This window comes from Methylocystis sp. L43, from assembly GCF_015709525.1.
GTDB lineage: Bacteria > Pseudomonadota > Alphaproteobacteria > Rhizobiales > Beijerinckiaceae > Methylocystis.
This window is the reverse complement of the sequence record NZ_JADNRA010000031.1, coordinates 1-55992: the sequence shown is the minus strand read 5'-3', so window position 1 is coordinate 55992 and position 55992 is coordinate 1. Positions and strand designations below refer to the sequence as shown.

The following is a 55992-nucleotide window of genomic DNA, read 5'->3' as shown; positions in this document are numbered from 1 at the left end:
GCGGCAAGGCGCTCTCCAAAGCGCTGGCGCGCGCTGGCGAAGACGACGTCAATGGTTTGCTGGCGCTCCACGCCGATCCCGAGTTGCGCGCGCTGCATGAAAGCTGGCTGCCGACGCGACGCTCGAGACAGCGCGGGCAGATCAGCGCGGACCGCGCCTTGGCCGAAACCAAGATCGCCGACGCCGAGACGATCGAAGACGCCGTCAATTGGCTGAACCGCGGCGAACGGCTCGTGGCGCTCTCCGACCGTGCGCTCATCGGCATGATCGCGCGTCTGCCGCGCCGCGCCGCGCTGGCGGCCGCTGCGCAGAGAACCCCGCGCGCCGCGGAGTGACTCGGCGGGCGTAAGACAAGGCTGATGGGTTCGTGACTCATATCTACAAAATCATTTCGCAGTCCGAGTGGCGTGCGGCGGAAGCGGCCGGCGTCTTTAGCGGCGCGGCGGTCGATCTCGCCGACGGCTTCATTCACTTTTCGGCCGCGGATCAGGTCGAGGAAACAGCGGCGAAATATTTCGCCGGCCAAACCGATCTGCTGCTCGTCGCCGTGGATTCCGCCGCGCTCGGCGAGGCGCTCAGATGGGAGGTTTCGCGCGGTAGCGCGCCTTTCCCGCATCTTTATGCGCCGCTTCCTCTCGAGTCGGTTGCGCGCGTCGATCCGCTGCCCATAGGCGCGGACGGCCGGCACGATTTTTCGGCCGTCCTGAAATGACGGACGCCTTCGCGATCGCATCGCCGCTTTTGCGTCTGCTCGACGCTGAAACGGCGCATCGCGCGACGATCGCGGCGCTGAAACTGCTGCCCCGTCGCGCGCCGCCGGCGAATGATCCGCGTCTCGCGGTCCACGCCTTCGGGCTCGACTTTCCCAACCCGATCGGCCTCGCGGCGGGCTTCGACAAAAATGCCGAAGTCCCAGACGCGATGCTCGGTTTGGGGTTTGGCTTCGTGGAAGTCGGCACGCTCACGCCGCGCGCCCAGCCCGGCAATCCGCGTCCGCGCGCCTTTCGACTGATCGAGGATCGCGCCGTCGTCAATCGCTACGGCTTCAACAATGAGGGCCATGCGCCGGCGCTGGCGCGCCTCTCGAAGCGCGCGCAGGGAGGAATCGTCGGCGTCAATATCGGCGCCAACAAGGACGCTGGCGATCGCGTGGCAGACTATGTCGCGGGCGTTCACGCCTTCGCCGACGTCGCGAGCTACTTCACGATCAATGTGAGTTCGCCGAATACGCCGGGCCTGCGCGATCTGCAGGAGCCGGAAGCGCTTTCAGATTTGTTGGCGCGTGTCGTCGAGGCGCGCGACGCGGCGCCGGTTCGGCGGCCCCTGCTCCTCAAAATCGCGCCGGACCTCACGCTCGCGCAGCTCGACGCCATCGTGCGCGTCGCGCGCGATCGGCGCATCGACGGCATGATCGTGTCGAACACGACGATTTCGCGGCCCCTAACGCTGCGCTCGCCATTGGCGAAGGAGAGCGGCGGCCTGTCGGGGGCGCCGCTGTTCGATCTCTCGACGCGCATGCTCGCGCAAACATTTTTGCGCGTTGAAGGACAGTTCCCGCTGATCGGGGTCGGCGGCGTCGACAGCGCGGAAGCGGCGCTCGCCAAAATCGACGCCGGCGCGACGCTGGTGCAGCTTTATTCGGCGCTCATCTATGAGGGGTCAGGGCTGGTCACGCGCATCAACCGCGGATTGGTGGAACAACTTGCGAACGAAAAAACGATGCTTTCGACGGTGCTTGGCAGAAATGCAGTGGCGTTCGCGAGTGCGTCAATGCCGTGACACAAACCAGCGAAACCGTCGCGCACGCGCTCTGAGTGGGGACTGCTCAGCTATGCTGGAACAATGTGTCCGTTAATCGCGCGATCCACTCCAGAGCGGCAGTTTCATCGCGAAATGAGGTTCAACGCGACAAACTATTTCGGGTCGGAAAACGTCGTTCTCGAACAACCCGCGATTGACAACCTCATTACGAAATTCCTCATAAGTATAAGACCAGTTGTAGTAGCGACGAACGTCATCATCAAGCGCGAGCAGGCCGTGGTGCTCCCATTCAAACGTCACGCCGGTATTGCCTCCGCCGCTGGATCTGTTTAGCAACCTAAAAATGGAGAGATCAAAGACGCTGCGCGCCGAATCGTAACGAGGACCGTGGTCTGCGTCGTTTGCATACTGGATGCAATAGGGTCGCTCTCCAGCCAGTTGCTCGGCGCGAAAAACAACGACGACCGAATTGAGAAAGCCGAGCGGCAAAAAAATAGCGAGAATAGTTCCGATCCAAAAGATAGTGGCTTTCGAAAAAGCGTAGCGCTCCGATGATTCTCGCTTCTCGGTGACAGGGCCAAGCAGCGCAAAAAGGAGCAGGCTGTCAAAGAACAGAGCCGCGACCGCGACGTTCCGCCACCAACCGAGCGCCAGAAGCGCCAGCATCGCGGCGGCGTGAACCAATGTCAGTTTTAGAGCAAAGCTCGCCGAGCGGAAACTGCGTTCGCGCCTCAAGAGCCAAAGGCAGCAATAAACCGCCGGTATGAAGATCGTCGGCAAACTCCAGAGAGGTTCGCGAACGGGCGCCAGCTGGCTTGTCAGAAGAAAGTAAAATCCGAACATTGGCGCGGCCGCAGCCAGCAAGGCGATGGCCACTGAGCAAACGAACGATTGGAACTCTCGCAAAAGTACCGCCATATTTGTATCCTTCACAAATCGACTTTGCTCTCCACGCCGTTTTTCCAACTGAAAGGGCGGCCACACTTGGCCTTCCCTACTGCCTGCCTCAATGCTATTTCCCTGCCACTTCATTGCAGGGGATGGAAAATGACCGAGCATATCTGGCTGGCGACAGGCGAAGCGACAGTTCTGGCCGCGGACGGACAATACACCGACGCCATGCCGGAAGTGATGATCGGCAACGTCAAGGGTCCGGTTGGGCACGCCTTCGCCAGCATGGCCGGCCAGGTCGCCGGCCATCCGCGCATGTTCGTCATCCGCGACCTCAACCAGCAGGTGCGGCCGTCGACCATGATGACCACGAAGATGACGGTTAAATCGGAAGATTACGTCGAGCTTCTCGGCGGAGTGGTGCAGGCGGCGACCGGCGACGCCATCGTCGACTGCATCGCCGAAGGGATACTCCCCAAGGATCAGCTCAACGAGCTCTGCATGATCATCATGGTCTGGCTCGATCCGCGTTGCGCCACCCATGCGGAGCTCGACAAGAAAGATCTCTATCGCACCAATTACGAAGCGACGAAGCTCGCAATCTCTCGCGCCATGAAGGGCGAGCCGACGGCCGACGAGCTTATCGCCAACCGCAAGAGCGTCCAGCATTACGCGCTTGAAGGCGTGTTCGAAGACTGATCATCGTCCTCGCGGACGCGCACGCCGATAATCATGCCGTCCTCGAACCAGCTCGACAAACATTGCGCCAGCCGCTCTGGCGCAATCTCGCCAGCCTGCTGAAAGGCGGTCATCTGACAAATGTCGCCGAAGGCGTGGCCGGCGCGCGCTTCGGAAAGCGCGACATATTCGTCGGGCTCGAGCTGGCGATAGGCGGATTCATGATCGACGCGCCATACGGCGGCATATTCGATGTGATCGCCCGCCGCGGGCTTATCGACTTTCGCCGGCGCCTCCTCGCTGATCGCCGCGCCGTAAGCCTCGATCGTGCCGGCGGCGAGTTCGAGCAGCGTGAGGCTCGGGTCGAAGTCGAAGGCCAGCCGCGCCCAATCGTCGGGCGCAAAGCCCGCCAGCGCCTGCACCGTCAACGGCGTTTCGTCAGCCGTGTCGAAGGCGTCGACCATGGCGCGCTCAAACAGCGCCATGGACGCGGCCGCAACATCGTCGCGCCAGCGCGCATTTTCGCGCATGAAGTCCGGCAGTCCGGTCGTAAACCAGCGCGCGTTCGGATCGCGCGACGGACAATGGTCGATGTAGTCGTCGACCAGCGCGTCAAACGCCTCGTCTCCGAGAATCGCGCGCAGCCCCGGGTGATCCTGCGAAACAAAGTCGGCCAGCCGTATGCGGTAGCCGGTCTGATAGACGTCGAGCAACGTCTCTGGCGCGGCGCCGCGCGGCGACGGCCGCAATTTTTTCAGGAGAGGCTTGTCCGCCTCTCCAGAGCCGGCCAGCACACGCTGCTGAAACAGAGACTGAAAATCTGCGAGCTTCATGCCGCGCTGAGCGCTCGCTCTTTTGAGATGCGGGCGTCGATGTCGCGCATATTCTGGAGTTCGTCGAGAAGCTCCGCAAGTGGCGGATAATTGTCGTCGCGCTCAATCATGGCGGAGACGTCGCCGCAGCGCCGACGCGCGTGCTCGTAGAGCGCCCAGACCTCGTCACAGACCGGCTGGTCGTGTGTGTCCACGCGATGCGTCTCATTATTGGTATGACCCGCCATGTGAAATTGCACGACGCGCTCGGCCGGAACGCCATCGATGAAGGCGACGGGATCGAAGCCGTGGTTGAAGCTCGAAACAAAAACATTGTTGACGTCGAGCAGCAACAGGCAGTCGGCGCGCTCGGCCATTTCGCGAACGAACTCGTGTTCGCTCATCTCCGAATCGACGAAGGACACGTAGGTTGAGGCGTTTTCAACGACAAGCCGGCGCTTGAGAAAGTCCTGCACCCGCTGAATGCGCTCGACGACATGCGCAAGCGATTCGCGCGTGTAGGGAATGGGCAGCAGATCGTGGAGCGTCACGCCATGAACGCCTGTCCAAGCGATGTGATCTGAAACCCATGCCGGCTGGACGCGTTCGGCGAGCGTCTTCAGCTGCCGCAAATAGTCGAAGTTGAGCGGGTCGGTTGACGCAAGCGACATCGAGACGCCATGCATGACGACGGGGTAATCGGCGCGTATCCGCTCCAACATCGCCAGAGGCCGGCCGCCGGCGAGCATGTAGTTTTCAGAAATGATTTCGAACCAGTCGATCGGCGGGCGCGACGACAGGATCTCTTCATAGTAGATCGGCCGCAGACCCAAGCCGTAGCCAAGCGGCGCGGGTTTTTCCATGACGTGTTCCCCTCTCAGGCATCGCCGCTCATGCCGGAGCCGCATCAGCGTGGCGGGGACGGCCGTAGGAGCCGCCCCCGCGCAAGGCGATTACTTGCTGTGGCAGCGGCTCTTCATGTTGCAGCGGCCCTTGTGGTGGTGACACTGCGCCTTGTGGTGGCACTTGGCCATGCCGCGGCATGTTCCCTTGGCGCCGCAATGCGTCTTCGCATGGGTCGACTTCGCGGAATGCGCGTGGGCGGGCGCAATCGACGCGCCGCTCAAAGCAAGGGCGACGGCGGCGGCGGCGAGAGCCGAACCTGAAATAATATTCGTCTTCATCTCTTTCTCCTCTTTATATCCCTATCGCAACGACGGGAAGTCGACGCTCTCGCCGTCTAGACGGCGAACGCGAAGTTCTACTGGGCTTCGGCCAAGCGGCCCGGCGCGCCAATGTTGCTCCGGGCGGCGGCGCCCCGCCGCTGACGTTTGGCGGCGCGCCGAAGCGTGGCAGTAGGGCGCAGACTATGCGTGCAGCTGCGATTCCGCTAGCGAGAAATTCGCCAATAGGCGTGCCTTTTCGCGATATGATTATTATATTAAAACAGTCTATTGTTAACTTATTGCACCGCAATATCATGGCTTTGCGAAGGCTGCGTCGACTCTTTTCTTTTCGGCGCGCTTGCGACGGCGGCGCGCCGCTGGTAGATAGGCCCCGCCTCGGTAACCAAGCTGGGGCATTCGCTTTGGTTTTCGACATCGGGCCGCGCCGGCAGTTCGCTTAGCGAACTTTTCGTCCAGCCTCGCGTTTTAGCCGCGGGGGACGTCCGATGCCGAAAGCCGATCTGCAACGCTAACCCTTGCCGGCGCCGCCCTCTCTGGGCTCTCAGGAGAACATATGTCCGCCACGACCGATCGCGCGCCTACGCGCGAAGATTTCGCCGCTCTGCTTGATGAGAGCTATGGCCAGAACGAGGCCTTTGAAGGTTCCGTCATCAAGGGCCGCGTCGTCGCCATCGAAAAGGATGTCGCCGTCATCGACATTGGCCTCAAGACCGAGGGCCGCGTCGCTATCAAGGAATTCACCGGCTATGGCCGGGACCCCGCCCCCCAAGTGGGCGAAGAGGTCGAAGTCTACCTGGAGCGCGTCGAGAACGCGCTCGGCGAAGCCGTCATTTCGCGCGACAAGGCGCGCCGCGAAGAGAGCTGGGTCAAGCTCGAAAAGGCCTTCGAGACCAATGAAAAGGTCGAGGGCGTCATCTTCAATCAGGTTAAGGGCGGCTTCACCGTCGACCTCGACGGCGCCGTGGCCTTTCTGCCGCGCAGCCAGGTCGACATCCGACCGATCCGCGACGTCGGCCCGCTGATGAACGTGCCGCAGCCGTTCCACATCCTGAAGATGGACCGCCGGCGCGGCAATATCGTCGTATCGCGCCGCACCGTGCTTGAAGAGAGCCGCGCCGAGCAGCGCCACGAGATAGTCGCCAACCTCGAAGAGGGTCAGGTGATCGACGGCGTCGTGAAGAATATCACCGACTACGGCGCCTTCGTGGATCTCGGCGGCATCGACGGTCTGCTGCATGTCACCGACATCGCCTGGCGGCGCGTCAATCACCCGTCCGAGGTGCTGACCATCGGTCAGACCGTCAAGGTGAAGATCATCAAGATCAATCACGAGACGCACCGCATCTCGCTCGGCATGAAGCAGCTCCTCGAGGATCCCTGGCAGGGCATCGAGGCGAAATATCCGATCAGCGCCAGATTCCACGGCCGCGTGACCAACATCACCGACTACGGCGCTTTCGTCGAACTGGAGCCTGGCATCGAAGGCCTCGTCCACGTTTCGGAAATGAGCTGGACGAAAAAGAACGTCCATCCCGGCAAGATCGTCTCGACGAGCCAGGAAGTCGACGTTCAGGTGCTCGAAGTCGATCCGGTCAAACGCCGAATCTCGCTGGGCCTCAAGCAGTGCCTGCAGAATCCGTGGGAAGCCTTCGCCGAGAAGCATCCGGTCGGCTCGACCGTCTCTGGCGAAGTGAAGAACAAGACCGAGTTCGGGCTCTTCATCGGCCTCGACGGCGACGTGGACGGCATGGTCCATCTGTCGGATCTCGACTGGAACCGTCCCGGCGAGCAGGTCATCGAGGAGTATAAGAAGGGCGACACGATCAACGCCCAGGTCCTCGACGTCGACGTTGAGAAGGAGCGCATCTCGCTCGGCGTCAAGCAGCTTGCGGGCGATCCGTTCGCTTCCGTCAGCGCCGAAGAAGGCGGCGAGCTCAGAAAGGGCCTCGTCGTCACCTGCGAAGTGATCGAGGTGAAGGAGTCCGGCATCGACGTGAAGATCGCCGGCACCGATCTCTCCACCTTCATCAAGCGCAGCGAACTCGCTCGCGACCGCGCCGACCAGCGCCCTGAACGGTTCGCCGTCGGCGAGAAGGTCGACGCCCGCGTGACGCTGTTCGACCGCAAGGCCCGCAAGGTCTCCGTCTCGATCAAGGCGCTCGAAGTCGCTGAAGAGAAGGAGGCCATCGCGCAATATGGCTCGGCCGACTCCGGCGCTTCGCTCGGCGACATTCTCGGCGCGGCGCTCAAAGCCCGCGAAGAGACGCCCAAGAAAGCCAAGAAGGACGACGAAGAGTAAGAACTCCTCGACCGGCGGTTTCAGCCCGCGCCCTCAAGGCGCGGGCTTTTCTTTGCGCCCCGCGTAAACCTTTCATTCACCATGCCTCAATTCGCGCGGGGCCGTTAACGCTAACTTCTGAAACTCCTGGGCAAACTCGGCGCGTTTTCAGCCCGCGTCCACCGCGGGCCGCCGGAGTCGCGTCCCATGAGCGTTGCTGAAGTCGACCCCAACTACAGGCGTTATGCGCAGCCGCTGCGCGCCCGCCCGGCGGGCGTTCGCGCAGCGATCGGAATGGGCGTCGGCGCGACGCTCATTCTCCTCGCCGCACTCGTCTTTCTTCCGCGCGGCCCCAGGATCGCGGAACCGAAAGTCGCGGCGAACGTCGAGCAACCGCGCGTCCCTGTCGCGCCCTCGCGCAAGATTTCCACCAAGGTTTCCGTCGAAGCCATCGAGGCCTCGGCGCTGATGGCGAAGCCCTTCAGCGCATTCGACATCGCCGCGCCGGAATTCGACCGGGAGAAAAAAACCATCGCCGTGCGCGACAGCGAGAACGGCTCCGGCCGTATCGACACGATCGCCGTCGGTCAGTTCGCAATGGGCGCGCCCTTCATGCGCGTCGATATTCATCAGGATATAATCGACAAGGAAAAGACGTCCGATTTCTTCCTCGACATGACCCGACACGCCGCCCAGGCCGGCCTTAACGTCGCGAAAATCGGCCAGCCGAACGCGCTCATCACCAAATTCGGCGCGTTTGAGACCGCTGAAATACGGCTGTCGCAAACCGCGTCCGAGGGCGTCGCAGCGAGCGAGCGCAGCTGCCTCGCGGCGCGTTTCATCGATGGGAAGCTCGCTCTCGAAATCGCCGGACTGGCCTGCGGCGAATCGGCGAAACCGATCGACCGCGTCGCGCTCGGCTGCCTGCTCGACCGCATCAACTATACGGCGAGTCCGGATCATCCGGCGCTGAACGACTTCTTCGCGCAAGCGGCGTCGACGCGCGCCATTGGCTGCGGCAACATCTCGCGCGACGACCTGACCGCGACCATCCCAGCGCAAAAGAACGCCGCGCGGCCAGCGCAGGGCCCGCGCCGCGCGCATGCGCGGCCATCGCGCCAAGGCGCACAGATCACGCGCTAGGCGTTCCGCATTCACCCTGACGACGGATTGCTGGCGGGAAAAGCCCGCTTCAATTCGCTTTTGCGAAACGATCCGCTATTATGAGATACGGCGTTCAGTCCGAAAGGGGATCGTGATGCGCAGGAATAAAGTGCTGTCGGCGGGGCTCGCCTGTCTGGTGTTGTTCGCGGCGGGCGATGCGCTCGCCAAGTCTCGTTATCGGGTCGCCTCGGGCGATGCGTGTTGCGGCCGCGGTCCGATCGACATCCAGCGCCGCAGCTGGCTTGATCCCGGCACCCAGGTGCCGGTGGGCAGCACCAACCGCTACATGGTCCAGCAGACCTACCTCAATCACGATCCCATCGAGCGCAACCAGCGCAGCTGGTATATGCAGGAGACGCTTCCGCAGCGGCCGCCCTACAACGCGAGCATGATCGTGCCTTACGACGAGGGTTTTCCGTTCTGGTGGCCGTAAGTCGGCTTTTCTCAAGAATCTTGACTTAGGGAGCGCTTTCCTTTAGCTCCCCACGAGCCTGACGCGACCCGTTCGCGCCAGGCCAGCACCCGTGGCGTTTGCTGCAAACGCCTGTCGGCCGGTTAACGGCAGAGGAGGGCGCGTTCTTGAAGCCCCGGCGCTGGCCGGGGGCGGCGAGAGACGCGAATATAGACGACGTCCGAGCGCAACGCTCCGGACGCATTTCGTCTTTCGCCTCTCGCACGCCACAACGCGACCATGAGAGGACGACAGTCAAAGTGACGAAGCGCGCAGAATCAAAATATAAGCTCGACCGCCGCCTGGGCCAGAACATCTGGGGCCGCCCGAAGAGCCCGGTTAACCGCCGCGAATATGGCCCGGGACAGCACGGACAGCGGCGCAAGGGCAAGCTTTCTGACTATGGCACGCAGCTCAAAGCCAAGCAGAAGCTCAAGGGCTATTACGGCAATATCTCCGAAAAGCAGTTTCGCAAATATTATGCGGAAGCGATCCGCTTGAAGGGCGACTCGGGCGACAATCTGATCGGCCTTTTGGAGCGGCGCCTTGACGCGATCGTCTATCGCGCGAAATTTGTCCCGACGGTTTTCGCCGCGCGCCAGTTCGTCAATCACGGCCACATCCGCGTCAACGGCAAGCGCGTCAACATTCCGTCTTATCAGGTGAAGGTCGGCGACGTGATCGAGGTGAAGGAAGCCTCGAAACAGGCCGTGACCGTGCTTGAGGCGGTTCAGCTCGCCGAACGCGACGCGCCGGAATATTACGACGTCGATCACTCCAAGATGACCGCGAAGCTCGTTCGGGTGCCGCATGCGACGGAGGTGCCCTACCCCGTGCAAATGGAGCCGAACCTCGTCATCGAATTCTATTCGCGCTAATTTGGCGCGCAGCAATGGCGATCAAACAGCCGCTTCGAGCGGCTGTTTTTTTATGCCCGAATTCTTGACTGTGGGTCCGCAATCGGAAAGTCTAACGCGCAAAAGCGCTGTCATCGCTTGCGAGCAAGCTGAAGACGGCCGAACCAAGGGAAACGCGAAGGAGAGGCGTGTGTCCGGGCTATCGAAGAAGCCGCCGGCGGAGCAGGAACGCGGTCAGCGTCCCCTCTGGATTGCGATCGGCGGCTTGCTGGTCAGCGTAATCAGCTACACCATGCGGGACCTGATGCTCGGCGATGTCGTTTTCTGGTTCGGCGTCGTGCTCGCTTTTATCGGCGTGCTTTACTGGTTCATTCGGCCGAAACACGGGCTGTAGCGCCCGGTTAGCGCCCCTCCTCGCCAGATTTGATTTGCCACAATTGTCGAAGACGATATGGTCTTTGGCGTCGCAACAGTTACGGACCGAACATGCCCTTCGCTTTTATTATGCCCCGTCGTGGTTTTCTTGTCGGCGCCGCCTGCGCGCTCCTCGCCGCAATGCCCGCCCTTGCCGAAAAGTCTGCTTCGGGCAAGGTCGCAATTGACGAGCTGATGGCGCCCAACGCCCTGCCGGACGTGGTGGAAGGCGCGGCGGACGCTCCCGTGACGATCGTCGAATATGCTTCGATGACGTGCAGCCACTGCGCGGCGTTCCATCACGACGTGTATCCGGAGCTCAAGAAGAAATATATCGACACGGGCAAGGCGAAATTCATTCTGCGTGAGTTCCCGCTCGATCCGCTCGCGACGGCCGCTTTCATGCTGGCGCGCGAACTCGGCGACAAGCGTGACGCGACGGTCGATCTTCTGTTCTCGCAGCAGAAGAATTGGGCCTTCTCCGACAAGCCGCTCGACGGCTTGGCCAATGTCTTGAAACAGGCTGGGATCGGCCAGGAGAAGTTCGAGGCCGTCCTAAAGGATCAGACGCTTTACGAGAACGTCAATAAGGTGCGTAATCGCGCCGCCGAGAAATTCGGCGTCAACTCGACGCCGACCTTCTTCGTCAATGGCGACAAATACACCGGCGAGATCGGCGTCGAGGACTGGGAAACGATCATCACATCGAAAACCGCAGCGAAGTAATCGCTTTCTGCGCTGGACGGCGGTTTCAAGCCTGCCCTGACGGCTCTCAAAACGCCCTCTAGAACGCTGTCCGCCGCTCCAGCGCGGCCGCAAGCGTTCCCTCGTCAAGATAGTCGAGTTCGCCGCCGACCGGCACGCCATGGGCGAGCCGCGTCACCTTCACGCCTGACGGCGCCAGCACATCGGCGATGTAATGCGCGGTCGTCTGGCCGTCGACGGTGGCGTTGACCGCGAGCACGACTTCGCGAGTCTCTCCGGCGCGCACGCGCGTGACGAGGCTCGCGACGGTGAGATCGTCGGGACCGACGCCATCGAGCGGCGACAGCACGCCGCCGAGCACGTGATAACGCGCATTGAGCAGCCCTGCCCGCTCCAGCGCCCAGAGATCGGCGACCGTCTCGACGACAACCAGAATCGATTCGTCGCGGCGCGCGTCACGACAAATCGTGCAGGGATCGCTCGTATCGATATTGCCGCAGACCGAGCAAAGGACGATGCGCTCTTGAGCGACGCGCATCGCTTCGGCGAGCGGCGCCAGCAGTTCTTCGCGTTTGCGGATGAGATGCAACACCGCGCGCCGCGCCGATCGCGGGCCGAGCCCCGGCAATTTGGCCAGGAGCTGCACGAGTTTTTCGATCTCGGGACCGGCCACCTTTTCCGCCATAGCCGGATCAACGCCTCATGTGGTTTCGCGTCATGCCCGCGCTTGTCGCGGGCATCCACGTCAGAATGCTACGTATAATTGGAAGCTTTGGGCGGCGTCATCACCTGGATGGCCGGCTCAAGGCCGGCCATGACGCGAGAATTGCAGCAATACGCATCAAAACGGCAATTTGAACCCCGGCGGCAACGGCAGCCCGCCGGTGAGCGCCTTCATTTTTTCGGCCATGGCCTCCTCGGCTTTGGCGCGCGCCTGCATGTGGGCCGTGAGGATCAGGTCTTGAAGAATTTCCTTCTCGTCAGGCGTCAACAGACTCGGGTCGATGGAGATGCTTTTCATCCCGCCTTTGGCGGTGAGCGCGACCCTCACCATGCCGCCGCCGGCCTCGCCTTCCACGACGATCTGTTCGAGCTCCAGCTGCGCTTCGGCCATTTTGGCCTGCATCTGCTGCGCCTGCTTCATCAGGCCCATGAAGTCCATCATTGCGCTTCTCCGTCGTCTTCCTCGATTGGCGACGCCTCATCATAGAGCGTTTCAGCGGGCGCCGCGCCCTCGTCCCTGCCCCGCACGGCGACGATCTGCGCGCCGGGAAAACGCGCAAGAACGCTCGCAACCAGCGGATCCGACTCGAGCGAGGAGCGGCGCTTGCGCTGCTCCGCGTCGCGCAGTTCCTTGAGCGTCGGCGCGCCGCCGGAGGCCACGACCGACACCATCCAGCGCTCGCCGGTCCAGGCCTGAAGCCTCTGCATCAGAGTCGAAGCCAGTTCACGCGCGCCGCCCGGCGCGAGTTCAAACTCGATCCGCCCCTGTTCAAATCGCAGCAGCCGCACTTCGGACTCGAGCCCGATCTTAAGGCGCATGTCCCGCTTCTGCGCGGCAAGCGCGACAAGCGCATCGAAGCTCTCGATGATGATTCTTGGCTCCGGCGCCGCAGATCTTGGCGCCGGCGCCGCAGAGGGCTGAGGCGCGGCGGAGCGCGGCGCCGGCGCGAGTCCCTGGCCGCCGCGCACTTGCGGCGCAGCGCCGAGTCCGGCAGGCCCTGCGCTTCGCGTCGAGGGCGCCGCGGAGTCGGCGCTCGGCGCGCTCTCGGCGAAACCAAGGCGCCGCAGCGCCTCCGCCGGCGAGGGCATATCGGAGGCGTAAGCGAGCCGCACCAGCACCATGTCGGCCGCCGCCAATGGTCGCTGCGCGCCGCGCAATTCATCGACGCCTTTCATCAAGATTTGCCAGGCGCGCGTGAGCGCAGGAACCGAGAGGCGCGTTGCGGCCTCTTCGCCACGGCGTCTCTCTTCGGGCGTCAGCGCCGCCGAATGGGCGGTCTCAGGCGCAAGCTTCAGGCGCGTCGCGAGATGCGTGAATTCGGCGAGTTCGAGCAGCACCTGCGCCGGATCGGCGCCGCCGTTGTATTGATCTTCGAGAATGGCGATCGCCTTGGCGACGTCGCCCGACATCGCCGCTTCGAAAAGGTCGATGATTCGCGCCTTGTCGGCGACGCCGAGCATCAGCCGCAGATCCTCGGCGGCGATCGCGCCGCCCCCCGAATGCCCCGCGCCATAGGCGATCGCCTGATCGAGCAAGGACAGCGCATCGCGGGCCGAGCCTTCCGCCGCACGCGCGATCATAGCGAGCGCATCCGGCTCGATGGCGACGCCTTCGGCCTTGCAGACGCCAAGCAGGTGATTGGCGAGCAGACCGGCGTCGATGCGGCGCAGATCAAAGCGCTGGCAACGCGAACGCACCGTCACCGGCACCTTGTCGATTTCGGTCGTCGCGAAGATGAACTTCACATGCTCGGGCGGCTCTTCGAGCGTCTTCAGGAGACCGTTGAACGCGGCCTTCGAGAGCATATGCACTTCGTCGATGATGTAGACTTTGGTGCGCGCCATGACCGGGCGGTAGCGGGCGTTGTCGATGATCTCGCGGATGTCGTCGATGCCCGTGTGCGAGGCGGCGTCCATTTCGAGCACGTCGACATGGCGCGAGTCGATGATGGCCTGACAGTGGACGCCGAGCTCCTCCATATGAATCGTCGGCTGATTGATCGCGGGCCGCGCGTCTCCCGCCGGCAGTTCATAATTGAATGCGCGCGCGAGAATGCGCGCGGTCGTCGTCTTGCCGACGCCGCGCACGCCGGTCAGCAGATAGGCCTGATGAATTCGGTTGAGATCGAATGCGTTTTCGAGCGTGCGCACCATCGGCTCTTGGCCGATCAGGTCTGCGAAGGTGGTCGGTCGATATTTGCGCGCCAGCACGCGATAGGCCGACGGCGGCGCCTGATCGGCGCCAAACAGCGAAGGCCCGTCATCGGGCGCCAGCGATGGCCTCGGCGGATCGTGCTCGTGGTCCATCTGCATCCATCCGGCGGCAGACGAGCGACGAACAGCGCAGTATATTGCGCCACGCCATTCGCTGCTCGCCGAAGAAGGTGGGAGGCTGAACGAAGACCCGCCCAAGCTCGTTAGGGCTGCTTCCTTCCGGACCTGACCCGGTTGGCGAGTGAAGCGTCCACCGCCAACCTCCCGACCCCTTATTTGGCAGACGAGCGCGCGGGATGCAAGGCTCCGGACCGCGGCCTTGCTGTGGGGCGTTCACCTTTCGCCCGGAGCAGGGGTGCGCGCGCGCGGCGCACTTGCTAAAGAGAGCGCAAATTTTGAGGGATTTGCGCTTGAACGCCGTCACCGCCACTTCAGCAGAACGCGAAGCTACGAGCCTTGCGGCCATCCTTGCGCATTTCGCGCGGGAGGGGTTCGCGCGCTGCGAGCCAAGTCTCCTGCAGCCGGCGCATGTCTTCCTCGATCGATCTGGAGAGGATTTCCGCGGCCGGCTCTATCTGACGAGCGATGGCTCCGGCGCGGAATTTTGCCTGCGGCCGGAATATACGATTCCGGTCTGTCTCGATTATCTCGCCTCCGCTCGGGCGGGCGATCCGGCGGCATTTGCTTACGGCGGCTCGATCTTTCGCGCGCCTGAACATGGCGCGACCGGCGACGGCGAGTTTCTTCAGGCGGGGCTGGAGAGCTTCGGCCGCCAGGACCGCGAAGCCGCGGACGCCGAGATTCTCGCCGCTTCGCTCGACGCCGCGGCGGCGGCTGGCGCGACGGCGCTCAAGGTTCTGATCGGCGACGCCGGGCTCGTCGCCGCCTTCCTCGAACGTCTCGAGATGCCGCCGGTCTGGCGCCGGCGTCTCGCGGCCGGGCACGCGCGCGGCCAGAGGATATCCGATATTTTTGCCTCGCCCGAACGCAATGGCGGATCGGAACAGTCGGGCGTATTGGCGGCGCTGACCAAAGTCGACCCGTCCGATGCGCGCCGTCTCGTCGAAGACTTGTTATCCATCGCCGGCATCACCGCCGTCGGCGGCCGCAGCGCGGCTGAAATCGCCGAACGCTTTCTCGATCAAGCGACGCTCGCCGAAGGCGCGGGCGTTTCCAACGAGACGCGCGCGCTGGCGGAGACTTTTTTCGCCATCGAAGGCGCGCCCGCGTCAGCTTCCGCAGCCATGCGCTGGCTGGCCGCCGACGCGCAGCTTGACCTCTCCGCCGCGCTGGACGCGTTTGACGCGCGCGCTGAGGCCATTAGCGTGCGCGGCCTCGCCGTTCACGAGATCCGCTTTTCGGCAGGCTTTGCGCGTCATCTCGACTATTACACCGGCTTCGTTTTCGAGGCCCGCCACTCCAGCGACGGCGCGCCGGTGATCGGCGGCGGACGCTACGACAGGCTGCTCAAGACGCTCGGCGCGGCGTCGGACATACCGGCTGTCGGCGCCGCGATCTGGATCGACCGTCTTTCCCCGAGCGCGAGACAAGCATGATGACGCCCGCGCAAAAACTCATCATCGCCTCTCCTTCAAAGGGCCGGCTGCAGGAGAACGCCGCAGCCTTCTTCGCGCGCGCCGGCCTGGAGCTGACGCAAGGCCGCGGCGCGCGCGACTATCGCGGCGCCGTCGCTGGAGTCGAAGGCGCGGAAGTCGCCTATCTCTCCGCTTCCGAGATTACGCGTCGTCTGGCCTTGGGCGAAGCCCATCTCGGCGTCACCGGCGAAGATCTGGTGCGCGAGGAGATCGCCGACGCCGACAACAAAGTGGAGCTTCTCGCGCCGCTCGGCTTTGGCGCCGCGAATGTCGTCGTCGCGGTGCCGCAGGCCTGGATCGACGTGCGCTATATGAGCGATCTCGCCGACGTCGCCGATGGATTTCGCGCGCGCCACGGCCGCGGGCTGCGGGTCGCGACGAAATACATCAATACGACGCGGCGCTTCTTTGCCACTCATGACGTATCGGACTATCGCATCGTCGAGAGCTCCGGCGCCACCGAAGGCGCGCCCGCCGCCGGCTCCGCCGATCTCATCGTCGACATCACGACGACAGGCGCGACGCTCGCGGCGAATGCGCTGAAGATCATCGAGGACGGCGTCATTCTACGCTCGCAGGCCAATCTCGTCGCCTCGCTAACAGCCCCGTGGGACAATGCGGCGCGCGAAGCAGCGCGCGTCATTCTCTCCCGCATCGCCGCAGAAGAAGAAGCGCGCACGACGCGCGATGTGCGCGCGACCCTGCCTGCGCCGAGCGAACATATCCTGCGAGAAGCGGAAGCGAACTTCGGCGCCGGATTGCGCAACATCGACGACGAGTCAGCGACGTTCTCCTGTCCGGCGCAAAAGGTGGCGGCGCTCGCCGACTGGCTGATCGCCCGAGGCGCCAAAAGCGTCACCAGCGCGCGGCTTGATTATATCTTTCAGGCGGAGAACGCCTTGTGGAGCAAGCTATCGGCGCGGCTTGGGTGACCCGAATGTCATTCCCGGCAGGTCGAAGACCTGACCGGGAATCCAGAGTCGCAACGAACATTTTGGAAGTCGTTCTGGATTCCCGGTCGGACCTACGGTCCGCCGGGAATGACAAACCGCAAACCGATTCACGCTTCCATCAATGCGCCGACATGCGCCGCAGCGCTGCGCGCGAGATCTTCCGGCCGATAGCCGCCTTCGAGCAACGAGACGATGCGTCCCTTGCAGCGGCGCGCGGCGATCTCCATCACGCGCAGCGTGACGTCCCTGAAATCTTCGGCGACGAACCTTAATCCGCCGAGCGGATCATGCAGATGCGCGTCGAAGCCGGCGCAAAGAATGATGAGATCGGACGAAAACGCATCGAGCCGCGGCAGAATGCAAGACGCCAGCGCCTCGCGGAATTGCGCGCCGCCATCGCCCTTGGCGAGCGGCGCGTTGACGATCGTGTCATGCGCGCCGGTTTCGCTCACCGCCCCCGTGCCGGGATAGAGCGGCATCTGATGCGTCGACGCGTACAGCACATTTCGATCGCTCCAGAAAATCTCCTGCACGCCATTGCCGTGATGCACGTCGAAATCGACGATGGCGACGCGCGACGCGCCATGCGCCGCGCGCGCATGCAGCGCCGCCATGGCGGCGTTGTTAAAAAAACAAAAGCCCATCGGCGCATCGCGCGTCGCATGATGGCCCGGCGGCCGCATGGCGACGAAAGCGTTCTTGGCGTCGCCGCGCATCACCGCATCGACGGCCGCTAGAGCGCCGCCCGCGGCGCGCAACGCCGCTTCATGCGTGGCGCCGTTCATGGCGACGTCCGGACCGATGCGCGCATATCCCTGTGAAGGCGCCGATCGCGCGAGACGCGCGAGGTGTTCAGAACTATGCGCGCGCAATAACGCCTCCTGCGACGCCAGAGGCGCCTCGGCGCGCATGAGGCCCGCGAAGCGCGGGTCGTCAAGCGCGTGGAGAATGGCGCGAAGACGCTCCGGCCGTTCGACATGCGCCGGCCCCATGTCATGCGCCAACCCCGCGGCGTGGGTGACGAGCAGGGTTGAGGTCGTTTCAGCGCGCGCGCCGAAGGCGAGACATGCGCCGGCGCCGGCGATTGCCGCTCGGCGCGTGAAGGCGGCTTCGTAAATTATTCGCGCCATCTCCAGTCCGGCCCGTCGCTTCAAGATACAGCATAGGATCGCCACAGGGACTGTCAGCCAATTTGGATTTGACAGCAAGAAACGCATTGCGGCGGTGGGCGCAAAAGTTCGATGATGCGCGACATGCAGACGAACGACATGACGCAGGCAAATGCACTCGACCTCGACGAGATGCGCTGGGCGGCGGTTGTCGCGCGCGACGCCCGCCGCGATGGCGATTTCTACTATTGCGTCGAAACGACCGGCGTCTATTGCCGTCCCTCCTGCCCGTCTCGGCCGGCGAAGCGCGCCAATGTGCGCTTTTGCGCCACAGCCGCCGAAGCGGAGGCGGCAGGTTTTCGTCCCTGCCGCCGCTGCCGGCCGGAGGCGCCATCTCAGCAAGAGCGGGACGCGGAGAAAATCACCCGCGCCTGCCGAATGATCGAAGCGGCGGAAGCGCCGCCGACGCTTGCGCAACTGGCGCGCACGATCGGGCTTAGCCCCTATCATTTCCACCGACTGTTTTCGCGCATAGCGGGCGTGACGCCCAAAGCCTATGCGCTGGCGCACCGACGCATGCGCCTGCGCAGAGAACTGAAGGAAAGCCGCACCGTGACCGATGCGATCTATGACTCGGGCTATCATTCAAGCGCGCGCCTCTATGCAACGGCTGGCGAAACATTGGGCATGACGCCAAGCGCCTATCGCGCGGGAGCGCCGCGCGAAACCATCCGCTTCGCGATCGGCCAATCGTCTCTGGGCGCGGTGCTCGTCGCGGCCAGCGCGAAGGGCGTGTGCGCCATTTCGCTCGGCGATGACCCCGAAGAGCTGCTGCGCGATCTGCAAATTCGATTTCCGCTCGCGAATCTCATCGGCGGCGATGAGTCGTTCGAACGCTATGTCGCCGCAGCGGTAGGCATGGTGGAGCGGCCGCAATCATCTTTCGATCTGCCGCTCGACATGCGCGGCACGGCCTTTCAGCAGCGCGTCTGGGCTGCGCTGCGCGAAATTCCCGCGGGAGAGACGGCAAGCTACGCCGAGATCGCGAAACGCATCGGCGCGCCAAAGGCGACGCGCGCCGTCGCGGGCGCTTGCGCGGCTAATCCGGTGTCGCTCGCGGTTCCCTGCCATCGCGTCGTGCGCAGCGACGGCGCGCTTTCCGGCTACTATTGGGGCGTGGAGCGCAAACGCGAGCTGCTCGAACGTGAACGCAAGCCGTGAACGGGCGCACTACGCGCTTCGCAGCGCGGCATGTTCTTCATTGATCGCGTCATGCAGCTCTTTCCACAGAGCGTTGATGTGCACGTCCGGCCCCCAATTGTAGAGCGCCTTGGCGACCTCCGCGATCGTCTCATTGATGGGTTCGCTGTCCCCCTCCTCCAACTCGAAAGAGAAAAGCCTCGGCGGCGCATCGCCTTTCCATGCGTCCCAATGTTCATTTGAATAGATCGAGACGCCGCGCTGCGCGGCGAGCAGTTTCGGCGCATATTTGGCGAAGCGCCGGCGCAAAGGTCCGTCCGACTTTTCCGCGCGATAGGCGTGACGCACCGCGAAATAGCGTACATGCTGCAATTCATGCGCGAGGCAGCAGCCCAGCCGCGCGTCGCTCATGTTCGAGTCATAATAGATTTCAATGCGGCCGTCGGGGAAAGACTGTCCCTCCGACGTGAAGCTTTGGCCGAGAAAGTTGAATGTCTTTTTCTGTGGGCTGAGGGTCACTTTGCCGACGTCGTAACCGAACTCCGCCACGAGCGCTGCGAGCGTTCGCCGCTTCCTTAAGAAATCGGGCGCGTTTTCGATCTCGCTCACGCTCTGCACGGGCTCCGGGTCGGCGTGCGGCATGCGCCGTGCGGCAAGCCTTGAGCGGAGCAAAGACAGCGGGTCAAAACCCCGCCGCTCACGTCCTAGGCGCACTTCCGAACGGCTCCTCATGCGTGATCACCCAATCGAACTCCGGATGCGCCGCGGCGACATGCTCCCACCATCGCCGGCCGTCCTGCAAGCGCGGCGAAAGATCGTTGACCCGCAGCCGCCGGAACGCGCCGGGACGGTCCTTTACCCCGGCGATGACCGCCTCCACCATCGCCCGCCCCAAGCCGCGCTGCAAAGAGTTGATCTGTTCGAAAACCAGCGATGGCGGCTCATACGCGCCGGCGAGCAAAAGCGCGATCCCCGACGCCTCCGTCCCGTCTGGGGTGGTGATCAATTTCGAGGAGGTCGAGGCTTTGATTTCAAAGAACCCACGCCCGTAGGACCGCGCGTCGACAAAGAGGCCGAGAGCCACGAGATTGCGGGAGATCGCCTCGGCGATCGCCAGCATCGCTGGGTCCGGCTGTTGAGCCGCCGGCGTCCTCCGCCAGAACCGCAAGACCTCCCAAAACCCCATCATACGATCTCACACGATCCCAATGTTTGGCGCGAGATACCTCCCCCTTGCGGGGAGGTCGGCGATCCCAGGCAGTTGACGCAACCTGCGTAAACTTGGCTGCGGGATCGCCGGGTGGGGGACCTCACGTCCTCAAGCGAAATTTTTCCCCACCCGTCCCCGCTTCGCGGGGCCACCCTCCCCGTAAAGGGGAGGGATACGCAAACGCCCAGCCCTTTCTATGCCAGCGCCCATCGCCGTGCCCTTCCCGCCATTCCATGCGATAAAGGGCCATGGCGACACCGATTCGCAACGCATTCGATCCAGGCTTTGGCGTTTATGTCCATTGGCCGTTCTGCCTGTCGAAATGCCCCTATTGCGACTTCAACAGCCACGTGAGGCGCGGCGACGTCGACGAGGACCGCTTCGTCGAGGCCTTCAGCGCGGAGCTTGCGCATCGCGCCGCCCTGACGCCCGGGCGCGAAGTCCGCTCGATCTTCTTTGGCGGCGGCACGCCGTCATTGATGGCGCCTTCGACCGCTCAAGCCATTCTCTCCCAGATTTCGAGCCACTGGCCCCTCGCCAAGGACTGCGAAATCACGCTCGAAGCCAATCCGACGAGCGTCGAGGCTTCGCGTTTCAAGGGCTTCAAAGCCGCAGGCGTCAACCGCGTCTCGCTCGGCGTGCAGGCTCTGAACGACATTGACCTGCGCGCGCTCGGCCGGCAGCACTCGGTCGCGGAAGCCCTGATGGCGCTCGACGTCGCCAATTCGGTTTTTGAGCGCACGTCCTTCGATCTGATCTACGGCCGCTCGGGCCAGACCGCCGCCGCCTGGCGAAAAGAGCTGGAGCTGGCGCTCACCCGTTCGCCCGAGCATGTCTCGCTCTATCAGCTGACGATCGAGCCGGACACAATGTTCGAGCGCATGGTCAACACCGGCAAGATGGCGCTGCCCGACGCGGACACGCAGCGGGCGCTCTGGGACGTGACGCAGGAAGTCACCGCCCGCGCCGGCCTGCCAGCTTACGAAGTCTCGAACCATGCGCGGCCCGGCGCCGAGTGTCGGCACAATCTGGTGTATTGGCGCTACGGCGAATATGTCGGCGTCGGTCCCGGCGCGCATGGGCGGGTGGTCACGCCGCGCGGACGCCGCGCCCAGTCCACCGAGCGGCATCCAGAGATGTGGCTGACCTGCGTCGAGACCGAAGGCCACGGCATCATTGAGGACGAATTGCTCTCGTCCGAGCAGGAAGGCGATGAGTTCCTGCTGATGGGGCTGCGGCTGCGCGAAGGCGTCGATCCGCAGCGCTATTTCCTGCTGACCGGCAAACGCCTGTCGCAGTCGCGCATCAGCGAACTTATCGGCGACGGTCTGGTCGAATTCACCCGCGACAACAGGCTGCGCGTCAGCTCCGAAGGCTTTCCGGTGCTCGATGCTGTCGTCGCCGATCTCGCGGCGTAGCGGCGCTCCGCCGTTCTTGTCGCAATGGTCGCGACAGTGACCTACATCGTAAGGCTCTCCGCTCCCTCTGACGCAGACGCGGTGAGCGCCCTTCTGGCGGCGAGCTACTCAACTCTGTTGGCGCCGCATTACGAAAAGGTGCTGCTCGATCGAGCCTTGCCTTTCATGACAAGGGCGAATCCAACACTCCTCGCCTCTGGCGCCTTTTACGTCGCGCAGAGCAGCCACGGCGAACTCATCGGGTGCGGAGGCTGGTCGCTTGAGCGTCCAGGAACAGCAAAGATCGTCCGAGGGGAAGCGCATATCCGCCATTTCGCCACCCATCCCGGCTGGACTCGCTTGGGCGTCGCGCGTTCGATTATGAATCGGTGCTGCATGGACGCCAAGGCTCGAGACGTAAGCGAACTTCATTGTTGCTCAACGTTCGCCGCCGAAAATTTTTACAAGGCGCTAGGCTTCAAAACCGTAGCGGGGGCAGATATCCCTCTCGACTCGCAGGTGTCATTCCCGGCCGTTCTGATGCAGCACGCGCTGCCGTGAGGCAGATGTCCGCCACATGACGCGTTGGCCACTCAAACCTGAGAATGCAGCCGGCGCCGCTCCAACGAGCGGCGCCGGCTTCGCATGCGGCTGAAGCGCGAGCGAACTTAGCGTCGATAGAGCTGCTCTAGCGCATCTGCGCCGAGGAGTTCGCGAAGACGGCCAAGGATCAGCAGCACGACGCCGAAAGTCGCCAGCGACATCCAGCCGAAAAAGACGAAGCCCCAGTGCAGCGGACCTGCAAAGCCTTCGTCCATCGCCCAGAACGTGTGACCCCATTCATTGAATCCCACATTCGGGATCGTCATGAAGACGCCGACGACAAGAACCACGAAGGCGAGAGAATATCCCTTCGCGAAAGTCGGCAGGCGCGTTTTCGCATAGAAGAACGCGCCGAGACCGATGATCGCAAAGAGCGGATATGCAATATAGAAGGTGATGATATTGCTCGGCGTGAAATCCGTGTCGCGCACGGCGGTCATGTGCCAGACAGCCGTCTGCTCCGAAAAGAAGCTTAAGCCCCAAAACAGGGCGAGCGAGAAAACGAGCAGCCACTGGACGAGATAAACGAGCCGTCGCGTTTCGGCCGCAGCTCCTAACTTCGCCAGATCGCGATCGCGCGTGCGCCACAGAAAGCCGACAAGGCCGACCGCACCCAAGCACGACGCGAGAATCGCAAACTGCAACAGGCCCATCCAGTAGAGCTGAAACTCTGGCGAGAAGGAATCGAGGCCAAATCTCCAGGCGAAAAGTTGTTCGTAGAGGCGCAGGCAGGCCACGAAGAACATCAAGGCTGGAACGCCGATAAGAACGGGCCTGGTGTCGATAATTCGTTCAGCGCTTCGGGCGGCGGAACGAGCTTCCGTTTTTGTCATGCTCATAAGTCATCTCCAAAATTCTGGTTTTGCGGGGCTGCACGCCCCTTCGAACGGTTTGATGCGCGCGCTCGGCAGTCGTCGCGTCTGCTCTCGCAGCCGTGGCGACAGGATCCGTTTGAAAGATTTCGCGAACGCGCTCTCGCGGGCATCGCCATCGCAAGGATGGCGGCTGCGTTGAAATTTCAGCGCGAGAAAAACTTCAGCCCTCGCGGGGAGGCGCTCGTGGCGATTGAGGCGCGCGCTTTGGCGCGATGCGCGGCGCGTGACTGGACGTGTCCGGCCGAGGCGAATGAGCCTCAGTGGGAAAAATCAGAGCGATCGAAACAACTGGCTTGGAAGGCGGCGCGTCCAACGCGCCACTGTGAAGAACGCAACAAAATCCATGGCGGTGGCGTTCATTCGGGACAAGCGGCGGCTCGTCGTTCACCGCATCCTGCGGCGCGCAGATCGTTCCGAAAGCGACGCCTTCTCCCAGCGCAAGGGCGCCGGCGCCTGCGATCGTGGTCTGCACCAGCATAAGCAAGGCGAGGAGCGCCGCAAAAATGCGCGCGCGCTGACTCGTTCGCTGGAAGATTGGATCCACCGCCGCCTCTCGGGTTCCAAGCATCGAACTTAGGTTTCAATCTTGGGCGCGGTCAAGCGAAGTGACGAAAAACCTCTGTGCGACGAAGCGACGCGTCAATTCTTACTGCAAGACAAAGCGAATGCGCGACGCCGCTTCGCGCTTGGCTCCAATCGCTCGCGCTTGATCCGATTTGGTCGGACTCAGGAACGATGAGTCGGGCCAGCTTTGACGTCACTGTGAGGGGCGCAACCTTCGATCGGCCTTCCGGCTGAACACGATGTTCCGCCGAGCAGACTCGCCGAGTCGCAGGCGCGACCATAGTTCTATCGGGTGACGCGTTATGCGGCGCACGAGTGGAAAAGCTATGCCGGAGGCGAAATCAGGCGCTGAGCGGGCGTCGATGCGCCCCGTGGAAGACCCCCAGGAGATCGTTCTTGAGGTCGTCCGCGGTCTCGTCATCGAGTTGCATCCGGATATGGTCGAGTCGCGTCTCGTACAGCTCGACAGCGACCTTGATCGCGATTTGGCGCTGGATAGCCTGACCCGCGCCGAGCTGTTGCTGCGGCTCAACCGCAAATTCAAGGTGCAGCTCTCCGAACGGCTCCTCGGAGAGGTCAGCCGTCCCCGCGATCTCCTCAACGCCGTTCTCGCGGCCGGCGCCGCGGTCGCCCCTGCGGCGCCTCGTCCTGCTCCCCATCTTACGCTCGAGTCTGTGGACGAACCGCTCGAGGCCAAAACGCTGGTCGAGGCGCTCGCTCAACATACAAAGCGGCATGGCGCGCGCGAAAATGTTCTGCTTTGGCGCGCTGAAGGGCCTCCGGAGCCTCTGACGTATCATGATCTCTATCACGCCGCCCGGGCCGCAGCCGGCGGCCTCATCGAACGAGGCGTTGGCTCTGGCGATCGCATCGCGATCATGCTGCCGACGAGCCGTGATTTCTTCGTCGCCTTTTTCGCGGTTTTGTTCTGCGGCGCTGTTCCCGTTCCGATTTACCCGCCATTTCGTCTATCGCAGATTGAGGATCATCTTCGCCGCCAAGCCGGCATATTGTCGAACGCAGAGGCCTGTGCGCTGATCACGAATGACGAGATCAGAATTGTCGGACGCTTGCTCTACGGGCTGGTCGGCGCGCTTCAGCACATCGTGACGATTCCTGAGCTGAGTTCTGCGGCGCCTTTGCCCACGCCATTGCCGGCGCCGCCCGACGCGACAGCGCTCATTCAATACACCTCGGGCAGCACGGGCGACCCCAAGGGCGTCGTGCTGTCGCACGCCAATCTTCTCGCCAACATTCGCGCCATGGGCGCCGTGTTGAAGGCCTCGTCGGCGGATCGGGTCGTCAGTTGGCTGCCGCTCTATCACGACATGGGGCTGATCGGTTGCTGGCTGGGCAGTCTCTACTATGGAGCGCCTGCGCTGATCATGTCGCCGCTGTCTTTTCTCGTTGATCCGGCCCGCTGGTTGTGGGCGATCGACGCTCACAAAGCGACGATCTCGGCGGCGCCGAATTTTGCGTACGAGCTCTGCCTGAAGGCCATTGACGACACGAAGATCGCCAATCTCGATCTTTCTTCGCTGCGCGCGGTCATGAACGGCGCCGAACCGGTGAGCCCGACGTCAATTGCGCGCTTTGTCCAACGGTTTTCGGCTTATGGCTTTCAGCATCAGATGATGACTCCCGTCTACGGCCTCGCGGAAAATGCGGTGGGGCTCGCCTTTCCGCCGCTCGGCAGAGGACCGCTGATCGATCACGTCGATCGGAAAGCGCTCGATCGGGACAGCGTTGCGCGCGTGGCGGACCCCAGCGGCGAGGATGTCATTTCCTTGGTGGCCTGCGGGCGCCCTCTCCCGCATCACGAGATTCGCATCGTCGATGACTTAAGTCGCGAATTGCCTGAACGCCAGGAGGGACGCATCCAGTTTCGCGGGCCATCTGCAACGCGAGGATATTTCCAAAATCCGGAAAAAACTCGCGCGCTGTTCGACGGCGATTGGCTCGAGACGGGCGACCGCGGCTATGTCGCCGGCGGCGACGTTTTCGTCACCGGCCGCATCAAGGATTTGATCAAACGCGCGGGGCGCAACATTTATCCGCAGGAGCTCGAAGAGGCTGTCGGGTCGCTCGAAGGGACGAGAAAAGGCTGCGTCGCGGTGTTTCCTGCGCTCGACGCGCGCGCCGGGACGGAACGACTCATCGTTTTGGCCGAAACGCGCCTGACCGAAGACGCGAGGCGGGAATCGCTGCGCAAAATGGTCGTCGAGGCGTCCCAAGCCTTGCTTGATCTCGCGCCGGATGAAGTCGTTCTCGTTCCACCGCACACCATCCCAAAAACGTCGAGCGGCAAGATACGACGCTCGGCTGCGCGCGCCATGTTCGAATCCGGCCGGCTGCGCGTGAAAAGCGAGAGCCCACAATTGCAGCTTGTCCGCCTCGCCCTATTGGGCGCCGCGCCGCGGCTGCGCAAAGCCCTGGCCAACCTCGCGACCTCGGCATACAACGGCTACGCATGGAGCGTGCTGGCGTTCATTGGCGTTTTCGTGTGGCCATGCGTGCTGGCGACGCCAAAGCGGTCATGGCGTCACCGCCTTGTCAGCGCGGCGGCTCGATCGTTTTTTCGCATGATCGGATGTCCCCTCTCGGTCACGCGCGACGCGCCGCTCCCGCAAGACAATGCGATCATCGTCGCCAATCATTCCAGCTATCTTGACAGCGCAGTGCTGGTCGCCGTCTGTGCTGGAGAACTCTCCTTCATTGCGAAGGAAGAGCTTGCGCATCAGCGCGTCGCCGGTCCCTTCTTGCGGCGACTCGGCGCCATTTTCGTTCGCCGCTCTGATCCGGCCGGCGGCGTCGCCGACGCCCGGGAGGCCTTGAAGTCGGCGCGCGCCGGCGTGCGTCTCGTCTGGTTTCCGGAGGGCACCTTTTCGCGAATGCCGGGACTGCTGGGGTTTCATATCGGCGCGTTTTCCAGCGCCGCGCAATTGGGGCTTCCAATTGTGCCTATCACCATACGCGGCACGCGCTCGATTTTGCGCAGCGATTCATGGCTGTTCAGGCGAGGTCCGATCGCCGTGCATATTGGCGCGCCGATCGCGCCCGAGGGCGACGATTTCCAAGCGGCGATCGCGTTGCGCGACGCCGCCCGCCAAAGAATATTGGAGCGTTGCGGCGAACCTGACCTCGGTCACGAACGCGTGGCGTTGACGGAATGAGTCGACTCGCGACAACGCGAGATCAGCCCCGCGACGCGGCCGTCACCCCACCTGCCCGCGATGGCGCAGGAAATGATCGGCGAGCACGCACGCCATCATCGCTTCGCCCACCGGAACGGCGCGAATGCCGACGCAGGGATCGTGACGGCCCTTGGTGACGATGTCGGTTTCCTTGCCAAAGCGATCGATCGTGCGGCGCGGCGTCAGGATTGACGACGTCGGCTTCACTGCAAAGCGCACGACGATGGGCTGACCAGTCGAAATGCCGCCGAGCACGCCGCCGGCGTTGTTCGACAAAAACTGCGGTCCATTTTGTCCGGCGCGCATCTCGTCGGCGTTGTCTTCGCCGGTCAGCTCGGCGGCGACGAAGCCCGCGCCAATCTCGACGCCCTTCACCGCGTTGATCGACATCATCGCTGCGGCGAGATCGGCGTCGAGCTTGCCGTAAATCGGCGCGCCCCAGCCGACCGGAACGCCCTCGGCGATAATTTCGATCACCGCGCCGATGGAGGAGCCGTCCTTGCGCACGCCATCGAGATAATCCGCCCATAATTCCGCCGCGCGCGCGTCGGGGCAAAACAGCGGATTGCGCTCAACCTCCGCCCAATCGAAACGCGCGCGATCGATTTTATGCGGGCCAATCTGCACCAGCGCGCCGCGAATCCTCACGCCGGCGATGACCTTGCGCGCGACAGCCCCGGCGGCGACTCGCGCCGCGGTTTCCCGCGCCGAGGAGCGCCCGCCGCCGCGATAGTCCCGGACGCCATATTTTGCGTCGTAGACGTAATCGGCATGGCCGGGCCGATATTTGTCGGCGATCTCTCCATAATCCTTGGAGCGCTGGTCGGTATTTTCGATCATGAGCGCGATCGGCGCGCCGGTCGTCACCTGTCGGCCGTCGCGGTCGGCAAAAACGCCCGAAAGAATCTTTACCTCATCGGCCTCCCGCCGCTGCGTGGTGAAGCGCGACTGTCCAGGCTTGCGCTTGTCCAGAAATCCCTGGATCTCCTGCGCTTCGAGCGGGATGTTCGGCGGACATCCGTCAACGATCGCGCCGAGCGCCGGCCCGTGGCTCTCGCCGAAGGTGGTGACGCGGAAAAGATGGCCGAAACTGTTGTGGGACATGCGATCTTCTAGGCTTGGCGCCGGCGAGGGTCAAACGGGCGGTTTTAGGGCCCCCGCGTCATGACGCGGCGCGCGCGCGCCGCTAAGATGGGCGCATGACCCTCACGCATAAGCCCGTCGGCCCCGGGAGCCACATCTTCCTCGTTGACGGCTCCTCCTTCGTCTTTCGCGCCTATTTCCAGTCGATCCGACAGGATGCGAAATATAACTATCGCTCCGACCGGCTGCCGACCGGCGCCGTGCGGCTGTTCTGCACGAAGCTGTTGCAGTTCGTGCGCGAAGGCGCGGCCGGCGTGAAGCCCACGCATCTCGCCATCATCTTCGACAAGAGCGAGCACTCCTTTCGAAAAGACCTTTATCCCGACTACAAGGCGCACCGCACCGAGCCCCCGGACGATCTCATTCCGCAATTCCCGCTGATGCGCGCCGTCGTGCGCGCTTTCGGCCTCACCCCGATTGAACAGGACGTCTACGAGGCCGACGATCTCATCGCCACCTATGCGACGCAGGCGCAGGCCAAGGGCGCGGACGTGCTGATCGTCTCGGCCGACAAGGATCTGATGCAGCTCGTCGGAGCCGGGGTCAGAATGTACGACCCCGCCTCGGGGACGGCGGGAACGAAAGGCGCGCGCGAAGAACGCCTCATCGGCGAAGCCGAGGTCGTCGACTATTTCGGCGTTACGCCGGACAAGGTCGTCGACGTGCAGGCGCTCGCGGGCGATTCCACTGACAATGTGCCGGGCGCCAAAGGCATCGGCGTCAAAACCGCTGCTCAGCTCATCAACGAATATGGCGATCTCGAAACGCTGCTCGCCAAAGCGCCGGGCATCAAGCAGCCCAAGCGCCGCGAGGCGCTGACCGAGCCGGACGCCGTCGCGCGCATCCTTCTTTCGAAGAAGCTCTGCGAACTCGTTCGCGACGCGCCGCTCCAAACGCCGCTCGAGGACCTCGGCCTTCATCAACCTGACGCGGCGAAGCTTATCGCTTTTCTGCAGGCGATGGAGTTCACGACGATCACCCGCCGCGTCGCCGAGATGTATGGGGTCCAGGCGCAGGATATCGAGCCCGATCCCCGATTTCTGGGCGCCGCCGGCTGGCGCGGGCGCAACGGCGAATTGTCCGAGATCGCAGCGCCCGCTGCTGAAGCGCCGAACCGCGCGGAGAAGCCGACAAGCGACGCGCTCACGCCCGCGAATCTCGTCGCCGCGCGTCTCGCCGAAGCGAAGTCGGTCAAGATCGACCGCTCGGCTTATGAAACGGTCATCTCGGCCGAGCGTCTGGATGATTGGATCACGGAAGCCGCTGGCGCAGGACTCGTCGCGATCAATGTCGAAACGACCTTGCCGGATCCGATGCGCTGCGAACTCATCGGCGTCTCCCTGGCGACCGCGCCGGGACGCGCCTGCTATGTCCCGCTGCAGCATCGCTCCGGCGACTCGGCTGACCTTTTTTCCGGCGCCAATTTGGTCGAGGGACAGATCCCGCTCGACGCGGCGCTCGCGCGATTAAAGCCGCTGTTTGAGGACGCCTCGATCCTCAAAATCGCGCATAATATGAAGCATGATCTGCTGGTTCTTTCGCGCTACGGAATCAACGTCGCGCCGATCGACGACGCCATGCTCATGTCCTACGCGCTGGACTCGGGGCGTGGCGATCATCGTCTCGAAGAGCTGGCGCGCAACTATTGCGGCCATGACGCTCTGACCTTCGCCTCCGTCGCCGGCGCGGGCCGCAATTTCCTCGGCTTTGCCCGCGCTGCGCTCACAGCGGCGACGGAATACGCCGCGGAACAGGCCGACATTTCCCTGCGCCTTTGGCGCGTGCTGAAGCCGCGGCTCTTGGCCGAGCGCATGACCACGGTCTACGAGACTTTGGAGCGGCCGATGGTCGCGACGCTCGCGCGCATGGAGCGAAGAGGCGTCATGGTCGAGCGCGCGACCTTGTCGCGACTCTCGGGCGAATTTGCGCAGGACATGGCGCGGCTCGAAGCCGAGATCTTCGAACTCGCCGGCGAGAGTTTCAACCTTGGCTCGCCGAAGCAATTGGGCGACATACTTTTCGGCAAGATGGGGCTGCCCGGCGCGAAGAAAACGGCGACCGGCGCCTGGTCGACTTCCGCAAGCGTTCTCGAAGACCTCGCCGTCGCCGGCAATGATTTTTCGCGCCGCATTCTCGATTGGCGACAGCTCTCCAAGCTCAAGAGCACCTACGCCGACGCCCTGCCCGGCTATATCAACGCCGAGACCGGTCGCGTGCACACGAGCTATGCGCTCGCCGCCACGACGACGGGGCGGCTCTCTTCATCCGAGCCCAATCTGCAGAACATTCCCGTACGCAATGAGGCCGGCCGCAAAATCCGCAAGGCCTTTATCTCGACGCCCGGCCATGTGCTGATCTCGGCGGATTACTCGCAGATCGAGTTGCGGCTGCTCGCACATATCGCCGACATTCCTCAGCTCAGACGCGCCTTCGCCGAAAATCTCGACATTCACGCGATGACGGCGAGCGAAATGTTCAACGTGCCCATCAAGGACATGCCGGCCGAGACGCGCCGCCGCGCCAAGGCGATCAACTTCGGCATCATCTATGGCATTTCCGCCTTCGGCCTCGCCAATCAGCTGAGCATTCCGCGCGAAGAGGCGAGCGCCTATATCAAGCGCTATTTCGAACGCTTTCCCGGCATTCGGGACTATATGGATTCAACCCGCAAGACGGTGCGCGAGAAGGGCGAAGTCTCGACGATTTTCGGCCGGGTCTACCACTTTCCCGGCATCTCATCGGCCAATGCGTCAGACCGCGCCTTCTATGAGCGCGCGGCGATCAACGCGCCGATCCAGGGCGCAGCCGCTGACATCATCCGTCGGGCGATGATCCGAATGGATGACGCGCTCATTCGCGCCGGCCTCTCGGCGCAGATGCTTCTGCAGGTGCATGACGAGCTTGTCTTCGAAGCGCCGAACGATGAAGCCGAGGCGACGATCGAACTCGCGCGCCGCGTCATGGAGCAGGCGCCCGCGCCCGCCGTCCATCTTGCCGTGCCGCTGAAAGTCGATGCGCGCGCCGCCGCCAATTGGGACGAAGCCCACTGACGGCGCGTCCGGCTGATCCGTTCGCTCGGGCCGTGTCATTCCCGGCAGGCCGAAGGCCTGACCGGGAATCTAGAGCCACAACAAGAATATCGGGTGCGCTCTGAATTCCCGATCGCGCGCGTTGCGCGCGTCGGGAATGACACCCGAGCAGTTCGAACGAATTTCTTATTACAGGCTGGGGTCATCTCGGTCCGGCGCGTCTTCGGTCCCCAGCCCGAAGCTCAATCGCAACCAGAACCGCTCGTGAAGATAATAGAGCGCGAAGATCGCGATCATTTCAACGCCAGTGATTTCGGCGGCGAGTGCGGCGCTCTGAACGAAAGCGTAGACGATCAGAAAGGTCGAAATGCTCGCCGGCAGGAGCCAGGACAGCGCCTTCACCAGGCTGCGCGTCGGGGTCGGTCGAAACGACTCCCGCGCCAGCGGCAGTCCTTCCATGGAGGCGTAGCTGAGGTCCGTCAGCGGCGGCGCGACGCGGCCGTTCGATGCGGCGACGGCTTTGACCATGCCGACCGCGACCGTTTCATTGGTGATGCGGTCGATGAGAATGAATCCGCCGGTCTCGCGGTTCTCGCCATAGGGATCGCAGGCGATCACGGTCTCGAGCGACAGGCGCGCGCCGCCGATCTCGTTGAAGGCGAGCGTCGACCCTTCAGGGAGCGGCTGCGGCAGGCCGGTTTCGATGTCGATGCGCGCATCGACCGCGGTCACGGCGGCCGGCGCAGTCTTCGTCCCGAGCTTTAAAAGATAGCTCTTGCCGACGACAAGAGGCTCACGCACCAGCCACAACAGCCTCGCTTCGAGACGATCCCCGGTCTTCGCCGGCGAGACCGGCGAACACAAGAGATCGCCGCGCGAAATGTCTATCTCTTCGGTGAGCGTGAGGGTCGCCGACTGACCCGAAACGGCGCTTTCGAGATCGCCGTCGAAGGTCACGATCCTCGCCACGCGGGTGTCGCGCCCCGAGGGCAGAACGCGCACGATGTCCCCCGGCTGAATATTGCCGCCGCTGATGAAGCCCGAAAACCCGCGGAAGTCGAGATTGGGCCGATTCACCCATTGTACGGGCATGCGGAAGGGCGCAATCCGCGTGGCGTCCTCCACCGCGACGCCCTCAAGATAGGAGAGCAGCGGCGGCCCATCGTGCCAAGGCATATGGGCGCTGTGGTGGACAAGATTATCGCCATCCTTGGCGACAAGCGGCGCGACGTAAATCGACGCGAAGCGAAGATGGTCGGCGAAGGCATGAAAATCCGCTTCGATTTTGCGGAACTCCTCTTCGCTGTAGCCGACGAGATCCATCTTGTTGACGGCGACCACCACATGGCGGACGCCGAACATCGAGGTGATGACGCTGTGACGTCGCGTTTGCGGCAGGATTCCCTTGCGCGCGTCGACAAGCAGAATGGCGAGTTCCGCGGTCGAGGCGCCGACGGCCATGTTGCGGGTGTATTGCTCGTGGCCGGGCGTGTCGGCGACGATGAACTTGCGCCTGTCGGTCGCGAAATAGCGATAGGCGACGTCGATGGTGATGCCCTGTTCGCGCTCGGCCGCAAGCCCGTCGACGAGCAAGGCGAAATCCAGATCTTCGCCCTGAGTGCCATGCTTTTTCGAATCGCTTTCCAGCGCCGCGATAATGTCGTCGGGCGCAAGATCGGCGTCGTACAGCAGACGGCCGATCAGCGTCGATTTGCCGTCGTCGACCGAGCCGCAGGTGATGAACCGCAAGAGCGGCTTTTCGCCGACCAGGCGCGCGGGCGCGCGCGACGGCGATGCGGCAGCGACGGCGCCGTGCATGTTAGAAATATCCTTCCTGCTTCTTTTGCTCCATGGAGCTGGAGCCGTCGTGATCGATCAGCCGCCCCTGGCGCTCCGAGGAGCGGCTTTCGCGCATCTCCGCGATGATCTCTTCGAGACTGGCCGCATCGCTTTCGATGCCCCCGGTCAACGGATAGCAGCCAAGCGTGCGAAAGCGCACCATCTTATGTTCGATGGATTCGCCGGGCACGAGCTCCATGCGCGCGTCGTCGACCATGATGAGCGTGCCGCCACGGCGCACGACCGGCCGCTCCTTGGCGAAATAGAGCGGAACGACGGGGATGCTTTCGCGCGCGACGTAGTCCCAGATATCGGCCTCCGTCCAATTCGACATCGGGAAGACGCGCAGGCTCTCGCCCGGCGCCTTTCGCGTATTGTAAAGACGCCAGAATTCGGGCCGCTGATTCTTCGGGTCCCAGCGGTGCTGCGCCGTGCGAAAGGACAGCACACGCTCCTTGGCGCGGGATTTTTCCTCGTCGCGACGCGCGCCGCCAAAAGCGGCGTCGAATTTATACTTGTCCAGCGCCTGCTTCAGCGCCTCTGTCTTCATGATCTCGGTGTGAAGCTTCGAACCATGAACGAAGGGGCTGATGTTCATCTCAATCCCTTTGGGATTGATATATTCGATGAGTTCGAGGCCAAGCTCTTTCATGCGACGATCGCGAAACTCGATCATCTCGCGAAATTTCCAGGTCGTATTGACATGGAGCAGCGGAAACGGCGGCTTGGAGGGATAAAAGGCCTTCATTGCGACGTGCAGCATCGCCGCCGAGTCCTTGCCGATGGAATAGAGCATCACCGGCCGTTCGCACTCAGCGACGGTCTCGCGCATGATGTGGATGCTCTCGGCCTCGAGTCGGTCGAGATGGCCGAGCGGACGTGTCGCCAGCGCCGTCATAGGCTCGCCTCTTGCGGCGCGCCGCGGCGCAATACGCCGTCTTCGCCGACATGCAGGCCGCATTCTTTCTTGTTGTCTTCTTCCCACCACCAGCGGCCGGCGCGTTCATCCTCGCCGGGCAGCACCGCGCGCGTGCACGGCGCGCAGCCGATCGATAGAAACCCCTTGGCGTGGAGATCGTTGATCGGCACTGAAAACTCCTCGACCGCAGCGACGACCGCGTCGCGCGTGTAATCGGCAAGCGGATTAAGCTTGAGCACTCTGTGGGTCTCATCGAAGGCGATGAGCGGCGCCTCGGCGCGCGCCTGCGACTGGTCCGCTCGAAGCCCCGTCACCCAGCCCGAAACGCCCGCGAGCAGCCGCGACAGCGGTTCAACCTTGCGAACATGACAGCAGGCCTTGCGCGCGTCCACGGACTTATAAAAGCCGTTGATCCCCTGCTCCTCGATGAGCGCTTCGAGCGGCGCGGCCTGCGGGTAAACCGCGCGAATACGCCGCGCATAGCGCGCTTCGGTGCGCTCCCACAGCTCGTAGGTTTCGGGAAAGAGCCGCCCCGTGTCGATCGTCGCGACGTCGATATCGAGACCCTGCGTGAAGATCGAATGCGCGATGAACTGATCCTCGACGCCAAAACTCGTGGTGAAGACGATCCGGCCGGGAATGAACTCGCGCACGAGCAGCAAACGATGATCGAGATCGAGCGGCGCCAGTCGCGGCGCCAGCGTTTCGGGGATCGAAGGCTTCATGAACGCACCGCCTTTCGGCGCGCGTCGAGGATGGAGCCGCGCCCGGCGTAGCCGCGCTGATAGCTCATTGAATAGGCGTTGAGCGCGGCGCGCCACTGCTCTTCGTCCTGGCGATCGGCGAGATCGTCGGGAATTTCGATCGTATCAAAGCCGCAACCGATCGCGTGAGGATACTGGTCGGCGACAAGCCGCCCACTGGCCCGCAACTCGCCTTTAAACTCCGCCCGCCGCAACAGGCGCGCCAAAGAGAAGCCGCGGCCGTCAGCGAAAGCCGGGAAAGTGATCGAGATGAGGTCGAGCCGCGGCAAGGCGGCGATGAGCGCCGACGGCTCCGTCGTGTTCGGAACGATCACGCCGAACGTGGCCGTCGGTCCAAGGACCTCCACGGCATGTTCGAGTCGCGGCAATGACACGATGAACTTGCCCGTCTTCGGCAGCGCTTCCTCGTCGGCAAGTCGGCGCCATGCATCCTCGATGAAGCGGCCGTCAGATATCAGCGCCATCTTCGCCCTCCCGACGCAGAACGTCTTTGAATCGCGCATGGCCGATGCGGCGCCAGGTGTCGATGAAGGCTTCGCCCTCCTCGCGTTCGGCGAGATAGTAGTCGACGAGATGTTCGACGACGTCGGGCACCTGCTCGGCGGTGACCCCAGGTCCCAGAATTTCGCCGATCGACGCGGAGAAGGTCGGATCGCCGCCGAGCGTGATCTGATAGGATTCCTGGCCCTTCTTCTCCAGGCCGAGAATGCCAATCGCGCCGACGTGGTGATGGCCGCAGGCGTTGATGCAGCCTGAGATCTTGACGCCGAGCTTGCCGATGCGCCGCTGCCTGGACATGTCGGAGAAGCGCTTCGAGATCGCCTGCGCGATGGGAATCGAGCGCGCGGTGGCGAGCGAGCAATAGTCGAGGCCGGGGCACGAGATGATGTCGGAGACGAGACCGGCGTTGGCCGTCGCAAGACCGGCTGCGTCGAGCATGGTCCACAGGGCGAAAAGATCGTCCTGCTTCACATGCGGCAAGATGATGTTCTGCTCATGGCTGACGCGCAGTTCGCCGAAGCCGAAACGCTCGCTGGCGTCGGCCAGCACCCGCATCTGATCGGACGTGGCGTCGCCGGGGACGCCGCCGATGGGCTTCAATGAAACAGTGACAACAGCGTAGCCGGGGATCTTGTGCGCGCCGACGTTGACGTCGACGAAATTCGCGAAAGCCGGCGTCTCCAATTTCGCGGCGCGCAGCAAGGCGGAGGTCGCCGGCAGCGACTCATAGGGCGGCGGCGCGAAGAAGGCGGCGATGCGCTCAAACTCCTCCGGGTCGTGGGTAAATGCCGAGCGGTCCATCGCCGCGAACTCGGCTTCGACCGCGGCGCGGATTTCGTCGATTCCCTTCTCGTGGACGAGAATTTTCACTCGCGCCTTGTATTTGTTGTCGCGCCTGCCGAAGCGGTTATAGACGCGCAGGATCGCCTCGAGAAAGGCGAGCAGATCCTCGCGCGGCACGAAGTCGCCGACGACCTTGCCGATAAAGGGCGAACGGCCAAGTCCGCCGCCGACCACGACCTGATAGCCGATCTCGCCCGTATCGTTCTTGACGATGCGCAGGCCGATGTCATGCACCAGAATCGCGGCGCGATCATGCTCGGCGCCTGTCACCGCGATCTTGAACTTGCGCGGCAGGAACGAGAACTCCGAATGCAGGCTCGACCATTGGCGGAGAAACTCCGCCGTCGGCCGCGGATCTTCGATCTCGTCCGGCGCGACGCCGGCGAAATGATCGGCCGTCACATTGCGAATGCAGTTGCCCGACGTCTGGATGGCGTGCATCTCCACTTCCGCCAGCGATTCCAGAATGTCCGGCGTATCGACGAGCTTGGGCCAATTGTACTGGAGGTTCTGGCGCGTCGTGAAATGGCCGTAGCCTTTGTCCCACTTATCCGCGATATCGGCGAGCCGACGCATCTGCCGCGCCGTCAGCGTGCCATAGGGAATAGCGACGCGCAGCATATAGGCGTGTAGCTGCAGATAGAGCCCGTTCATCAGCCGAAACGGGCGGAACTCCTCTTCCGTCAGGGCTCCGGAAAGCCGCCGGCGCACCTGCTCACGAAATTCCGCGACGCGTTCGCTGACAAAAGCCGCGTCATATTCATCGTAGCGATAGGTGGTCATCGGCGCATTGGGCCGCTGCGCCACACGCAGATCGACCGCTGTCATAACGCGCCCTCGCCCGCTTGTTTGCCAAGATCAAGGCGAATGCTCGGTCCCTTCACGCGCATCTTCTCTCGATAATGTAACGGCGTCGGCGCGCCGTCGCTCCCGATCTCGACATCGGCGAGATAGACGTCGACCACGCGATTGGCTGAAATGTCACGCTTGCCCAAGGTTTCGAGCGCGGTCGCCTCGTCGGACTTCAGCGCTACGCGCGCGCGACGGTGGTCGCGCTCCCAGCCCGTGGGGCCGAGAAACACCACTTCGCCATCCGTCAAGTTCGAGGCGATAAGGATCTGGGGATGTTTGAAGACGGGCATCACGTCTCCTGCGCCAGCTTCAGCCGAAGGCCGCTCATCTCATCGGACCAGATGATCTGGCAGGAGAGACGCGAATTCTCGTAAAGCATCGGCAATTCATCGAGCTTTTCGACTTCCTCTTCGCGCGGCGGCGGCACGCGGCGGGCCGATTCCGCGTCGAGAACGACGTGGCACTCCGCACATGCAAGAGCGCCGCCACAAGTGTTGTCCATGCCGACGCCATGGTCGCGCAAGATCTCCATCAGCCGCCAGCCTTCGACCGCTTCGAGCTCATGGACAACGCCGTCGCGATCCTCGACGTGCAGGGTCGGCAGACTCTGCTGCGACGATTCGGCGGGCCGCCGCGCGACGATATTCTCGATATTGCTCATGCCTTGACGCGCCGACCTGGTCCGCGCCAGCCAGCAGCCACGGACGTTCTGTATTTCGAACGCATAAACCTCCAAACCGCACGAATGTCAATTCACGATCATATTGTGGTGCTTGTATTTAACTACATATTTTATTCGTTGTTTTAGGCGCGTCACAATTGCAGCGCCATCCGCAGTTAGCTGAAACAGAGCATGACAAGCGCCAAAAACCATGTTTGTTGAGCGCTTGTCATTCATAAACAGCGGCGCCAGCGCGACATGCGATAGGAGCACCCATGGTTAAGAAACCGGTCAAAATCACCAGGGAAGCGCCAGCGAAACGGGAGCCGGAAAGCCGACCGCGAAAGGCCGAGGCTCCGGCCGCCGCCGCGAACGCCGCCGCGCGCCCGGCGGTCATCGTCGTTGGCGCGGACAAGGGCGGCGTGGGCAAAACCACGATCGCCAGAGCCATCCTCGACTTTCTTTCGCTCAATGACATCCATACGCGCGCGTTCGACACCGAGACGCCGCGCGGAACGCTTCACCGCTTCCACCCTGACGAGACGATGATCGTCGATCTGACCGAACCCTCGGACCAGATGAAGATCATCGACACGCTGAATACGTCGCAAGCCAAGGTCAGCGTCATCGACGTGCGCGCTGGCGGATTGAGCCCGGCGCTCGGGGCGCTCGACGAAATCGGCTTCTTCGATGCGGTGAAAAGCGGCGAATTCCGCTTCGTGCTGCTGCATGTGATCGGGCCCTCCATCGCTTCGTTGGAGGAGATCGCCGAAATCGCGCCCTATGTCGCGGACGCCAATTATTTCATGGTGAAGAATCACGTCAACGACACGACCTTCTTCGAGTGGGATCCGAAAACGCACGCGAAATATTTCGAGCACGTCGTCACCTCGGGCGAGATCACGATCCCCAAGCTCAGCGAACTCGCCTACGAGCAGGTCGAGCTATCCGGCACGCCGTTCTCGACATTCATCGGCAATCAGGACGCGCAGGGCAAACCGGCGGAGCATTCGTTCGTGTTGCGCGGCTACGTCCGCACATGGCTGGCGCGCGTCGCCGACGAGTTCGAACGGGTCGGCCTTCTCGATCTTGTTGGCGATAAGAGGCGATAGAGGGTCGCGGCGACGCGCATCGTCTCCGCGAAGACCATATGACGCCTCGCACTCTTGCGTTCTTCGTTTGCTCGCCGCACTCGCGAACAGGCGTGACGACAGCGGCGCGTTTGCTGACCGATTATTATCTGTCGCGCAATGTCGACGTGGAAGGCTTCGACACGGGTTTTCGGGAGCCGCTCTATGCATTGTTCTTTCCGGAAGCGACGCGCATCGTCGATATCAGCGAGATCAAGGGCCAGATTTCGCTCTTCGACCGCCTGCTGGTCGCCGACGAGACGCCAAAGATCGTCGACGTCTGGCATCGCTCCTATGAGCGCCTGTTCGCGACCATCGCCGAAATCGGCTTTCTCGAAGAAGCGCGCAGGCGCGGCGTTGAGCCGATCGTGCTCTTTCAAACGGACGTCACGGAGAGCGCGGCGAACAGCGCGCTCGTCCTTAAGACCACATGGCCGGATCTCATGATGAGCATCATCCACAATCGCGGCGCCTCGCCGCTCGGCCGCGACTCCTTGGCGATTCTTGCGCGCTATCCGGCGAGCGGCAAATTCGTGATCCCGCGTCTTGAGGCGCCGATCGCGCGCGCGCTCGACGACGTCGATCTGTCGCTGTCCCGCTTCACGAGAGAGCCGCCGCCGGAAATGTCCATGGTGGTTCGCGCGGCGCTCAAAGCATGGCTGTCGCCAATCTTCACCCAATTTCAGAGCTTCGAATTGCGGCTTGCGCTGCAGTCGAGCGAATGGCTTCGTTAAGGGACGGGCGCCGTGGAATACCGCAAACTTGGCGACAGCGATCTCTCCGTTTCCGCCATCTGTCTCGGCTCAATGACGTGGGGACAGCAGAACAGCGAAGCCGAAGGCCACACGCAATTGGATTACGCCTTCGATTGCGGCGTCAATTTCATCGACACGGCGGAAATCTATTCCATTCCGCCGAGGCAAGAAACTCAAGGCGCCTCCGAGCGCATCATCGGGAGTTGGCTCGCCGCACGTAAGAACCGCGACAAGGCGATCATCGCCACTAAGGTCGCCGGCCGCGGCGACGCCAACTGGCTGCGTCCCGCAGGCGCCGGAACGGTTCTCGACGCCAAGAACATCGACTCCGCGATCGAGGGATCGCTCAAGCGTCTGCAGACCGACTACATCGATCTCTATCAATTGCATTGGCCGGACCGTTCGCTGCCGCTGTGGGGCGCTGGCGGCACGGTCTATCGACGGCCGACGAAGCGCGACGAAATTCCCATCGAAGAGACGCTCGAAGCGCTGGCGCGGCTCGTCCAGGCCGGCAAGGTTCGGCATATCGGCCTGTCCAATGAAACGCCGTGGGGCGTAGCGCGCTTTCTGCGCGCTGCGGAACTCGGCCTTGGGCCCCGCGTCGTCTCGATTCAAAACGCCTACAACCTCGTCAACCGCACCTTCGAGATCGGACTCGCTGAGTTCGCTGAGCGCGAACGCGTCGGATTGCTCGCCTATTCGCCGCTGGCGCAAGGTTATCTCACCGGAAAATATCAGGGCGGCGCACGGCCGCCCGGCGCGCGCACGACGCTGTTCGAGCGCGCCCAGCGTTATGAGAAGCCGGAAGTCGAAAAAGCGATCGCCGCTTATCTGGCGCTCGCGCAAGATATGGGAGTCGATCCGGCGCAGCTCGCCATCGCCTTCGTGACGTCCCGGCCCTTCGTGACGTCGAATATCATTGGCGCGACGACGATGGCGCAGCTCAAAGCCGACCTCGCGTCGGTGGAGTTCAGGATCACGCCTGAAATCGAGCGGCGTATTGACGCCATCCACCATCTCCACAGCAACCCTGCGCCATGACCGGAGGCGCGACTCTTCGCGCGGAAACGCCGGAGGATCATTCCGCCATACACGGGCTGCTCGTTGCGGCTTTCGAACGATACGGCGAGGCCGAACTCGTCGAGGCGCTGCGCAAGGAAGGCGACCTGGTTTTTGGCGGCGTCGCGACTGTCAACGGCGTCATCGTCGGCTACGCCGCCCTATCCAGGATGAACGCACCCATTCCGGCGCTCGGGCTCGGTCCGGTGGCGGTCGCAGCGACGCTTCGCCAAAAAGGCGTCGCCAGCGCGCTTTTGCGCTGGAGCTTGGCGCGTGCGCAGGACGACCAGTGGCGCGCGATTTTTGTGTTGGGCGAGAGCGCCTTTTACGGCCGTTTCGGATTTAAACCAGAACTTGCGGCCGACTTTAACTCGCCATATGCGGGGCCGCATTTCATGGCGCTGGCGCTCAACGGCGCGCTTCCAGCCAAGGTGGGACCGGTAGACTATGCGCCAGCCTTCGAACGACTCTGAATCGACGCTCAGGCGTGTCCCGCGTGTGTCGACAGCCGTTGTGGATCGACGCCGATCGAGCGCAGCGCACGGGCATATTTCGTCTCGAGGTCGTGATCGAACAGCAACGCGGGATCGGTTGGACAATTCAGCCAGCCATTGCGCTGGATCTCTTCTTCGAGCTGACCCGGGTCCCAACCCGCATAGCCGAGCGCCAGCAGCGCGCGATCCGGACCGCGCCCCGCCGCGATCGCGCGCAGAATGTCGATGGTCGCCGTGAGCGAGACGCCGTCGTCGATCGGCAAGGTGGAATTGTCGAGGAAGAAATCCGGCGTATGCAGCACGAAACCGCGGTCGGTCTGAACCGGCCCGCCCGACAGCACCTGGATGTCTTCGGCGCCGCTCGGCAGGCTGATGCGCTCCTGGGGCGCGATCACTTGCAGCTGAACGAGCAAATCGGGAAAATTGCGCACACGGGCCGGCTGATTGACGACGATGCCCATGGCCCCTTCTTCGGAATGGGCGCAAAGATAGATCACCGAGCGCGCAAAGCGCTGATCCAACATGCTCGGCATCGCGATCAGCAATTGGCCATCGAGAAAGCGGCGCTCCTCGGGACGACCGCTGCGGCGCTCGCTCACCCTCTCCGCGAAATCTTGCTTCTTACCGCTCGGCCTCATAGGGTCATGCTACGCCCGCCGCGTCCTCAGGACAAGCGGCGCAAATCACGTAACCGACTGCCTTGACTGGGGGACCGGGGGCGCCGAAGGATCACGATGCGCTCAAAATTCTTTCTCTACGCGCCCCTAGCCGTCACGCTGGCGCAGAGCTTTCCGGCGGCGTCGCTCGCCGAGAACACAGCCTTCGCGTCGGCGATCGTAAAGGGCGCGGCGTCGAGCGCCCGGCTTTTGTCCGCCGGCCCTCTGCAGGGCGACGCTTACCGCGCCGCCGTCGAGATCGCACTCGCGCCGGAAACCATCACCTATTGGCGCCAGCCCGGCGAGGCGGGCTCGGCCCCTGCGTTCGATTTCTCGAAATCGGTCAATGTCGCCAAAGTCGAACCGTCCTTCCCCGCGCCGAAACATATCGACGAGGCGGGAACCATCGTCGCCGGCTATGATGCGCGCGTCGTCCTGCCGTTGAAGGTGACGCCGCGCGATCCCAACGCGCCGGTGACGCTCAATCTCGTGCTCGACTACGCCTCATGCGGCAAGATCTGCCTGCCGGCGCGCGCCGATTTATCTCTGGAGCTGCCGCGCGACGGCGCTTCGCCCCATGCGGCGGCGATCGCCGAAGCGGAACGGCTGGTGCCCAGCAAGCTCACCGCAGCCGAGGCCAAAAAGCGCTTTGCGGTTTCGCGGAATAGGGCGGAGGGGTCATGGCGGCTGCGCTACCTTGGACCCGGCAAGGCCGAAGACGTCTTTGCCGAAGCGCCTGAGCCGCTATTCATTGAAAGCACGCGCGCGGGAGAGGGATTCGAGCTTAAGCTTTTTTCCGGAAGCAAAACCGCCAAGGCCGCGGACGCGACGTTAACGATCGTCACCGACGCCGGCGCTTTCGAGGCGCCGGCGCGGCTGGAGTGAGCGCGACCGGCCTTCGCCCTACTCCACCTCAGCGTCGATCGGCGTCGCAGCTTCGTGGTCGAGCTTGGGCGTGCGCTTGAACGTCGATTTGCGCCCGCGCAAAGTCTGGAGGATCTTCGCGCCATTGGCGAAGGCGAGATAGATCATCAGCGGCGGAATTGACGCGACCGTTTTCACATAATCGGCGAGGGTCCCGCGCTTGAGCGCCAGATAGGGCGGCAGCGTGATGCCGAGCGCCACCAGGACCGTCATGAGTCCGATGATCTCCAACATCCCGGCGAAGGGCGCGAGCGATCCGTGGAGAATCACGCCAAGGACGAAGGCGATGAGTCCGATGGCGGCTGTGGGGAAGAAAATCTGATGAGCGATCAGCGAGATCGCCATGACGCGGCGCGTCAGGCTCCATGGCGAACGCCAGATCGGCAGGACGGTCTTTTGCGCGACCTGCACGAATCCGTTCGACCATCGCCTTTGCTGGCGGCGGAAATCGCGGATTCCCTCCGGCACCTGACCGGGAATCGGCGGCTCCGAGACAAACAGCCCATGCCATCCCTGGAGCGCCGCGCGCACGGTGAGGTCGAGGTCCTCGCATAGCGAATAGTCGGACCAGCCGCCGGCGTCCTCGACTGTCGCGCGTCGCCAAATTCCGCCAGTGCCGTTGAATTGAAAGAGCCAGCCGGCATGCGCGCGGGAGCGTTGTTCGACGAGATAATGGCCGTCCTGCACGAGGCCCTGGGCGCGCGTCAGCCAGTTTTTCTCGAAATTCTGGAACTCGCAGCGCGACTGCACGAAGCCGATGCGATCGTCGGTCAGAAAAAGCGGGACCGTTCGCTTCAGCCAATTGGGCGGCGGACGAAAGTCGGCGTCGAGCATGGCGATGAAGGGCTCGTCGGTCAGCGTGAGGCCATGCGCGCAGGCGCCCGCCTTGAAACCCGAGCGATCGGCGCGCCGCACATGGTCGATCACGGCGCCGCCGATGCGCAGCTCCGCCGCCACTGCGTCCGCCCGAGCGCTTGTCTCGTCGGTCGAATCATCGAGAAGCTGAATGCGCAGCCGGTCCTTGGGCCAGTCGAGAAGCGCGACGCAGCGCAACGACTGCTCGGTGACGAGCGGCTCGTTGAAGACGGGAATTTGAAGCACGACCTGCGGCAGATCCGTGTCTGGGATGGCGGGCGCCTCCGGATCGCGCACGCCGCGCAGCTGGTCGTAACAGAAGCGGCCGATGACGATCAGATAGCCGATTCCGATCGCCATCAGGATTGAAGCGCAGATCATCGCGACCGAGTCGACGAGGAATTGAAAAAGCCCCAGCAAACGGCCTATCCTTCTTCGTGCGGAACCGGCGAGGGCTTCGCCCCGGCGCGCGCATTCACGCTGTCCTTCGCCCAAACCACCTGGTCAGTGACCCAGGCGTTCAACCAGACCGCCAGCATCGTCGCCTCGCGAACCACAAACACCGCAGGCGCGGCCCACGATAACTGCCATCCTTTGGCCACGGAAAGCAATGTCTCAAGCGCAAACCACAGCAGAAGCGTCGCCGAAGCGGCGGCAAGTGGCGCGATCCCGACGAGCGGCGCCGCGATCGCCGAAGCGATAACTGCTGGAACTGCTTGGCATATTGGCTCGGCGAGGAAGGAGATGAGCTCATCGCTGCGGCGAACGACGCTCCAGCGCAATTGCCGCTGATAAACATCCTCGAACGCGCGCGCGCCGAGTTCCTGGCGCACCAGCCTGTGAGAAAAGACCGGCCGTTTGCCGATCCGCCGCATCGCCTTGGCCAAGGCGTTGTCTTCGCCGACCGTATGGGAAATCGCGTCAAAGCCTCCCGCGCGCAGGAAGTCCGAACGTCGAAACAACATGATCTTGCCGACGCCATGCCCCTGCCCCAGCGCCGAGGCGAGAAACAGCATGCGGGCATGCGGACCGTTAATGATCGCAGCCTCGACTTGCGCGGCGAAATTTTCAAGGCGTGCGCAATAGGGAATGGCGCAGACGAGCCCGACCTCGTCCGTCAGCTGCCTGACGTGCTGCGCCAGCGCGTCGGGCTCGAGCAGCACATTGGCGTCCTTCATCAGTATGACGTCGTGCGTCGCCTGCATGAACGGCGCATAAAGATTGTCGACCTTCGGACTGACCGCGAATTTCGCTGTCGAACGCAGAATGCGCGCCGGCACAGTCGGGTGACGCGCGAGAATGGCGCGCATGCGCTGGACTGCCGGTCCATCGATGTCGGTTGCAGAGACGGTCACGTCGAAATCGCCGTAGTGCTGCGTCAGCGCCGACTCTTGCGTGCGGTCGAACTGGTCCTCGAGCATCTTGACGGGAAGCACCACCGAGATCGGCGGCTGGTCTCGGCGCGTGCCACGGCGCGCGGCGAGCCAGGGCTGCGCGACCGTCGCCGCGACGGAGACGACAAGCAAAACGACGGCGATCATCCAATAAGCGCCTGCGGCCCAAGCGAGGACGGTGTAGGCCGTCACGAAATCTCTCGTTCCGGCGTCTCCGGCACTTCGGCAGGAAACTGGCGCATGACGCCGTCGACGAGCGCCGCCGGCAAGAGGGAGAAGAGGCGCATCGCCCAATACATGTAACGCGGAAAGGCGATGACGTTGCGACGGCGGTCCAGCCCGTTCTTGATGATGCGCGCGGCTTCTCCGTCAGAAAGGGCGCCGGGCTGCCAGGATTCGACGCCCGCTGACGCTGGCGTCTTTGGGAGAGCGCGCGCCGAAAAGGGCGTCTTCACGATGGTGCGCGCCGACATGGGCGTCTTCACATACCCGGGCACGATCAGCGCGACATGCACGCCATGGGCTGCGAGCTGGGCGCGCAGGGAGTCGGCCCACATGTGCACGCACGCCTTCGCCGCACAATAGGCCGGCGAATGCGGGAGCGCGCGCACGCCGGCCATCGAGCCGACAATAGCGATTCTGCCGCTCTTACGGGCGCACATCGGGAGAATCGCCGGCTCGACCGTGTTGAAGACGCCCTCGACATTGATCTTGAGCATTGCTCGGACCGCCTCGGACGTTTCGAGAAGCTGGCCGGGCGAAAGGCCCGTCGCGACGCCGGCGTTGGCGACCAGAACGTCGATGGGGCGCTGTTCATGCGCAGAGCGAACGATGCGCGCCATGGCATCGCGATCCCGCACGTCGGCGAGGTGAGTCTCCGCCTCCTCTGCGCCGGCGGCGAGACAGGCGCGCGCGGCGCCCTCGAGCCGCTCGGCGTCGCGCCCGAGCAAGACAAGGCTCGCGCCTTCTTGCGCATAGGCGAGCGCCAAGGCGCGGCCAATCCCGCTGGAGGCGCCGGTGATAAGAACCCGAACAGCGCTCTTAGCCATATGCGCGCCCCGCCCCGCGGCGCAGCAGAAGTTTCATGTGGCCAGCCTCGGCCGCAAGGTCGCTTCGCCGACGATGCCGGGCGCCCGCGCCGCGCCATAGGCCACCAGACGGACGAAAATCTCGTTCTCGGTCGCGCGCAGCACGCGCCCCGACAGCCTGACGGTCTCGCCGCGCAGGATCGGCTGCACGAACTTTCCGGCGATCGAAGAAATGACGAGGTCGCCGCGCCAGGCCCTCAGCATCGGTTCAAACGCGGCCAGAAGCTTCATGCCATGCACCGGCGGCGCGGCCAGCCCGATCGCCGCCGCCACGGCGTCGTCGAGATGCAATGGATTGGCGTCGCCCGAGACCTCGGCGTAGCGCACTAGCGAAGGCGCGTCGAACGGGCCAATGACGGTCTCGGGCAGTTTGTCGCCGACCTTGATGGGATCGCTCATGACGCGCTCCCAAATCCCGCGCGCGGCACGAGCCGCAATATGGTTTCGATTCGTGCGCAGGGCTCCCCTTCGGGCGTTGCGACTGTCCCGACCATCGTCAAACGCGGCGGCGTCTCCTCGCTGCTCATGGTGACGCTTAAATCGTAGCTCTCGCCGGCGACGAGGGGCGCGTCATAGAAGAAGCTCTGCGACTCATGCACGGGCACGACGTCGCGCTTCGCGCAGAGGTCGCGCACAACGGAAAAAAGCGAAGGCTCGGCGAGCCAGATCGCCGGATAGGCGAGCGGAACGCTCGCGCCGTCGCCGCCGGTTTCTTGCGCATAGGCCGCGGCGCGCGCCGGATCGACGCGCAACCGGAAAGGCCCGAGCGCCAGCGGCGGCTCAGGCTGCATGACGCACGATCAACACGGCGTTGATCCCTCCGAAGGCGAAGGAGTTCGACATGGCGGCGTCAATCTTGTGCTTGCGCGCCGCATTCGGGACGACATCGAGCGGGCACCTGGGGTCCGGCTCCAGGAAATTGATGGTCGGCGGCGCGATCTGTTCGCGAAGCGCCTGTATGGTGATGGCGAGCTCCAAGCCGCCGCTCGCGCCGAGCGCGTGACCGTGAATAGGTTTCGTGGACGAGACCGGCACGACCCGTCCATAATCGCCGAACACGCGCAGAATCGCTTCGGCCTCGGTGATGTCGTTGGCGTGGGTCGCGGTGCCGTGCGCGTTGACGTAGTGAATCTCCTGCGGAGCCATTCCGGCGTCTTCGAGCGCCAAAGCGATCGCGTTCGAGGCGCCTTCAAGATCCGGCCGCACGGGGTCCTTGGCGTCGCTCGTCGTGCCGTAGCCGGCGAGTTCGCATAGGGGCGCGTGGCCGCGCGCCCGCGCCGCCTCCTCCGTCTCCAGCACGAAAACCGCCGCGCCTTCGCCAAGCGACATGCCGTTGCGGCCCTTGGAAAAGGGGCGGCACAAATTCGGACTCAGCACGCGAAGGCCTTCCCACGCGCGGATCGTCGCGTTGATGACGCAGGCCTCGGCGCCGCCGACGATGGCCTTGTCCACAAGGCCCTGGCGGATCATCTGCATGCCAAGTCCGATCGACTGCGACGCCGAGGAGCAGGCGCTGCCGATCGAGAATGTCGGGCCGTGGCAGGAATAGCGCATCCCCAGGGTCGCAGGCGCCGCGCTCGGGATGAGCTTGGGAACGCTCAGCATCTCGGGCCGCGTGCCTTCGACATAATAGCGGTAGATGCCGTCCTCGATCGTCGTCATGCCGCCGATGCCGGAGCCGATGATGACGGCCGTTCTCGGCCCGGCGACGTCCTTGCGTCCAAAACCCGCCTGCGCCACCGCTTCGTCGGCGGCGACGATGCAGAACTGCGTAAAAGGATCGCAGAACGGAAGAACGTTGGCTTCGATATAGTCGGCGGGATTGAAGTCGGGCACCTGCGCCGCGATCTTGATGCGCCCGTCATAAGGGCGCTCCGTCTTGAGCGGACGAATCTGGGCGACGCCGTCGCGCGCCGCTTCCCATAGCTTTTGCGCGCCGACCCCAGAGGCGCAGACCGCGCCCATGCCCGAAATAACGACGCGGCGCCCCTCGGCCCGCGCTCGCGAGAATGCCATCTACTGCTTCTCGCGCTCTTTCTGGATGTGGTCGGCGATCGCCTCGATCAGACTTTTGACGTCTTTGGCTTCCTGCAGCGACCCGTCCATGGGGATGTAAACGTTGAACTTCTCCTCGAGCGCAGTGAGAATCATAACGATGTCGACGGATTTGAGGTCGAGGCTCTCGATCGACGCGTCGGGGGTGATCTTGCTTTTGTCGACCATGCCTTCCGACGCGATCACTTCGATGATCTCGTCGACGAGCTGATTCTTGTCCTGCGGATTATCAGTCACGAATCCCTCCGTTTCAGGCTCTTCGCCGCCGACGACAACCCGCGCTCGCGCGCAACGCATTGACGCGGCGGCGCCGATCCGACGCCTTAATTCCGGGCGCGTGGCCAGAACCGCCCGCCTCTGGCTCTTCCGCTCCAGCGCCCCGTTTCCCGCCCTCGGGCGCAGTCGGCACTGGTTAAGGCGTTTGGTCCCGAAAATAAAGCCCGCCGCGCTCCCGGCCGATTTGCAGTGGCCCGGCGGAGCGCTTCATGCGAAAACGCCGCCCGAAACAACGGAGGGCGACAGCGAACATGACGGGACAGGAGACGGCGCTGGCGGGGGTCTTTCCGCAGGCCACTGACGCGCAGTGGCGCGTCCTTGTTGAGCGGGCGCTCAAAGGCGCGTCCTTCGAAACGCTCGTCTCCAAGAGCTACGACGGGCTTTCCATTGAGCCCATTTACGCCCGCGCCGCGGGTTCGCCTGTCCCGGTCCTGCGCAAAAACCCCGGCCGCTGGGCGATTCTCGCGCGCGTCGACGTCCCCAACGCTGACGCCGCCAACCGCTTGGCTCTCCAGGACCTCGACGGCGGCGCCGACGGATTGCATCTCGTCTTTGCCGGTTCGATCGGCGCCTACGGCGGGGGGCTCGTCGGCGACGACGATGACGCAATCGCTCACGCGCTCGCCAATGTTCGCCTCGACTACGGCATTCCGCTGACGCTCGACTCTTCGCCGCGCGCGCCTGGCGCCGCGCAGGCGCTCATGCGTTTTGTCGACCGCCAACATATTGAACCGTCGCTCACCCGCGTTTCGATGGGCTTCGATCCGCTGGGCGCGCAGGCGCGGCACGGATTCGCTGCGGAGCCCTGGGCGCAAGCTTCCAAGAACTTCGCGCGGGACGTGAAGGCGGCGGCAGACGCCGGCTTCATCTACGCGACCGCCGTCACCGACGCCCGCGTCGTGCATTCGGCGGGCGGGACCGAGTCGCAGGAGCTCGCTTTCGCGCTTTCGTCGGCGCTCGCCTATTTGCGGGCGCTGGCGGACGCCGGAGTCGACCTTGATGCCGCGCGCGGACTGATCGCGTTTCGATTCTGCGCCGACGCCGACGAGTTGCTGGGCGTGGCGAAATTCCGCGCCGCGCGTCGCCTTTGGGCGCGCGTAGAAGAGGCCTGCGGCCTCCCTCCCAAACCAGCTCTGGTCTTCGCCGAGACGGCGTGGCGGATGATGTCGCGGCGCGACCCGTGGAACAATATTCTGCGTGGGACGCTCGCCGCGTTCTCCGCGGCGATCGGCGGCGCCGACGCCGTCGCCGTCCTCCCCTTCACCCAGGCGCTCGGCGCCCCCGACGAATTCGCGCGGCGGCTGGCGCGAGACACCCAGCTCGTGCTGCAGGACGAATCGCATATCGACGCCGTCGACGATCCGACGAGCGGCGCGGGCGGCTTCGAGGCGCTGACAGACGAGCTGTGCGCGCGGGCGTGGGGGCTTTTTCAGCAGATCGAGGCGGAAGGCGGCCTTCCCAAAGCGTTGGAGACGGGAGCCTTTCAGTCGCGAGTCGCCGAAGCCGCCGCGTTGCGGGCGAAGAACGTCGCGCGCGCCAAGGATAAGCTCATCGGCGCGAATCAGTTTCCCGATATTCACGAGGGCGCGCTCGACGTTCTCGCGCCCTATGACGCAGCCGCTGAGACCATTGAGACGCCAACAGCCGCGCTGAGGAGCGCTCCGCTCGCGCCAAGCCGTCTCGCCGAGCCTTTCGAGCGGCTGCGTGAAGAGTCGGACGTCAGCCTCGCTGAGTTGGGCGATCGACCGAAGATTTTCCTCGCAAATCTCGGCCCGGTCGCCGCATTCACCGCGCGGGCGAATTTCGCCAAGAATTTTTTCGAGGCCGGCGGCGTCGAAGCGGTTTTTGGACCCGAAACTGAATCCACGACCGAATTGGTCGACGCCTACCGGAAGTGTGGCGCCAAACTCGCTTGCCTCTGTTCGTCCGACAGGATCTACGGAGACTCGGCGGAAACGGCGGCGCTGGCGCTAAAGGGCGCAGGCGCTGGGCTTTATCTCGCCGGCCGGCCGGGCGACCTCGAGGAGCGTCTGCGCCATGCGGGCGTGACAGAATTTATCTACGCAGGCTGCGACATGCACGACGCGCTGCGACGCGCGCTTTCGGAGGCCAAATGAGAACTCTAGCGTTGGCGCTTGCGGTCTGCGTAGCGGCCCAGGGAGCGTCCGCCAAGCAGCCGCGGGGCCAAAAGGCGCAGCCGGACAACGAACGAGCCCTGTCCGGCCCGGTCGGCGATCCAAACGGCAGATGGAATATCGAAGCGACGACGACCGTCGGAGAGTGTCGCAGTCTCATTCCGCCGTCTTTCGACATCGTCGGCAATAAAATCGCGGCAGCGTCGGGGCCGGCTGCCTCATTTTGGGGCTATGTCGACGAGGACGGCACAATCGTGGCGCGATTCACCGGCGCCGGCGAGCGGGTCGTGCGCTTCCACGGAACGCTGCGCGGCGGCAGGGGCTCCGGCCCTTGGTCATCGTCGACCGACCTTTGCGGCGGAACCTGGCGCGCCTCGCGCAGCGCCGCTGCGGCGCAGTAGGGCCGCAGTTTTACCGGGTGCGCTCCTCGAAGTAGCTGTCGTCGTCGCTCGGGAACAGCCCTTCGCCGCGCGCCGGACGCGCCGCCTGCACCACCGTCGGCGCCGGCGAATCGGCCCCGGCGGATCGCACGCCAAGCCCGTCGCGCTGGTAGATGTCGTCGCGGAACTGGGTGACGCCGTCCGGCGCCGCCCATGCCGTAATATAGACCCAGTAGACCGGCACGGCGGGCGTGATCTTGACGTCCACGCGTTCGCCGGAGGCGATGACCTGGTCAATGTGGTCGCGGTCCCAGCCGGGCGTCTCCTTCAGCAGCCAGGCGACATAGTCGCGAACGTTCTGAAGCCGTATGCAGCCCGACGAGACGAAGCGGAAGTCGTCGCCAAAAACGCCTTTAGCGGGCGTGTCGTGCATGTAAACGCCGTAGGGATTGGCGATGTCGATGCGCACGACGCCAAGCGAGTTGAAGTCGCCGCCGATGTCCTGCCGGAAGCGGAAATTAAGCGCGTCGAGCGAGCGCCAATTGATCTGCTCGGGCTGTAACTCCTGATTGTCCTTGCTGTAGACGCGGATGTGATTGGCGGTGAGATAGTTTGGATCCGCCTGCATCTTGGGGATCAGATCCTTGCGGATCACCGACGCCGGCACGGTCCAGAACGGATTGAAGTTGACCTGGATCGCCTTGGTCTGCATCACCGGCGACTGGCGGTCGATCTTGCCGACGCCGGCCATGTGATGGGTGACGACCTCGCCGTTCTCGACTGTCTCGACCGAAGCGGCGGGGATGTTGGCGGTGACGTAGCGGTTGCCGAGGTCATGCGAAAAACTGCGCAGACGCACCAAATTGGTCTCGAGCTGCTTCAGCCGGGTCTCGGCCGGCACATTCATCGCCTGAATGGTCTGCTGATTGACGACGCCAGTCGAAATGATGCCGTGGCGCGCCTGGAACCGGCGCACCGCCGCTTCGACATAGGAGTCGAACACCGGGCTCGCGCCAGTTTCGGCCCCAATGTCGCCGGAGACGATCAGGCGGCGGCGCAACGCCGAGACCGCCGGACTGTTCGAGCCCAGCCGTAGCTGTTGGCCGCCCGGCACCTGCGGCCAGCCGCCATTGGCCGCGATTTCGCGCAAACGCTCGATCGCCGCTTCCGTGGCGGCCACCGTATGAGTGGACAGGATGGGGGTCGTCGATCGCGACACGGTCAAGCGGGCGTCGGCGTCGTAGCGCTGCGCCCATTCAGCCTGTCCGTCCTGGTCCCAAGCGGCTGCAGCGGGCGTGAGAGCGACCGCGCCAAGGACGAGCGCGGCGCCGGCAAACTGGAAAATTGCGGATTCTCGCACAGATCGCTCCAATCGCATCGCCGGAGCATGCTCCGGCGGTCAAGCCGAAAGACGACGCCTCCTAGAGGACCGCGCCGGCTCTTTCGATCGAGTTGTGCATCTTCGGCGTTAACAAGGGACGAATAGTCCGGCGATTTTGTGACCTGCCGGAGCGCGGCGAAGGGCCGCCGCCAAGTCTTCGCTCCCATTCCTGCCGGCTAGTCCACCCGGACCCAGCCGCTCATGCCCAGGCGCTCTTGAGGCAGGAAGCGCGACTTATATTCCATTTTGCGCGAACCTTCGACCCAATAGCCAAGGTACACATGCGGCAGACCAAAGGCGCGGGCGCGCTCCGCATGGTCCAGAATCATGAAGGCCCCGAGCGACCTGTGCTCGAGTTCAGGCTCATAGAAGGAATAGACCATGGACAGCCCGTCGGAGAGCCGGTCGGTCAAGCAGCAGGCGACCAGCGCGCCAATCTCGCCATTGCCTTGGGCGAGACGATATTCGACGAGCCGCGTGTCGACGTGGCTGTCTTCGATCATCATCTGATAGTCGATCATGCTCATGTCGGCCATGCCGCCATCGGAATGGCGGGCGCTGACGTAGCGGCGAAACAAGGCGTATTGCTCCTGCGTCGCCCGCGCCGGCCGTGTTTCCGCGACGAGTTCGGCGTTGCGCCGGCGGACGCGACGCATGCCGCGCGACGGCGTGAACTCGTCGATCTTGACGCGCACCGAGACGCAGGCTCGGCACTGCTCGCAAGCGGGGCGATAGGCGATGGTCTGCGAGCGACGGAAGCCGGATTGCGTCAGCGTGTCATTGAGCGCCGGCGCGCGCAGCCCGATCAGATGCGTAAAGACCTTCCGCTCCTCGCGGCCCGGCAAATAGGGGCACGGCGCCGGAGAGGTCAGATAGAATTGCGGCGCGTCGCGCGGCTCTTTCGTCACGCTCTAAAATCCCAAATCCCAAAATTTATCTAGAGCGCCCACCCGGCGCGCGCCAAGGGCAGATTCGGCGTCGAAGTTGCGGATTTTAAGACGAGCGCCGCAAGACGATGACGTCCGCCAGCATGTCGTGCAGGCAGCGCTTGTCGCCTGCAAACAGCGAAACGAGCAGCAGCGGCGGGAACAGCCAGGTGACATAAAACAGCACGGCGTGGACGGCCGCCTGCAGAAACGGCACAGGGTCTCCTTCCATCGTGCGCATCTCCAGGTCCATGAAGGCCATGCCGGGCGTCGCCATTCTCCGTCCCGACACTGTCAGGCCATTGTAAAAAAAGGCGACGATCGGAAACAGCGGCGGCAGGATGAATGCAGACAATCCGGCGCTGAGGATGAAGAGCGCGACGAACAGCGCCGCCGACATGCCGGCGACAAGAATCAAATCAAGCGTGACGGCGATGACGCGGCGCGTGCGCACGCCCTCGAGCGCCTGTGGCGGGATGTAAGGGGCGGCGCGCGCCCCGATCGGGGGCATTGGGCGGTCGTGACTGGAAAAGGGATCCCGCTCGTTCATCAATTTACGGCCTTTCTGGTGGCCCGCCAAAGATCGGCGACCTGAAGGCCGGTTTCAAGTGCGCCGCTCGGGGTGCGGAATTCGGGGATTAGTGGCCCTGCCGCCTTGACGAGCGCCGCCGGTTTGTCGCAAGGCTCGCCCAGCCGGCGCGCGCCCCGCCCGCCCGGAGCAGCCTCGGGAATTGCACATGACCAGCAACGCCGTCGACGGCGGACATTTGCGCGCCTTCATCGAGCGGATCGAGAAGCTCGAGGAGGAAAAGCGTGCGATCAGCGACGACATCAAGGACGTCTACGCGGAAGCGAAAGGGACCGGGTTCGACCCCAAGGTGATGCGCAAGATCGTGTCGCTGCGCCGCTTGGATAAGCACAAGCGGGAGGAAGAGGAGGAAATCCTCGACCTCTATCTTTCCGCGCTCGGGATGGAATAGGCTCAGTCACTCGCAAAAAGGACTGGCCGCTGGGGCTCGCCTCATGCGCGGCATCAGCGGACGCAAGTTCGAGACCCCCACATGGATTTTGGCGCGCAGGATGAGGTCGTGCGCTTTCTCGCCTCGCTCGAGGGCGGCGCGGAGAGAATCGTCACGACTCACATTTCGGTCGTCGCGCTCTGCGGAACGCACGCCTACAAGCTGAAGAAAGCGGTGCGCTTCCCCTATCTCGACTTCTCGACGCCGAGCCGCCGATGGGAGATGTGCGCGCGTGAAGCGGCGCTCAATACAAGCTTCGCGCCCGAACTTTATCTCGGCGCACATCGCGTGACCCGCGAGGCGGATGGGCGGCTGGCGCTCGACGGCGCGGGCGAGATGATCGACGCCGTGGTCGTCATGCGGCGCTTCGCCGACCAAGACCTCTTCGAACAGATTGCGAAAGACCGCCGCCTGACGCAAGCGATGGTGGAGGCCCTTGCGCGTCTAGTCGCCAAGACCCACGACGAAACCAGGCCGGACTATGAAAAGGGCGGCGCGGCGGCGATGCGCCGGACTCTGGACGATACGGCTTTGAGCTTGCGCAACGCGGCGCCAGCAAGCGCAGAGCAAATCGATGTGCTTGTCGCGCGCCTCGGCGGAGCGCTCGACGCGCAAAGCGCGCTTCTCGACGCGCGAAAGGCGCGGGGCAAGGTGCGCCGCTGCCACGGCGATCTGACGCTGCGCAATATCTGTCTGTTCGAGGGCGCGCCGACGCTCTTCGACTGCCTAGAGTTCGACGACGAGATCGCAACGATCGACGTGCTGTACGACGTCAGCTTCCTGCTGATGGATCTCTGGCGCGTCGGCGCATTTGGCTGCGCCAATCTGGCGTTGAACCGCTATCTCGACGCGCGCGACGAAACTGACGGCCTACCGCTGCTTCCCTTCTTCATGTCGCTGCGCGCCGCCATCCGCGCGCATGTCGAGGCGTCGCAACACAACGCCGAACGCGCGCGCCTCTACTTCGATCTCGCGATGAAGCTGCTCGCGCCGGCCAAAGCCGCCGTCATTGCAATCGGAGGTCTCAGCGGGTCAGGAAAATCGAGCGTCGCCGCGGCGCTTGCGCCCGTCATCGGATGTCCGCCAGGCGCGCGCGTCATCAACAGCGATCGCATTCGCAAACGGCTCTTCGGCGTCGCGCCGACCGCGCGTCTTCCGCAGGAGGCCTACGCGAGCGCCGTGTCGGCGCAGGTCTATGGCGAAATGTTCGAGATTGCGGCGCGAACGGCCGCGCGCGGCTGGCCGGTGATCGTCGACGCCGTCTTCGACCGTTCTCAAGATCGCGCAGCGATAAGAGCCGCGGCCGAGATTGCGCGCGCGCCGTTTCTTGGCGTCTGGCTCGATCTCGATCTCGACCGGCGCGCCGCGCGCGTCGATGCGCGCATCAACGACGTGTCGGACGCCACGCGCGACGTGCTCGAGTCGCAAATGGAGAAGCCGACCGGCGAAATCGAATGGTTCAAGATCGACGCGTCGAAAGATACAGCGATCATCGCCGCTGAGATTGAGAATGCTTTGAAGTCGTCATCGCAAGCCGCCAAACTGTGATGTCATTCCCGATCGCGCGCCAAGCGCGCGATCGGGCAACTGTGTATTGGTTAGCATGCGAAGGACGCATTTTCGCGGCAGATGGCATTGAGAATAACGAGGATTTTTCGTGCGAGCGCAATGAGAACCAGTTTTGGCGGTTTTCCGGCGGCGCGTAGTTTGCGGGCAAAATCGCCCAAACGCGTCTTCGAATTGGCGGCGGCCAGCGCCGCCATGTAGAGGGCTTTGCGCACACGCGTCCGCCCGCCTTTGATCATGCGCTGACCACGACGCTTTCCACTATCGTTGTTGAAGGGCGCAAGCCCTGCGAGCGCCGCAATGGCTTTTGGCGAGCGGCGCCCAAGTTCTGGCATCAGCGCCAACAAGGTGACGGCGGCGACGGGACCAATGCCGGGCACGCTTCGCAGACGCCGCTCGGCTTTGCGCAAGGACTCGTCGGCGGCAATGGCGGCGCGAATGCCGTCCTCGAGCGCTTCGATCTCCTTGTCGAGCCAGGCGAGATGGCGCGTGAGACTGTCGGCTGTGGCGGCG

Annotated in this window: 58 protein-coding genes and 1 other RNA gene (1 of these 59 only partly in view); 27 read left to right on the top strand and 32 right to left on the bottom strand. The window is 63.6% G+C overall.

All coding sequences use genetic code 11. The features are described 5' to 3' along the window. The 3 genes in view from mdoH to IYX23_RS11785 are tightly spaced (at most 32 nt apart) and all read left to right on the top strand, a layout consistent with a single transcriptional unit that may run on beyond the window. A protein-coding gene (mdoH, locus tag IYX23_RS11795) for a glucans biosynthesis glucosyltransferase MdoH (protein WP_196393058.1) crosses the window boundary here: on the top strand, positions 1-335 show its end. It extends 1849 nt beyond the left edge of the window; only the last 335 of its 2184 coding nucleotides appear in the window; its start codon lies off the left edge, out of view; it ends in the stop codon at positions 333-335. Between the two features lie 32 nt (positions 336-367). Further along, positions 368-712 (top strand): DUF952 domain-containing protein, encoded by a 345-nt coding sequence (locus IYX23_RS11790; protein WP_196392937.1) that lies wholly within the window; start codon positions 368-370, stop codon positions 710-712. After that, the gene (locus IYX23_RS11785) at positions 709-1779 is read left to right on the top strand and encodes a quinone-dependent dihydroorotate dehydrogenase (RefSeq protein ID WP_196392936.1); all 1071 of its coding nucleotides are present in this window, start codon (positions 709-711) and stop codon (positions 1777-1779) included. Before IYX23_RS11790 ends, IYX23_RS11785 begins: the two co-directional genes overlap by 4 nt. 72 nt (positions 1780-1851) lie before the next feature. Here the strand turns inward: IYX23_RS11785 and IYX23_RS11780 are convergent, their stop codons facing one another. Continuing rightward, entirely contained in the window at positions 1852-2745 is an 894-nt protein-coding gene (locus IYX23_RS11780; protein ID WP_196392935.1) for a hypothetical protein, read from the bottom strand. Between the two features lie 63 nt (positions 2746-2808). On the opposite strand from IYX23_RS11780, the gene fae reads away from it, so the two are divergent. Then, entirely contained in the window at positions 2809-3351 is a 543-nt protein-coding gene (gene fae / locus IYX23_RS11775; RefSeq protein ID WP_154453408.1) for a formaldehyde-activating enzyme, read from the top strand. On the opposite strand, the gene IYX23_RS11770 is transcribed toward fae, so the two are convergent. The 3 genes from IYX23_RS11770 to IYX23_RS11760 form a co-directional block, all read right to left on the bottom strand. Further along, the gene (locus IYX23_RS11770; protein ID WP_196392934.1) at positions 3321-4163 is read right to left on the bottom strand and encodes a DNA-binding domain-containing protein; all 843 of its coding nucleotides are present in this window, start codon (positions 4161-4163) and stop codon (positions 3321-3323) included. The two genes, fae and IYX23_RS11770, sit on opposite strands and share 31 nt — an antisense overlap. Further along, entirely contained in the window at positions 4160-5005 is an 846-nt protein-coding gene (locus tag IYX23_RS11765; protein ID WP_196392933.1) for a DUF692 domain-containing protein, read from the bottom strand. Before IYX23_RS11765 ends, IYX23_RS11770 begins: the two co-directional genes overlap by 4 nt. A 90-nt stretch (positions 5006-5095) precedes the next feature. Next, positions 5096-5326, bottom strand: a complete 231-nt coding sequence (locus tag IYX23_RS11760; protein WP_154453405.1) for a hypothetical protein — start codon at positions 5324-5326, stop codon at positions 5096-5098. A gap of 556 nt (positions 5327-5882) precedes the next feature. On the opposite strand from IYX23_RS11760, the gene rpsA reads away from it, so the two are divergent. The 6 genes from rpsA (at position 5883) to IYX23_RS11730 (ending at position 11219) form a co-directional block, all read left to right on the top strand. Then, positions 5883-7628, top strand: a complete 1746-nt coding sequence (gene rpsA / locus IYX23_RS11755) for a 30S ribosomal protein S1 (RefSeq protein ID WP_196392932.1) — start codon at positions 5883-5885, stop codon at positions 7626-7628. 186 nt (positions 7629-7814) lie between these two features. Beyond that, positions 7815-8750 (top strand): hypothetical protein, encoded by a 936-nt coding sequence (locus IYX23_RS11750; RefSeq protein ID WP_196392931.1) that lies wholly within the window; start codon positions 7815-7817, stop codon positions 8748-8750. Positions 8751-8865: 115 nt separating this feature from the next. Next, a complete protein-coding gene (locus tag IYX23_RS11745) occupies positions 8866-9204 on the top strand; it encodes a hypothetical protein (RefSeq protein ID WP_029650357.1) in 339 nt (112 codons plus the stop codon). A gap of 278 nt (positions 9205-9482) precedes the next feature. Then, entirely contained in the window at positions 9483-10100 is a 618-nt protein-coding gene (gene rpsD / locus IYX23_RS11740; protein WP_029650358.1) for a 30S ribosomal protein S4, read from the top strand. A gap of 169 nt (positions 10101-10269) precedes the next feature. Continuing rightward, positions 10270-10473 carry a hypothetical protein gene (locus IYX23_RS11735; RefSeq protein WP_196392930.1) on the top strand — a complete coding sequence of 68 codons (204 nt, stop codon included), beginning with the start codon at positions 10270-10272 and terminating at the stop codon, positions 10471-10473. A 92-nt stretch (positions 10474-10565) separates the two neighbouring features. After that, entirely contained in the window at positions 10566-11219 is a 654-nt protein-coding gene (locus IYX23_RS11730) for a DsbA family protein (protein ID WP_196392929.1), read from the top strand. Between the two features lie 58 nt (positions 11220-11277). On the opposite strand, the gene recR is transcribed toward IYX23_RS11730, so the two are convergent. The 4 genes from recR to ffs all read right to left on the bottom strand — a co-directional run bounded on the left by recR (position 11278) and on the right by ffs (position 14401). Continuing rightward, positions 11278-11883 (bottom strand): recombination mediator RecR, encoded by a 606-nt coding sequence (recR, locus tag IYX23_RS11725; RefSeq protein WP_196392928.1) that lies wholly within the window; start codon positions 11881-11883, stop codon positions 11278-11280. 156 nt (positions 11884-12039) lie between these two features. Continuing rightward, entirely contained in the window at positions 12040-12363 is a 324-nt protein-coding gene (locus IYX23_RS11720; RefSeq protein WP_029651824.1) for a YbaB/EbfC family nucleoid-associated protein, read from the bottom strand. After that, positions 12360-14228 (bottom strand): DNA polymerase III subunit gamma/tau, encoded by a 1869-nt coding sequence (locus IYX23_RS11715; protein WP_246716712.1) that lies wholly within the window; start codon positions 14226-14228, stop codon positions 12360-12362. The genes IYX23_RS11720 and IYX23_RS11715 overlap by 4 nt, the downstream gene beginning before the upstream one ends. A gap of 76 nt (positions 14229-14304) precedes the next feature. Beyond that, an RNA gene (gene ffs, locus IYX23_RS11710) (signal recognition particle sRNA small type) lies at positions 14305-14401 on the bottom strand. Between the two features lie 138 nt (positions 14402-14539). Here ffs and IYX23_RS11705 point away from each other — a divergent pair. Next, complete coding sequence (locus tag IYX23_RS11705; protein WP_196393057.1) at positions 14540-15691, top strand: ATP phosphoribosyltransferase regulatory subunit; 1152 nt, start codon at positions 14540-14542, stop codon at positions 15689-15691. Next, positions 15691-16662, top strand: a complete 972-nt coding sequence (hisG, locus tag IYX23_RS11700; RefSeq protein WP_196393056.1) for an ATP phosphoribosyltransferase — start codon at positions 15691-15693, stop codon at positions 16660-16662. Before IYX23_RS11705 ends, hisG begins: the two co-directional genes overlap by 1 nt. A 128-nt stretch (positions 16663-16790) precedes the next feature. Here the strand turns inward: hisG and IYX23_RS11695 are convergent, their stop codons facing one another. Continuing rightward, positions 16791-17813, bottom strand: a complete 1023-nt coding sequence (locus tag IYX23_RS11695) for a histone deacetylase family protein (protein WP_196392926.1) — start codon at positions 17811-17813, stop codon at positions 16791-16793. A gap of 123 nt (positions 17814-17936) precedes the next feature. Here IYX23_RS11695 and ada point away from each other — a divergent pair, with 123 nt between their 5' ends. Continuing rightward, on the top strand, positions 17937-19013 hold the full coding sequence (ada, locus tag IYX23_RS11690; RefSeq protein ID WP_196392925.1) for a bifunctional DNA-binding transcriptional regulator/O6-methylguanine-DNA methyltransferase Ada: 1077 nt from the start codon (positions 17937-17939) through the stop codon (positions 19011-19013). A gap of 9 nt (positions 19014-19022) precedes the next feature. Here the strand turns inward: ada and IYX23_RS11685 are convergent, their stop codons facing one another. Continuing rightward, a complete protein-coding gene (locus tag IYX23_RS11685) occupies positions 19023-19634 on the bottom strand; it encodes a hypothetical protein (RefSeq protein ID WP_196392924.1) in 612 nt (203 codons plus the stop codon). Between the two features lie 55 nt (positions 19635-19689). Then, positions 19690-20181 (bottom strand): hypothetical protein, encoded by a 492-nt coding sequence (locus tag IYX23_RS11680; protein ID WP_246716710.1) that lies wholly within the window; start codon positions 20179-20181, stop codon positions 19690-19692. Between the two features lie 269 nt (positions 20182-20450). Between IYX23_RS11680 and hemW the strand changes: the two genes are divergently transcribed. Beyond that, the gene (hemW, locus tag IYX23_RS11675; protein ID WP_196392922.1) at positions 20451-21620 is read left to right on the top strand and encodes a radical SAM family heme chaperone HemW; all 1170 of its coding nucleotides are present in this window, start codon (positions 20451-20453) and stop codon (positions 21618-21620) included. 36 nt (positions 21621-21656) lie between these two features. Beyond that, positions 21657-22160 carry a GNAT family N-acetyltransferase gene (locus IYX23_RS11670; protein WP_348643652.1) on the top strand — a complete coding sequence of 168 codons (504 nt, stop codon included), beginning with the start codon at positions 21657-21659 and terminating at the stop codon, positions 22158-22160. Positions 22161-22267: 107 nt separating this feature from the next. On the opposite strand, the gene IYX23_RS11665 is transcribed toward IYX23_RS11670, so the two are convergent. Beyond that, positions 22268-23041: a methane monooxygenase/ammonia monooxygenase subunit C gene (locus IYX23_RS11665; RefSeq protein ID WP_196392920.1), complete on the bottom strand. Its 774-nt coding sequence runs from the start codon at positions 23039-23041 to the stop codon at positions 22268-22270. A gap of 358 nt (positions 23042-23399) precedes the next feature. Between IYX23_RS11665 and IYX23_RS11660 the strand changes: the two genes are divergently transcribed. Both IYX23_RS11660 and IYX23_RS11655 read left to right on the top strand, forming a co-directional pair. Continuing rightward, a complete protein-coding gene (locus tag IYX23_RS11660) occupies positions 23400-23654 on the top strand; it encodes a hypothetical protein (RefSeq protein WP_196392919.1) in 255 nt (84 codons plus the stop codon). A gap of 313 nt (positions 23655-23967) precedes the next feature. Beyond that, positions 23968-26814, top strand: a complete 2847-nt coding sequence (locus IYX23_RS11655; protein WP_196392918.1) for an AMP-binding protein — start codon at positions 23968-23970, stop codon at positions 26812-26814. A gap of 42 nt (positions 26815-26856) precedes the next feature. Here IYX23_RS11655 and aroC read toward each other — a convergent pair whose 3' ends face one another. Further along, entirely contained in the window at positions 26857-27939 is a 1083-nt protein-coding gene (gene aroC, locus IYX23_RS11650) for a chorismate synthase (protein WP_196392917.1), read from the bottom strand. Between the two features lie 95 nt (positions 27940-28034). Between aroC and polA the strand changes: the two genes are divergently transcribed. Further along, positions 28035-31028, top strand: coding sequence for a DNA polymerase I (gene polA, locus IYX23_RS11645; RefSeq protein ID WP_196392916.1), 2994 nt, complete (start codon positions 28035-28037; stop codon positions 31026-31028). Between the two features lie 168 nt (positions 31029-31196). Here the strand turns inward: polA and cysN are convergent, their stop codons facing one another. The 7 genes from cysN to IYX23_RS11610 are packed head-to-tail and all read right to left on the bottom strand — an operon-like array spanning position 31197 to position 37386. After that, positions 31197-32825, bottom strand: coding sequence for a sulfate adenylyltransferase subunit CysN (gene cysN, locus IYX23_RS11640; RefSeq protein ID WP_196392915.1), 1629 nt, complete (start codon positions 32823-32825; stop codon positions 31197-31199). A 1-nt stretch (position 32826) separates the two neighbouring features. Beyond that, on the bottom strand, positions 32827-33744 hold the full coding sequence (gene cysD, locus IYX23_RS11635) for a sulfate adenylyltransferase subunit CysD (RefSeq protein ID WP_196392914.1): 918 nt from the start codon (positions 33742-33744) through the stop codon (positions 32827-32829). Further along, a complete protein-coding gene (locus tag IYX23_RS11630; protein ID WP_196392913.1) occupies positions 33741-34490 on the bottom strand; it encodes a phosphoadenylyl-sulfate reductase in 750 nt (249 codons plus the stop codon). Before IYX23_RS11630 ends, cysD begins: the two co-directional genes overlap by 4 nt. Further along, the gene (locus IYX23_RS11625; protein WP_154453387.1) at positions 34487-34993 is read right to left on the bottom strand and encodes a DUF934 domain-containing protein; all 507 of its coding nucleotides are present in this window, start codon (positions 34991-34993) and stop codon (positions 34487-34489) included. Before IYX23_RS11625 ends, IYX23_RS11630 begins: the two co-directional genes overlap by 4 nt. Beyond that, positions 34977-36701: a nitrite/sulfite reductase gene (locus IYX23_RS11620; RefSeq protein ID WP_196392912.1), complete on the bottom strand. Its 1725-nt coding sequence runs from the start codon at positions 36699-36701 to the stop codon at positions 34977-34979. The genes IYX23_RS11625 and IYX23_RS11620 overlap by 17 nt, the downstream gene beginning before the upstream one ends. Then, positions 36698-37015 carry a DUF2849 domain-containing protein gene (locus IYX23_RS11615; protein WP_196392911.1) on the bottom strand — a complete coding sequence of 106 codons (318 nt, stop codon included), beginning with the start codon at positions 37013-37015 and terminating at the stop codon, positions 36698-36700. Before IYX23_RS11615 ends, IYX23_RS11620 begins: the two co-directional genes overlap by 4 nt. Further along, positions 37015-37386, bottom strand: a complete 372-nt coding sequence (locus IYX23_RS11610; RefSeq protein ID WP_124738714.1) for a 2Fe-2S iron-sulfur cluster-binding protein — start codon at positions 37384-37386, stop codon at positions 37015-37017. Before IYX23_RS11610 ends, IYX23_RS11615 begins: the two co-directional genes overlap by 1 nt. Positions 37387-37661: 275 nt before the next feature. Between IYX23_RS11610 and IYX23_RS11605 the strand changes: the two genes are divergently transcribed. The 4 genes from IYX23_RS11605 to IYX23_RS11590 are packed head-to-tail and all read left to right on the top strand — an operon-like array spanning position 37662 to position 40803. Continuing rightward, positions 37662-38498 (top strand): hypothetical protein, encoded by an 837-nt coding sequence (locus IYX23_RS11605; protein ID WP_196392910.1) that lies wholly within the window; start codon positions 37662-37664, stop codon positions 38496-38498. A gap of 38 nt (positions 38499-38536) precedes the next feature. Next, positions 38537-39250 carry a hypothetical protein gene (locus IYX23_RS11600; protein WP_196392909.1) on the top strand — a complete coding sequence of 238 codons (714 nt, stop codon included), beginning with the start codon at positions 38537-38539 and terminating at the stop codon, positions 39248-39250. 12 nt (positions 39251-39262) lie between these two features. Beyond that, positions 39263-40312 (top strand): aldo/keto reductase, encoded by a 1050-nt coding sequence (locus IYX23_RS11595; protein ID WP_196392908.1) that lies wholly within the window; start codon positions 39263-39265, stop codon positions 40310-40312. Continuing rightward, on the top strand, positions 40309-40803 hold the full coding sequence (locus IYX23_RS11590) for an N-acetyltransferase (protein WP_196392907.1): 495 nt from the start codon (positions 40309-40311) through the stop codon (positions 40801-40803). The genes IYX23_RS11595 and IYX23_RS11590 overlap by 4 nt, the downstream gene beginning before the upstream one ends. Positions 40804-40811: 8 nt before the next feature. On the opposite strand, the gene IYX23_RS11585 is transcribed toward IYX23_RS11590, so the two are convergent. After that, positions 40812-41462: a YqgE/AlgH family protein gene (locus IYX23_RS11585; protein WP_196392906.1), complete on the bottom strand. Its 651-nt coding sequence runs from the start codon at positions 41460-41462 to the stop codon at positions 40812-40814. A gap of 96 nt (positions 41463-41558) precedes the next feature. Between IYX23_RS11585 and IYX23_RS11580 the strand changes: the two genes are divergently transcribed. Beyond that, a complete protein-coding gene (locus IYX23_RS11580) occupies positions 41559-42365 on the top strand; it encodes a protein-disulfide reductase DsbD domain-containing protein (protein WP_196392905.1) in 807 nt (268 codons plus the stop codon). 18 nt (positions 42366-42383) lie between these two features. On the opposite strand, the gene IYX23_RS11575 is transcribed toward IYX23_RS11580, so the two are convergent. The 7 genes from IYX23_RS11575 to IYX23_RS11545 are packed head-to-tail and all read right to left on the bottom strand — an operon-like array spanning position 42384 to position 48033. After that, complete coding sequence (locus IYX23_RS11575; RefSeq protein ID WP_196392904.1) at positions 42384-43679, bottom strand: glycosyltransferase family 2 protein; 1296 nt, start codon at positions 43677-43679, stop codon at positions 42384-42386. A 5-nt stretch (positions 43680-43684) separates the two neighbouring features. Beyond that, on the bottom strand, positions 43685-44845 hold the full coding sequence (locus IYX23_RS11570; RefSeq protein WP_196392903.1) for a glycosyltransferase: 1161 nt from the start codon (positions 44843-44845) through the stop codon (positions 43685-43687). Then, positions 44842-45702, bottom strand: a complete 861-nt coding sequence (locus IYX23_RS11565; protein WP_196392902.1) for an SDR family oxidoreductase — start codon at positions 45700-45702, stop codon at positions 44842-44844. The genes IYX23_RS11570 and IYX23_RS11565 overlap by 4 nt, the downstream gene beginning before the upstream one ends. A gap of 33 nt (positions 45703-45735) precedes the next feature. Beyond that, positions 45736-46140: a MaoC/PaaZ C-terminal domain-containing protein gene (locus tag IYX23_RS11560; protein WP_196392901.1), complete on the bottom strand. Its 405-nt coding sequence runs from the start codon at positions 46138-46140 to the stop codon at positions 45736-45738. Continuing rightward, on the bottom strand, positions 46137-46532 hold the full coding sequence (locus IYX23_RS11555; protein WP_196392900.1) for a hypothetical protein: 396 nt from the start codon (positions 46530-46532) through the stop codon (positions 46137-46139). The genes IYX23_RS11560 and IYX23_RS11555 overlap by 4 nt, the downstream gene beginning before the upstream one ends. After that, positions 46522-47757, bottom strand: coding sequence for a beta-ketoacyl-[acyl-carrier-protein] synthase family protein (locus IYX23_RS11550; RefSeq protein ID WP_196392899.1), 1236 nt, complete (start codon positions 47755-47757; stop codon positions 46522-46524). The genes IYX23_RS11555 and IYX23_RS11550 overlap by 11 nt, the downstream gene beginning before the upstream one ends. Continuing rightward, positions 47758-48033, bottom strand: a complete 276-nt coding sequence (locus tag IYX23_RS11545) for a phosphopantetheine-binding protein (RefSeq protein WP_014890237.1) — start codon at positions 48031-48033, stop codon at positions 47758-47760. A 290-nt stretch (positions 48034-48323) separates the two neighbouring features. Here IYX23_RS11545 and IYX23_RS11540 point away from each other — a divergent pair, with 290 nt between their 5' ends. Beyond that, positions 48324-50189 (top strand): methylmalonyl-CoA mutase subunit beta, encoded by a 1866-nt coding sequence (locus IYX23_RS11540; protein ID WP_196392897.1) that lies wholly within the window; start codon positions 48324-48326, stop codon positions 50187-50189. Next, entirely contained in the window at positions 50186-50608 is a 423-nt protein-coding gene (locus tag IYX23_RS11535) for a hypothetical protein (protein WP_196392896.1), read from the top strand. The genes IYX23_RS11540 and IYX23_RS11535 overlap by 4 nt, the downstream gene beginning before the upstream one ends. Positions 50609-50618: 10 nt before the next feature. Here IYX23_RS11535 and IYX23_RS11530 read toward each other — a convergent pair whose 3' ends face one another. The 3 genes from IYX23_RS11530 to IYX23_RS11520 all read right to left on the bottom strand — a co-directional run bounded on the left by IYX23_RS11530 (position 50619) and on the right by IYX23_RS11520 (position 53405). After that, entirely contained in the window at positions 50619-51965 is a 1347-nt protein-coding gene (locus IYX23_RS11530; RefSeq protein ID WP_196392895.1) for a L,D-transpeptidase family protein, read from the bottom strand. 179 nt (positions 51966-52144) lie between these two features. Then, on the bottom strand, positions 52145-52876 hold the full coding sequence (locus tag IYX23_RS11525; protein WP_124738731.1) for an arginyltransferase: 732 nt from the start codon (positions 52874-52876) through the stop codon (positions 52145-52147). 85 nt (positions 52877-52961) lie between these two features. Beyond that, on the bottom strand, positions 52962-53405 hold the full coding sequence (locus IYX23_RS11520) for an RDD family protein (protein WP_196393055.1): 444 nt from the start codon (positions 53403-53405) through the stop codon (positions 52962-52964). A 226-nt stretch (positions 53406-53631) separates the two neighbouring features. Here IYX23_RS11520 and IYX23_RS11515 point away from each other — a divergent pair, with 226 nt between their 5' ends. After that, the gene (locus IYX23_RS11515; RefSeq protein WP_026223071.1) at positions 53632-53874 is read left to right on the top strand and encodes a DUF2312 domain-containing protein; all 243 of its coding nucleotides are present in this window, start codon (positions 53632-53634) and stop codon (positions 53872-53874) included. Positions 53875-53955: 81 nt separating this feature from the next. Continuing rightward, complete coding sequence (locus IYX23_RS11510; RefSeq protein ID WP_196392894.1) at positions 53956-55461, top strand: AAA family ATPase; 1506 nt, start codon at positions 53956-53958, stop codon at positions 55459-55461. A gap of 50 nt (positions 55462-55511) precedes the next feature. Here the strand turns inward: IYX23_RS11510 and IYX23_RS11505 are convergent. Further along, the coding region (locus tag IYX23_RS11505) for a transposase (protein ID WP_196398847.1) at positions 55512-55992 on the bottom strand (481 nt) is incomplete at its 5' end.

Excerpts from the sequence above, each read along its gene's own strand:
- IYX23_RS11540 (WP_196392897.1), top strand. The coding sequence starts at position 48,324 with ATGACGGGACAGGAGACGGCGCTGGCGGGGGTCTTTCCGCAGGCCACT.
- IYX23_RS11695 (WP_196392926.1), bottom strand. The coding sequence starts at position 17,813 with ATGGCGCGAATAATTTACGAAGCCGCCTTCACGCGCCGAGCGGCAATC.
- IYX23_RS11555 (WP_196392900.1), bottom strand. The coding sequence starts at position 46,532 with ATGCAGCCTGAGCCGCCGCTGGCGCTCGGGCCTTTCCGGTTGCGCGTC.
- IYX23_RS11520 (WP_196393055.1), bottom strand. The coding sequence starts at position 53,405 with ATGCCCCCGATCGGGGCGCGCGCCGCCCCTTACATCCCGCCACAGGCG.
- fae (WP_154453408.1), top strand. The coding sequence starts at position 2,809 with ATGACCGAGCATATCTGGCTGGCGACAGGCGAAGCGACAGTTCTGGCC.
- IYX23_RS11785 (WP_196392936.1), top strand. The coding sequence starts at position 709 with ATGACGGACGCCTTCGCGATCGCATCGCCGCTTTTGCGTCTGCTCGAC.
- polA (WP_196392916.1), top strand. The coding sequence starts at position 28,035 with ATGACCCTCACGCATAAGCCCGTCGGCCCCGGGAGCCACATCTTCCTC.
- IYX23_RS11765 (WP_196392933.1), bottom strand. The coding sequence starts at position 5,005 with ATGGAAAAACCCGCGCCGCTTGGCTACGGCTTGGGTCTGCGGCCGATC.
- IYX23_RS11535 (WP_196392896.1), top strand. The coding sequence starts at position 50,186 with ATGAGAACTCTAGCGTTGGCGCTTGCGGTCTGCGTAGCGGCCCAGGGA.
- IYX23_RS11685 (WP_196392924.1), bottom strand. The coding sequence starts at position 19,634 with ATGCCGCACGCCGACCCGGAGCCCGTGCAGAGCGTGAGCGAGATCGAA.
- IYX23_RS11600 (WP_196392909.1), top strand. The coding sequence starts at position 38,537 with ATGACGCCTCGCACTCTTGCGTTCTTCGTTTGCTCGCCGCACTCGCGA.
- IYX23_RS11615 (WP_196392911.1), bottom strand. The coding sequence starts at position 37,015 with ATGCCCGTCTTCAAACATCCCCAGATCCTTATCGCCTCGAACTTGACG.
- IYX23_RS11610 (WP_124738714.1), bottom strand. The coding sequence starts at position 37,386 with ATGAGCAATATCGAGAATATCGTCGCGCGGCGGCCCGCCGAATCGTCG.
- IYX23_RS11625 (WP_154453387.1), bottom strand. The coding sequence starts at position 34,993 with ATGGCGCTGATATCTGACGGCCGCTTCATCGAGGATGCATGGCGCCGA.
- aroC (WP_196392917.1), bottom strand. The coding sequence starts at position 27,939 with ATGTCCCACAACAGTTTCGGCCATCTTTTCCGCGTCACCACCTTCGGC.
- IYX23_RS11605 (WP_196392910.1), top strand. The coding sequence starts at position 37,662 with ATGGTTAAGAAACCGGTCAAAATCACCAGGGAAGCGCCAGCGAAACGG.
- IYX23_RS11655 (WP_196392918.1), top strand. The coding sequence starts at position 23,968 with ATGCCGGAGGCGAAATCAGGCGCTGAGCGGGCGTCGATGCGCCCCGTG.
- IYX23_RS11515 (WP_026223071.1), top strand. The coding sequence starts at position 53,632 with ATGACCAGCAACGCCGTCGACGGCGGACATTTGCGCGCCTTCATCGAG.
- IYX23_RS11590 (WP_196392907.1), top strand. The coding sequence starts at position 40,309 with ATGACCGGAGGCGCGACTCTTCGCGCGGAAACGCCGGAGGATCATTCC.
- IYX23_RS11745 (WP_029650357.1), top strand. The coding sequence starts at position 8,866 with ATGCGCAGGAATAAAGTGCTGTCGGCGGGGCTCGCCTGTCTGGTGTTG.
- cysN (WP_196392915.1), bottom strand. The coding sequence starts at position 32,825 with ATGCACGGCGCCGTCGCTGCCGCATCGCCGTCGCGCGCGCCCGCGCGC.
- rpsA (WP_196392932.1), top strand. The coding sequence starts at position 5,883 with ATGTCCGCCACGACCGATCGCGCGCCTACGCGCGAAGATTTCGCCGCT.
- IYX23_RS11550 (WP_196392899.1), bottom strand. The coding sequence starts at position 47,757 with ATGGCATTCTCGCGAGCGCGGGCCGAGGGGCGCCGCGTCGTTATTTCG.
- IYX23_RS11715 (WP_246716712.1), bottom strand. The coding sequence starts at position 14,228 with ATGGACCACGAGCACGATCCGCCGAGGCCATCGCTGGCGCCCGATGAC.
- IYX23_RS11760 (WP_154453405.1), bottom strand. The coding sequence starts at position 5,326 with ATGAAGACGAATATTATTTCAGGTTCGGCTCTCGCCGCCGCCGCCGTC.
- IYX23_RS11620 (WP_196392912.1), bottom strand. The coding sequence starts at position 36,701 with ATGACAGCGGTCGATCTGCGTGTGGCGCAGCGGCCCAATGCGCCGATG.
- IYX23_RS11585 (WP_196392906.1), bottom strand. The coding sequence starts at position 41,462 with ATGAGGCCGAGCGGTAAGAAGCAAGATTTCGCGGAGAGGGTGAGCGAG.
- ada (WP_196392925.1), top strand. The coding sequence starts at position 17,937 with ATGCAGACGAACGACATGACGCAGGCAAATGCACTCGACCTCGACGAG.
- IYX23_RS11750 (WP_196392931.1), top strand. The coding sequence starts at position 7,815 with ATGAGCGTTGCTGAAGTCGACCCCAACTACAGGCGTTATGCGCAGCCG.
- IYX23_RS11510 (WP_196392894.1), top strand. The coding sequence starts at position 53,956 with ATGGATTTTGGCGCGCAGGATGAGGTCGTGCGCTTTCTCGCCTCGCTC.
- IYX23_RS11560 (WP_196392901.1), bottom strand. The coding sequence starts at position 46,140 with ATGAGCGATCCCATCAAGGTCGGCGACAAACTGCCCGAGACCGTCATT.
- IYX23_RS11565 (WP_196392902.1), bottom strand. The coding sequence starts at position 45,702 with ATGGCTAAGAGCGCTGTTCGGGTTCTTATCACCGGCGCCTCCAGCGGG.
- IYX23_RS11630 (WP_196392913.1), bottom strand. The coding sequence starts at position 34,490 with ATGAAGCCTTCGATCCCCGAAACGCTGGCGCCGCGACTGGCGCCGCTC.
- cysD (WP_196392914.1), bottom strand. The coding sequence starts at position 33,744 with ATGACGGCGCTGGCGACACGTCCGCTCGGCCATCTCGACCGACTCGAG.
- IYX23_RS11770 (WP_196392934.1), bottom strand. The coding sequence starts at position 4,163 with ATGAAGCTCGCAGATTTTCAGTCTCTGTTTCAGCAGCGTGTGCTGGCC.
- IYX23_RS11530 (WP_196392895.1), bottom strand. The coding sequence starts at position 51,965 with ATGCGATTGGAGCGATCTGTGCGAGAATCCGCAATTTTCCAGTTTGCC.
- hemW (WP_196392922.1), top strand. The coding sequence starts at position 20,451 with ATGGCGACACCGATTCGCAACGCATTCGATCCAGGCTTTGGCGTTTAT.
- hisG (WP_196393056.1), top strand. The coding sequence starts at position 15,691 with ATGACGCCCGCGCAAAAACTCATCATCGCCTCTCCTTCAAAGGGCCGG.
- IYX23_RS11665 (WP_196392920.1), bottom strand. The coding sequence starts at position 23,041 with ATGAGCATGACAAAAACGGAAGCTCGTTCCGCCGCCCGAAGCGCTGAA.
- IYX23_RS11720 (WP_029651824.1), bottom strand. The coding sequence starts at position 12,363 with ATGATGGACTTCATGGGCCTGATGAAGCAGGCGCAGCAGATGCAGGCC.
- IYX23_RS11680 (WP_246716710.1), bottom strand. The coding sequence starts at position 20,181 with ATGATGGGGTTTTGGGAGGTCTTGCGGTTCTGGCGGAGGACGCCGGCG.
- IYX23_RS11580 (WP_196392905.1), top strand. The coding sequence starts at position 41,559 with ATGCGCTCAAAATTCTTTCTCTACGCGCCCCTAGCCGTCACGCTGGCG.
- IYX23_RS11730 (WP_196392929.1), top strand. The coding sequence starts at position 10,566 with ATGCCCTTCGCTTTTATTATGCCCCGTCGTGGTTTTCTTGTCGGCGCC.
- recR (WP_196392928.1), bottom strand. The coding sequence starts at position 11,883 with ATGGCGGAAAAGGTGGCCGGTCCCGAGATCGAAAAACTCGTGCAGCTC.